This is a genomic window from Rhizobium sp. M1 (genome assembly GCF_002531805.1).
GTDB lineage: Bacteria > Pseudomonadota > Alphaproteobacteria > Rhizobiales > Rhizobiaceae > Rhizobium > Rhizobium etli_C.
The window spans coordinates 113,352-167,876 of sequence record NZ_NWSW01000015.1 but is presented as its reverse complement, the minus strand read 5'-3'; the positions used below and the strand labels follow the sequence as shown (position 1 = coordinate 167,876).

The 54,525-nt window shown below is 59.7% G+C and carries 63 protein-coding genes, 1 tRNA gene and 4 pseudogenes (2 of these 68 running past the window's edge); 34 read left to right on the top strand and 34 right to left on the bottom strand.

Annotation, left to right across the window (positions count from 1 at the left end; genetic code table 11):
- From CO655_RS16530 to gatB, 5 genes are all read right to left on the bottom strand, one after another.
- Nucleotides 1-352 carry the 5' portion of a DUF2155 domain-containing protein gene (locus tag CO655_RS16530; RefSeq protein WP_097579123.1) on the bottom strand. 89 nt of this gene lie to the left of the window's left edge, so only the first 352 of its 441 coding nucleotides appear in the window; its start codon is at nt 350-352; the stop codon falls past the left edge of the window.
- A gap of 113 nt (nt 353-465) precedes the next feature.
- Nucleotides 466-864 carry an NADH:ubiquinone oxidoreductase subunit NDUFA12 gene (locus tag CO655_RS16525; RefSeq protein WP_004671258.1) on the bottom strand — a complete coding sequence of 133 codons (399 nt, stop codon included), beginning with the start codon at nt 862-864 and terminating at the stop codon, nt 466-468.
- 102 nt (nt 865-966) lie between these two features.
- Nucleotides 967-1,440, bottom strand: a complete 474-nt coding sequence (locus tag CO655_RS16520) for a GNAT family N-acetyltransferase (RefSeq protein ID WP_097665496.1) — start codon at nt 1,438-1,440, stop codon at nt 967-969.
- Between the two features lie 3 nt (nt 1,441-1,443).
- A complete protein-coding gene (locus CO655_RS16515; protein ID WP_097665495.1) occupies nt 1,444-1,947 on the bottom strand; it encodes a GNAT family N-acetyltransferase in 504 nt (167 codons plus the stop codon).
- 3 nt (nt 1,948-1,950) lie between these two features.
- A complete protein-coding gene (gene gatB / locus CO655_RS16510) occupies nt 1,951-3,453 on the bottom strand; it encodes an Asp-tRNA(Asn)/Glu-tRNA(Gln) amidotransferase subunit GatB (RefSeq protein WP_096770336.1) in 1,503 nt (500 codons plus the stop codon).
- Between the two features lie 259 nt (nt 3,454-3,712).
- Here gatB and CO655_RS33875 point away from each other — a divergent pair, with 259 nt between their 5' ends.
- Together CO655_RS33875 and CO655_RS16505 are read left to right on the top strand one after the other, a co-directional pair.
- A complete protein-coding gene (locus CO655_RS33875; RefSeq protein ID WP_176539267.1) occupies nt 3,713-3,889 on the top strand; it encodes a hypothetical protein in 177 nt (58 codons plus the stop codon).
- Nucleotides 3,890-3,896: 7 nt separating this feature from the next.
- Nucleotides 3,897-4,271, top strand: coding sequence for a VOC family protein (locus CO655_RS16505; RefSeq protein ID WP_097665494.1), 375 nt, complete (start codon nt 3,897-3,899; stop codon nt 4,269-4,271).
- Nucleotides 4,272-4,348: 77 nt separating this feature from the next.
- Here CO655_RS16505 and CO655_RS16500 read toward each other — a convergent pair whose 3' ends face one another.
- Complete coding sequence (locus CO655_RS16500) at nt 4,349-4,855, bottom strand: GNAT family N-acetyltransferase (protein WP_097665493.1); 507 nt, start codon at nt 4,853-4,855, stop codon at nt 4,349-4,351.
- A gap of 307 nt (nt 4,856-5,162) precedes the next feature.
- Between CO655_RS16500 and CO655_RS16495 the strand changes: the two genes are divergently transcribed.
- Nucleotides 5,163-5,420, top strand: a complete 258-nt coding sequence (locus tag CO655_RS16495) for a YjhX family toxin (protein WP_097579117.1) — start codon at nt 5,163-5,165, stop codon at nt 5,418-5,420.
- A 51-nt stretch (nt 5,421-5,471) separates the two neighbouring features.
- Here the strand turns inward: CO655_RS16495 and CO655_RS16490 are convergent, their stop codons facing one another.
- The 5 genes from CO655_RS16490 to CO655_RS16470 all read right to left on the bottom strand — a co-directional run bounded on the left by CO655_RS16490 (nt 5,472) and on the right by CO655_RS16470 (nt 8,861).
- Complete coding sequence (locus CO655_RS16490; RefSeq protein ID WP_097665492.1) at nt 5,472-5,747, bottom strand: hypothetical protein; 276 nt, start codon at nt 5,745-5,747, stop codon at nt 5,472-5,474.
- A 21-nt stretch (nt 5,748-5,768) separates the two neighbouring features.
- Entirely contained in the window at nt 5,769-6,269 is a 501-nt protein-coding gene (locus tag CO655_RS16485; protein ID WP_097665491.1) for a GNAT family N-acetyltransferase, read from the bottom strand.
- Complete coding sequence (gatA, locus tag CO655_RS16480) at nt 6,260-7,741, bottom strand: Asp-tRNA(Asn)/Glu-tRNA(Gln) amidotransferase subunit GatA (protein WP_064683533.1); 1,482 nt, start codon at nt 7,739-7,741, stop codon at nt 6,260-6,262. Before gatA ends, CO655_RS16485 begins: the two co-directional genes overlap by 10 nt.
- A gap of 58 nt (nt 7,742-7,799) precedes the next feature.
- Nucleotides 7,800-8,087 carry an Asp-tRNA(Asn)/Glu-tRNA(Gln) amidotransferase subunit GatC gene (gene gatC, locus CO655_RS16475; protein WP_097665490.1) on the bottom strand — a complete coding sequence of 96 codons (288 nt, stop codon included), beginning with the start codon at nt 8,085-8,087 and terminating at the stop codon, nt 7,800-7,802.
- 69 nt (nt 8,088-8,156) lie between these two features.
- Complete coding sequence (locus CO655_RS16470) at nt 8,157-8,861, bottom strand: metal-dependent hydrolase (protein ID WP_097665489.1); 705 nt, start codon at nt 8,859-8,861, stop codon at nt 8,157-8,159.
- A gap of 113 nt (nt 8,862-8,974) precedes the next feature.
- Here CO655_RS16470 and ruvX point away from each other — a divergent pair, with 113 nt between their 5' ends.
- Nucleotides 8,975-9,469, top strand: a complete 495-nt coding sequence (gene ruvX / locus CO655_RS16465; protein ID WP_097665488.1) for a Holliday junction resolvase RuvX — start codon at nt 8,975-8,977, stop codon at nt 9,467-9,469.
- Here the strand turns inward: ruvX and CO655_RS16460 are convergent.
- The 3 genes from CO655_RS16460 to CO655_RS16455 form a co-directional block, all read right to left on the bottom strand.
- Complete coding sequence (locus tag CO655_RS16460; RefSeq protein ID WP_097607060.1) at nt 9,406-9,738, bottom strand: DUF6105 family protein; 333 nt, start codon at nt 9,736-9,738, stop codon at nt 9,406-9,408. The genes ruvX and CO655_RS16460 overlap by 64 nt on opposite strands.
- Nucleotides 9,735-9,908 carry a hypothetical protein gene (locus CO655_RS33870; protein ID WP_176539266.1) on the bottom strand — a complete coding sequence of 58 codons (174 nt, stop codon included), beginning with the start codon at nt 9,906-9,908 and terminating at the stop codon, nt 9,735-9,737. The genes CO655_RS16460 and CO655_RS33870 overlap by 4 nt, the downstream gene beginning before the upstream one ends.
- 129 nt (nt 9,909-10,037) lie before the next feature.
- The gene (locus CO655_RS16455; RefSeq protein ID WP_097665487.1) at nt 10,038-10,697 is read right to left on the bottom strand and encodes a TetR/AcrR family transcriptional regulator; all 660 of its coding nucleotides are present in this window, start codon (nt 10,695-10,697) and stop codon (nt 10,038-10,040) included.
- A 236-nt stretch (nt 10,698-10,933) separates the two neighbouring features.
- Between CO655_RS16455 and map the strand changes: the two genes are divergently transcribed.
- The 5 genes and pseudogenes from map to CO655_RS16430 all read left to right on the top strand — a co-directional run bounded on the left by map (nt 10,934) and on the right by CO655_RS16430 (nt 14,115).
- On the top strand, nt 10,934-11,770 hold the full coding sequence (gene map / locus CO655_RS16450) for a type I methionyl aminopeptidase (protein ID WP_097665486.1): 837 nt from the start codon (nt 10,934-10,936) through the stop codon (nt 11,768-11,770).
- Nucleotides 11,771-11,777: 7 nt separating this feature from the next.
- Nucleotides 11,778-12,311 (top strand): annotated as a pseudogene (locus CO655_RS16445) (UPF0758 domain-containing protein); the annotation flags it as partial.
- A 130-nt stretch (nt 12,312-12,441) separates the two neighbouring features.
- Entirely contained in the window at nt 12,442-12,693 is a 252-nt protein-coding gene (locus tag CO655_RS16440; RefSeq protein WP_097665485.1) for a hypothetical protein, read from the top strand.
- Nucleotides 12,680-13,858, top strand: a complete 1,179-nt coding sequence (locus tag CO655_RS16435) for a hypothetical protein (protein WP_097665484.1) — start codon at nt 12,680-12,682, stop codon at nt 13,856-13,858. Before CO655_RS16440 ends, CO655_RS16435 begins: the two co-directional genes overlap by 14 nt.
- On the top strand, nt 13,858-14,115 hold the full coding sequence (locus CO655_RS16430; protein WP_097665483.1) for a hypothetical protein: 258 nt from the start codon (nt 13,858-13,860) through the stop codon (nt 14,113-14,115). The genes CO655_RS16435 and CO655_RS16430 overlap by 1 nt, the downstream gene beginning before the upstream one ends.
- On the opposite strand, the gene CO655_RS16425 is transcribed toward CO655_RS16430, so the two are convergent.
- The 3 genes from CO655_RS16425 to CO655_RS33865 form a co-directional block, all read right to left on the bottom strand.
- Nucleotides 14,112-14,396 carry a hypothetical protein gene (locus CO655_RS16425; RefSeq protein WP_097665482.1) on the bottom strand — a complete coding sequence of 95 codons (285 nt, stop codon included), beginning with the start codon at nt 14,394-14,396 and terminating at the stop codon, nt 14,112-14,114. The two genes, CO655_RS16430 and CO655_RS16425, sit on opposite strands and share 4 nt — an antisense overlap.
- Before the next feature lie 113 nt (nt 14,397-14,509).
- Nucleotides 14,510-14,791 carry a DUF3892 domain-containing protein gene (locus CO655_RS16420; RefSeq protein WP_097665481.1) on the bottom strand — a complete coding sequence of 94 codons (282 nt, stop codon included), beginning with the start codon at nt 14,789-14,791 and terminating at the stop codon, nt 14,510-14,512.
- Nucleotides 14,792-14,847: 56 nt separating this feature from the next.
- Nucleotides 14,848-14,991: a hypothetical protein gene (locus CO655_RS33865; RefSeq protein ID WP_176539265.1), complete on the bottom strand. Its 144-nt coding sequence runs from the start codon at nt 14,989-14,991 to the stop codon at nt 14,848-14,850.
- 905 nt (nt 14,992-15,896) lie between these two features.
- On the opposite strand from CO655_RS33865, the gene CO655_RS16415 reads away from it, so the two are divergent.
- The 9 genes from CO655_RS16415 (at nt 15,897) to CO655_RS16365 (ending at nt 24,134) form a co-directional block, all read left to right on the top strand.
- Nucleotides 15,897-16,646, top strand: a complete 750-nt coding sequence (locus tag CO655_RS16415) for a hypothetical protein (protein WP_097665480.1) — start codon at nt 15,897-15,899, stop codon at nt 16,644-16,646.
- A 304-nt stretch (nt 16,647-16,950) separates the two neighbouring features.
- Nucleotides 16,951-17,265: a hypothetical protein gene (locus CO655_RS16410; RefSeq protein WP_097665479.1), complete on the top strand. Its 315-nt coding sequence runs from the start codon at nt 16,951-16,953 to the stop codon at nt 17,263-17,265.
- The gene (locus CO655_RS16405; RefSeq protein ID WP_141514330.1) at nt 17,262-17,795 is read left to right on the top strand and encodes a hypothetical protein; all 534 of its coding nucleotides are present in this window, start codon (nt 17,262-17,264) and stop codon (nt 17,793-17,795) included. Before CO655_RS16410 ends, CO655_RS16405 begins: the two co-directional genes overlap by 4 nt.
- Nucleotides 17,792-18,352 carry a hypothetical protein gene (locus tag CO655_RS16400; protein ID WP_097665477.1) on the top strand — a complete coding sequence of 187 codons (561 nt, stop codon included), beginning with the start codon at nt 17,792-17,794 and terminating at the stop codon, nt 18,350-18,352. Before CO655_RS16405 ends, CO655_RS16400 begins: the two co-directional genes overlap by 4 nt.
- Entirely contained in the window at nt 18,345-18,524 is a 180-nt protein-coding gene (locus CO655_RS16395; RefSeq protein ID WP_097665476.1) for a hypothetical protein, read from the top strand. Before CO655_RS16400 ends, CO655_RS16395 begins: the two co-directional genes overlap by 8 nt.
- The gene (locus CO655_RS16390) at nt 18,517-19,032 is read left to right on the top strand and encodes an HK97 family phage prohead protease (RefSeq protein ID WP_245423840.1); all 516 of its coding nucleotides are present in this window, start codon (nt 18,517-18,519) and stop codon (nt 19,030-19,032) included. Before CO655_RS16395 ends, CO655_RS16390 begins: the two co-directional genes overlap by 8 nt.
- A gap of 1,225 nt (nt 19,033-20,257) precedes the next feature.
- Complete coding sequence (locus CO655_RS16375) at nt 20,258-22,216, top strand: phage tail length tape measure family protein (protein WP_097665473.1); 1,959 nt, start codon at nt 20,258-20,260, stop codon at nt 22,214-22,216.
- Nucleotides 22,213-22,971 carry a hypothetical protein gene (locus CO655_RS16370; protein ID WP_097665472.1) on the top strand — a complete coding sequence of 253 codons (759 nt, stop codon included), beginning with the start codon at nt 22,213-22,215 and terminating at the stop codon, nt 22,969-22,971. The genes CO655_RS16375 and CO655_RS16370 overlap by 4 nt, the downstream gene beginning before the upstream one ends.
- Before the next feature lie 20 nt (nt 22,972-22,991).
- Complete coding sequence (locus CO655_RS16365) at nt 22,992-24,134, top strand: hypothetical protein (RefSeq protein ID WP_097665471.1); 1,143 nt, start codon at nt 22,992-22,994, stop codon at nt 24,132-24,134.
- 202 nt (nt 24,135-24,336) lie between these two features.
- Here the strand turns inward: CO655_RS16365 and CO655_RS16360 are convergent, their stop codons facing one another.
- The 4 genes and pseudogenes from CO655_RS16360 to CO655_RS16345 form a co-directional block, all read right to left on the bottom strand.
- Complete coding sequence (locus CO655_RS16360; protein WP_097665510.1) at nt 24,337-24,585, bottom strand: hypothetical protein; 249 nt, start codon at nt 24,583-24,585, stop codon at nt 24,337-24,339.
- 331 nt (nt 24,586-24,916) lie between these two features.
- A pseudogene (locus CO655_RS16355) lies at nt 24,917-25,108 on the bottom strand (CopG family transcriptional regulator); the annotation flags it as partial.
- A 20-nt stretch (nt 25,109-25,128) separates the two neighbouring features.
- Nucleotides 25,129-25,779, bottom strand: a complete 651-nt coding sequence (locus CO655_RS16350; RefSeq protein ID WP_097665469.1) for a hypothetical protein — start codon at nt 25,777-25,779, stop codon at nt 25,129-25,131.
- Nucleotides 25,780-25,783: 4 nt separating this feature from the next.
- A complete protein-coding gene (locus tag CO655_RS16345) occupies nt 25,784-26,026 on the bottom strand; it encodes a transcriptional regulator (RefSeq protein ID WP_097665468.1) in 243 nt (80 codons plus the stop codon).
- Between the two features lie 104 nt (nt 26,027-26,130).
- Here CO655_RS16345 and CO655_RS16340 point away from each other — a divergent pair, with 104 nt between their 5' ends.
- The 4 genes from CO655_RS16340 (at nt 26,131) to radC (ending at nt 28,522) form a co-directional block, all read left to right on the top strand.
- Nucleotides 26,131-26,403 (top strand): hypothetical protein, encoded by a 273-nt coding sequence (locus CO655_RS16340; RefSeq protein ID WP_097665467.1) that lies wholly within the window; start codon nt 26,131-26,133, stop codon nt 26,401-26,403.
- A gap of 282 nt (nt 26,404-26,685) precedes the next feature.
- Nucleotides 26,686-26,940: a hypothetical protein gene (locus CO655_RS16335; protein ID WP_097665466.1), complete on the top strand. Its 255-nt coding sequence runs from the start codon at nt 26,686-26,688 to the stop codon at nt 26,938-26,940.
- Nucleotides 26,937-28,142 carry an integrase gene (locus CO655_RS16330; protein ID WP_141514329.1) on the top strand — a complete coding sequence of 402 codons (1,206 nt, stop codon included), beginning with the start codon at nt 26,937-26,939 and terminating at the stop codon, nt 28,140-28,142. The genes CO655_RS16335 and CO655_RS16330 overlap by 4 nt, the downstream gene beginning before the upstream one ends.
- Nucleotides 28,139-28,522, top strand: coding sequence for a DNA repair protein RadC (gene radC, locus CO655_RS16325; protein WP_280953070.1), 384 nt, complete (start codon nt 28,139-28,141; stop codon nt 28,520-28,522). Before CO655_RS16330 ends, radC begins: the two co-directional genes overlap by 4 nt.
- A 64-nt stretch (nt 28,523-28,586) precedes the next feature.
- On the opposite strand, the gene CO655_RS16320 is transcribed toward radC, so the two are convergent.
- The 8 genes from CO655_RS16320 to iolG all read right to left on the bottom strand — a co-directional run bounded on the left by CO655_RS16320 (nt 28,587) and on the right by iolG (nt 37,306).
- On the bottom strand, nt 28,587-29,459 hold the full coding sequence (locus CO655_RS16320; protein ID WP_097625312.1) for a MurR/RpiR family transcriptional regulator: 873 nt from the start codon (nt 29,457-29,459) through the stop codon (nt 28,587-28,589).
- 118 nt (nt 29,460-29,577) lie between these two features.
- Nucleotides 29,578-30,777, bottom strand: a complete 1,200-nt coding sequence (locus tag CO655_RS16315) for an ABC transporter permease (protein WP_097665464.1) — start codon at nt 30,775-30,777, stop codon at nt 29,578-29,580.
- 34 nt (nt 30,778-30,811) lie between these two features.
- A complete protein-coding gene (locus CO655_RS16310) occupies nt 30,812-31,627 on the bottom strand; it encodes an ATP-binding cassette domain-containing protein (protein WP_097665463.1) in 816 nt (271 codons plus the stop codon).
- A 76-nt stretch (nt 31,628-31,703) separates the two neighbouring features.
- Entirely contained in the window at nt 31,704-32,780 is a 1,077-nt protein-coding gene (locus tag CO655_RS16305; RefSeq protein ID WP_097665462.1) for a sugar ABC transporter substrate-binding protein, read from the bottom strand.
- Between the two features lie 286 nt (nt 32,781-33,066).
- Nucleotides 33,067-34,035: a hydroxyacid dehydrogenase gene (locus CO655_RS16300; RefSeq protein WP_097665461.1), complete on the bottom strand. Its 969-nt coding sequence runs from the start codon at nt 34,033-34,035 to the stop codon at nt 33,067-33,069.
- Nucleotides 34,035-34,844, bottom strand: a complete 810-nt coding sequence (locus tag CO655_RS16295; RefSeq protein WP_097665460.1) for an aldolase/citrate lyase family protein — start codon at nt 34,842-34,844, stop codon at nt 34,035-34,037. Before CO655_RS16295 ends, CO655_RS16300 begins: the two co-directional genes overlap by 1 nt.
- 11 nt (nt 34,845-34,855) lie before the next feature.
- Nucleotides 34,856-36,292 (bottom strand): NAD-dependent succinate-semialdehyde dehydrogenase, encoded by a 1,437-nt coding sequence (locus tag CO655_RS16290; protein WP_097665459.1) that lies wholly within the window; start codon nt 36,290-36,292, stop codon nt 34,856-34,858.
- 3 nt (nt 36,293-36,295) lie between these two features.
- Nucleotides 36,296-37,306, bottom strand: a complete 1,011-nt coding sequence (gene iolG / locus CO655_RS16285) for an inositol 2-dehydrogenase (RefSeq protein ID WP_210201023.1) — start codon at nt 37,304-37,306, stop codon at nt 36,296-36,298.
- Nucleotides 37,307-37,408: 102 nt separating this feature from the next.
- Here iolG and iolD point away from each other — a divergent pair, with 102 nt between their 5' ends.
- From iolD to CO655_RS16240, 9 genes and pseudogenes are all read left to right on the top strand, one after another.
- Nucleotides 37,409-39,181, top strand: a complete 1,773-nt coding sequence (gene iolD / locus CO655_RS16280) for a 3D-(3,5/4)-trihydroxycyclohexane-1,2-dione acylhydrolase (decyclizing) (protein ID WP_348628168.1) — start codon at nt 37,409-37,411, stop codon at nt 39,179-39,181.
- An 80-nt stretch (nt 39,182-39,261) separates the two neighbouring features.
- Nucleotides 39,262-40,080 (top strand): SDR family oxidoreductase, encoded by an 819-nt coding sequence (locus tag CO655_RS16275; RefSeq protein WP_097665457.1) that lies wholly within the window; start codon nt 39,262-39,264, stop codon nt 40,078-40,080.
- A 9-nt stretch (nt 40,081-40,089) separates the two neighbouring features.
- Nucleotides 40,090-41,144 (top strand): annotated as a pseudogene (locus tag CO655_RS16270) (sugar phosphate isomerase/epimerase).
- Nucleotides 41,145-41,152: 8 nt separating this feature from the next.
- A complete protein-coding gene (locus CO655_RS16265; protein ID WP_245423839.1) occupies nt 41,153-42,328 on the top strand; it encodes a Gfo/Idh/MocA family oxidoreductase in 1,176 nt (391 codons plus the stop codon).
- A gap of 336 nt (nt 42,329-42,664) precedes the next feature.
- Complete coding sequence (locus tag CO655_RS16260) at nt 42,665-43,852, top strand: alpha-hydroxy acid oxidase (RefSeq protein ID WP_097665508.1); 1,188 nt, start codon at nt 42,665-42,667, stop codon at nt 43,850-43,852.
- Nucleotides 43,842-43,988 (top strand): annotated as a pseudogene (locus CO655_RS16255) (JAB domain-containing protein); the annotation flags it as partial. The gene CO655_RS16260 and the pseudogene CO655_RS16255, both read left to right, overlap by 11 nt.
- 115 nt (nt 43,989-44,103) lie before the next feature.
- Nucleotides 44,104-45,510, top strand: coding sequence for a Si-specific NAD(P)(+) transhydrogenase (sthA, locus tag CO655_RS16250; protein ID WP_097607052.1), 1,407 nt, complete (start codon nt 44,104-44,106; stop codon nt 45,508-45,510).
- Between the two features lie 55 nt (nt 45,511-45,565).
- On the top strand, nt 45,566-46,369 hold the full coding sequence (locus CO655_RS16245; RefSeq protein WP_097665455.1) for an endonuclease/exonuclease/phosphatase family protein: 804 nt from the start codon (nt 45,566-45,568) through the stop codon (nt 46,367-46,369).
- Nucleotides 46,370-46,530: 161 nt separating this feature from the next.
- The gene (locus CO655_RS16240; RefSeq protein ID WP_097665454.1) at nt 46,531-48,300 is read left to right on the top strand and encodes a radical SAM protein; all 1,770 of its coding nucleotides are present in this window, start codon (nt 46,531-46,533) and stop codon (nt 48,298-48,300) included.
- Nucleotides 48,301-48,364: 64 nt separating this feature from the next.
- Here the strand turns inward: CO655_RS16240 and CO655_RS16235 are convergent, their stop codons facing one another.
- The 5 genes from CO655_RS16235 to CO655_RS16215 form a co-directional block, all read right to left on the bottom strand.
- Nucleotides 48,365-48,787 (bottom strand): nuclear transport factor 2 family protein, encoded by a 423-nt coding sequence (locus CO655_RS16235; RefSeq protein ID WP_097607049.1) that lies wholly within the window; start codon nt 48,785-48,787, stop codon nt 48,365-48,367.
- A 153-nt stretch (nt 48,788-48,940) separates the two neighbouring features.
- Complete coding sequence (gene tig, locus CO655_RS16230; protein WP_097665453.1) at nt 48,941-50,425, bottom strand: trigger factor; 1,485 nt, start codon at nt 50,423-50,425, stop codon at nt 48,941-48,943.
- Between the two features lie 203 nt (nt 50,426-50,628).
- Nucleotides 50,629-50,713 (bottom strand) — tRNA-Leu (locus CO655_RS16225).
- Between the two features lie 153 nt (nt 50,714-50,866).
- Nucleotides 50,867-51,457, bottom strand: a complete 591-nt coding sequence (locus CO655_RS16220) for a GDYXXLXY domain-containing protein (protein ID WP_097665452.1) — start codon at nt 51,455-51,457, stop codon at nt 50,867-50,869.
- Nucleotides 51,454-52,548 (bottom strand): DUF2157 domain-containing protein, encoded by a 1,095-nt coding sequence (locus CO655_RS16215; RefSeq protein WP_097607046.1) that lies wholly within the window; start codon nt 52,546-52,548, stop codon nt 51,454-51,456. The genes CO655_RS16220 and CO655_RS16215 overlap by 4 nt, the downstream gene beginning before the upstream one ends.
- A gap of 894 nt (nt 52,549-53,442) precedes the next feature.
- On the opposite strand from CO655_RS16215, the gene CO655_RS16210 reads away from it, so the two are divergent.
- From CO655_RS16210 to trmFO, 3 genes are all read left to right on the top strand, one after another.
- Nucleotides 53,443-53,589: a DUF1127 domain-containing protein gene (locus tag CO655_RS16210; protein ID WP_004678838.1), complete on the top strand. Its 147-nt coding sequence runs from the start codon at nt 53,443-53,445 to the stop codon at nt 53,587-53,589.
- Nucleotides 53,590-53,887: 298 nt separating this feature from the next.
- Entirely contained in the window at nt 53,888-54,031 is a 144-nt protein-coding gene (locus tag CO655_RS16205; RefSeq protein ID WP_010030024.1) for a DUF1127 domain-containing protein, read from the top strand.
- Nucleotides 54,032-54,131: 100 nt separating this feature from the next.
- A protein-coding gene (gene trmFO, locus CO655_RS16200) for a methylenetetrahydrofolate--tRNA-(uracil(54)-C(5))-methyltransferase (FADH(2)-oxidizing) TrmFO (RefSeq protein WP_097665451.1) crosses the window boundary here: on the top strand, nt 54,132-54,525 show its 5' portion. 1,037 nt of this gene lie beyond the right edge of the window; 394 of the gene's 1,431 nt are visible here — the first part of the coding sequence; its start codon is at nt 54,132-54,134; its stop codon lies off the right edge, out of view.

Sequence of the window (54,525 nt, the reverse complement as noted above, 5' to 3'; positions counted from 1 at the left end):
CGACGGCGTTGAGGCCGGGGCTGGCGGCAAACATCCAGCCGGTGAAGATGCGGCGGATCTTGCGGTCAAGGGTGATCTCGTCGACCTCGACGAAACCGTCGATCTTCTGCGCTTCCGCCTGATCGCGCGAATAGCAAGCCTTCGGCGTCACCTGCAATGCGCCGAACTGCACCGTCTCGTTGACATAGACGTCGAAGGTGGTGATGCGGCCGGTGATCTTGTCGAGGCCGGAGAAGACGGCAACCGGGTTTTCAATGCGGGCGGCATGTGCCGCACCGGTCGGAAGCAGGGCCGAGAGCGCCAGCAGCGATCCGGCGGCACGCAGGACCATGTTCCGCGTGAAGAGCTTCATGTACCCGTCTCCAGATAATTTTTCAGTTTCATCCGCGGTCAAGCGCGGCCAACCTGCGGGTAAAGGTCAATTGTGGCCAAAAGCCGGGCTTGGGGATCGCCCGGTCAGCCGTCTCAGTTGCCGGGCGTCCAGGCGTCGTAATCGCCGGTGACGCGCGGACGCTCGCCGGGAACCGCGAGAGAGCCCGGCGGGCGGTAAGCCTGTGGCGATCCGGTGAGGTTGGGGCGGTGCGTCTTCTGCCATTCCTTGGCGACGTAGTTTTCCTTGGACGGAGGAACATCGGTGCGATGGTGCATCCAGCCGTGCCAGCCCGGCGGAATGGCCGAGGCTTCGGCATAACCCTTGTAGATTACCCAGCGCTTCGGCAGGCCGTAGGAGGACATGCCGCCTTCATAATAGACGTTGCCGAATTCATCCTCGCCGACGCGCTTGCCGAAACGCCAGGTCGCAAAACGCGTGCCCATCGTCTGACTGTTCCACCAGGTGAAGGTCTGAACCAGAAGATTCCACATGTCTTTTCCTTGTGCCCGCCAGTGCGGACCAAACCAGAATTCGTTTTCTCGCTTATGCCGTCGCCAAGCCGAATTGTCCAGCGATTCCACGAGAGCCAAGGGTCATTTCAAGGCCATCTTGAAGCCCAGATGCGAAGGTTTGAAGCCAAGCCTTTCATAGAAACGATGGGCGTCTTTGCGTATCGCATTCGAGGTCAATTGCACAAGGCGCGCACCGCGGCCTTTTGCCTCGGCGATGGCGAATTCGATCATCCGAGCGCCGATCCCCTGCCCACGCATATCGGAGCGCGTCTGCACCGCCTCGATGATCATCGCCGAGGAGCCGCGGCCGGTCAGCGTCGTCGTCAGCATCGTCTGGAACGTACCGACGACCTCGCCGCCGCGCTCGGCAATGTAAAGCGTCTGGTTGGGCGAGGCCTCGATGGCTGTGAAAGCCCTGACATAATCGGCAAAGGCCTCAGGATCCGTCGTATCGCCGTGACCGCCGAGCGCATCGGCGGCAAAGATTGCCACGAGGGCCGGCAGATCGTCCTTCCTCGCCCGACGAACGAGAATATCAGGCACCCCGACCTGCATGGCTCAGTGCCCCTCGAGCGGTTTTTCGAAAATCAGCGCCGGAATGCCGGATTGCCCGGGCCCGCTATACTCATTGCGGCCAACCTCGGTGAAGCCGTGCGCCCGGTAGAAGGCGATCGCCGCCGCATTCTGGGGCTCGACTTCGAGACGCATGATTTCGGCAGCGGGAAAGCAGGTTTCGAGCTCGGCGAAGATATCGCGGCCGATGCCCTGGCGCTGCAGCGCCGGGCTGACATAGAGGAGGTGCACCATGACCGTTTTCGTCAACGCCTGGGACATTGCCGCATAACCCACGCCGCCGATCTTGCGGCCGTCGTCGGCAACGAGGAACTCGGCATCTTTGCGCGTCAGGCGTGCCTTCAGCGCCGCCGGCGTGAAGAGATGGGCGATCAGCTCGTCGACCTTGGTCTTGCCATGCAGGTCGTCATAGGTGGCGTGAAAGCTCTCCACCAGAAGAGCGCGGACCTTCTCCAGGTCGCCCTCGCCGGCGGTGCGGACGAAATACACCGCTTATTCCTCGATGCCGAGCTTTGCCTTGACCAGCGCCTGGACGGCCTGCGGATTGGCTTTGCCGCCGGTCGCCTTCATCACCTGGCCGACAAACCATGCGGCCATGGTCGGCTTCGCCTTGACCTTTTCCACCTGATCGGGATTGGCAGCGATGATCTCGTCGACGGCCTTTTCGATCGCGCCGGTATCGGTCACCTGCTTCATGCCGCGCGCTTCGACGATTTCGGCGGGGTCGCCGCCTTCGGTCAGCACGATCTCGAAGAGGTCCTTGGCGATCTTGCCTGATATGGTCCCAGCCTTGATAAGGTCGATGATGGCGCCGAGCTGGGCCGGCGAGACCGGCGTCTGCTCAATGTCCTTGCCGGTGCGGTTCAGCGCGCCGAGCAGGTCGTTGATCACCCAGTTTGCCGCCGTCTTGCCGTCGCGGCCGGCGGCCACGGCCTCGAAATAATCGGCGATCGCCTTTTCGGAGACGAGCACGGAGGCGTCATAGACCGACAGGCCGAGCTCGCGGACGAAACGCTCCTTCTTGTCGTCCGGCAGTTCCGGCAGATCGGCTGCCAGCGCCGTGACGAAGGCATCGTCGAATTCGAGCGGCAGCAGGTCCGGATCGGGGAAGTAACGATAGTCGTGCGCATCCTCCTTGGAGCGCATGGAGCGCGTCTCGCCCTTGTTCGGATCGAAGAGGCGCGTCTCCTGCTCGATCTCGCCGCCATCCTCGAGAATGCCGATCTGGCGGCGGGCTTCATATTCGATCGCCTGGCCGATGAAGCGGATGGAGTTGACGTTCTTGATCTCGCAGCGGGTGCCGAAAGCCTCGCCCGGGCGGCGGACGGAGACGTTGACGTCGGCGCGCATCGAGCCCTCGTCCATGTTGCCGTCGCAAGTGCCGAGATAACGCACGATCGAACGCAGCTTGGTCATATAGGCCTTGGCTTCGTCGGATGAACGCATGTCGGGCTTGGAAACAATCTCCATCAGCGCCACGCCCGACCGGTTCAGATCGACATAGGACATGGTCGCATGCTGGTCGTGCATCGACTTGCCGGCATCCTGTTCCAGGTGCAGGCGCTCGATGCCGATCTCGATATCCTCGAACTGGCCCTGACGGTCCGGTCCGAGCGAAATGACGATCTTGCCCTCGCCGACGATCGGATCCTTGAACTGCGAGATCTGATAGCCCTGCGGCAGGTCGGGGTAGAAATAGTTCTTGCGGTCGAAGAGCGAGCGCTTGTTGATCTGAGCCTTGAGGCCGAGACCGGTGCGCACCGCCTGCTTCACGCATTCTTCGTTGATGACGGGCAGCATGCCGGGCATGGCGGCATCGACCAGCGACACGTTCGAATTCTGCGGCTTGCCGAATTCCGTCGAGGCGCCGGAGAAGAGCTTCGAATTCGACAGCACCTGGGCATGGACCTCCATGCCGACGATGACTTCCCAGTCGCCGGTGGCGCCGGGGATGAAGCGTTTCGGATCAGGCGTGCGGACGTCGACAAGGGTCATCTGATACTCTTTGCAGGCTGTTCTTTTCCACTGGTGAGGTAAAGGAAATGGCTTGCCGGTGCAAGGCTTTCGCGGCGTTAGCAGCTGCCGATGGTCGCTTAAAGCCGAGAAGCGGCATTGCACCGGAGCGCAGCATGCTCCCATATGCGAAGCGATCGAAACGAGCTTCGACCGTCCCCGATTGTCGATACCGCAGTCCTCTCTATGTTTGTCCAAAAGTACCGCTCGGACTTGAGGCCCTCACGATATGGAGGCTCGATTGAAGGATTATCTGCCCTATCTGGTCGGAACCCTCACGGGGGTGCTGGTCGCGCTCATCATTTCCGCCTTGTTGACGCTGCAAGGAACAGCGCAGCTCATGCTTTTCGCACTGCTACCGGCCATCGGTGGCGCGATCGTCGAGCGCGTTTCCCAGCGTCGATCCCGCAAGCCGTAGAAGCGCCATGGGAAGGCTGAAGGAGATCGTCATCGACTGCGACATCCCCTCGCGTGTTGCCCGTTTCTGGGCGGCGGCGCTGGATGGCTACCAAGTGATGCCTTATGACGGTGCGGAGCTCGCTCGCCTTGCCGCGATGGGGCTGACACCTGAAACGGACCCGACCGTGATGGTCGACGGCCCCGGAACACGCCTCTGTTTCCACCTTCGCCAAGGAGAGCGTCCCGCCCGCAACCGTGTCCACCTCGATATCGCAGCCTCGGATCGCAGACGAGAAGTGGAACGGCTCTTATCCCTCGGCGCGACTTTCGTGCGTGAGACGGATGCCTACACGGTCTTGAATGACCCCGAAGGCAACAACTTCTGCGTCACCTCCGAATAGATTCGCGAACGGCGCCCGGCGGCATTTGCACATGCGCGCCGCAAGCACTCATCCGCCTTCTGCGGGGCCCTTAAACCTCAGAATTCCTGTCCGTATCCGCCGGCGTCGGAGACGAGCTGCTTCGTCAGCCCGACGGAAGGCACGTCGCGGTCGAGCTTCGGATTATAGGCGACCGAGAGCCAGTGGATGCTGTAGCCGTGTTTCCGGAAAAAGCCGATCGCCTCGCTGTTGCCGGAATGGGTCTGCATCGCCGCCTTGTCGAAGCCCTGTTCGGCGATCTCCGTTTCGATGCGCTCGAGAAGCGCCGAACCCAGCCCCTGGCGGGTGAAAACGGGGTCGATCCAGAAATCCGAGATGGTTTCATCCAGGCCCTCGCGCGCCGCCCAGCCGGCGACCTGGCCGTTCTGTTCGACGACGGTGATGGTCAGCCAGTCGTTTTCCACGAAGTTGCGAAAGGCGCTGCGCGCTGCGTCGATCATCGCGTCCGATTCGCCGATCGACGCCATCGCCTTTTGCCAGGCCCTCAGCCCGATCTCACTCAAAAGTTCCGCTTCCCCGTCGCGGGCATTGCGAATGTGGATCAACGGCACCCCCGCGTTACCCCCGCAACTAGACCATTGAGTCGCGGATTTTACCAGTGCCCCCAAGGGGATGACCGGTGGAAACCATAGTTTTCGACCGGTTTTGAACGACCAGGGCGCTCTTGACCGCCTTTTGCGACCTCAATACAAACCCCATCGAGGTGTTTATGTTGAACCTGTCTGAGACCCGGTAAAGGCCCTGCCCGCAAGTTTTCTTGCGCGCATGGGCCCGAAAAAACGAAGCCCTGACGTTCGAATGAGCGTCAGACCGTTTTTGTGCGCCCTGCCGGGCGCGATACCGGATCTCAACATGGACATTTCCCGCACGGAGCAGCGCATCCTGCATCTCATGGCCCAAGGCGGCCGCATCGAAATCATCCGCGACGACGACAGGAAGATCGAGAACGTCAGTTGCTTTACCCGCGACGGCTGGCTCTATCCCGGCGTCGACCTCGATCTCTTCCGCAGGCTGAAGCGATTGAAGGCGATCAAATCGTCAGGCGGCCAGCCCTACCGGATTACCGAAAGAGGGTTGAAGTTGGTCAGATCGCAGCTGGACAACAGATAATCGGGCCATCAATCTGATCGCGCCTCAAACCGGCGCGGTCAGGGCTCGGCCTCAAACCTTCGGGGACAATGCCGCTCGCATCGCCGACCATTCGTCGGCCACCGAGCCGGTGCCGCGCGTCTTGCCGGCGCGGCGATACCAGTAATCGGCATTCCAGTCGTCGCCCTCGATGCGATGGCAGAGGGCATGGCCCCAGTCGAACGGCTGTTCGCCTTCGTGACGCTGACAGATATCGTGAACCGCCCGCCAATCCGCGCCCATGACGAAGCCGCCGGCAGCAAGACGATCGAGTGCCTCGATCAGTCGCACAAGATCATTATTCGCCATAAGACCTCATCTCTGGTTTGGCTATCGATCAGCCAATGGCTTCTCCATATGCACCTTTTCGAGCGGGACGCCCATGCTCTTGGAAAATTCGACACCATGCCAGATAGTGCTGAAGCCGCAGCGTTCGTAGAGACGGATCGCCCGCTCATTCCTCGCATGTGTGTCGAGCCGGACCGTCGCCAGCCCTTCGGTCGCCATCAGCTCACATAAATGCAACAGCAGTGCCCGGCCGACACCCCTGCCCTGATAAAGCGGATGCACCCAGAGATCGGAGACATAATTCCGTTCGCCTTCCCGCGCACCCCAGCCGACGATCTCACCCGCCAGTTCGGCAACGAAAATTTCGCCCTTCGTCTCATGTGGAAAGGCGGCGAACTCTCGCTGTACCTTGGCGATCACATGAGGATCGCGATAACAATCCTCGAACGCCTCGCCCGCGGCCCATGCAGCAAAACCAACAACGCCGACCATTTTATGGTCGGCGTCGGCGATCTTTCGGATCGTAAGGTCCGTTACCACCACTTGGCCGGCGTAAACTTGCCGGCGGCCTGCTCGATGACGTAAGCGGTCTTGAAGAGGGTTTCCTCGTCGAAAGCCTTGCCGATCAGTTGCAGACCGAGCGGCAGGCCCTTCTGGTCGAGACCCGCCGGCACGGCGATGCCCGGCAGGCCGGCCATGTTGACCGTCACCGTGAAGATGTCATTCAGATACATTTTCACCGGATCGGCGGCGAGGTTCTCATCAGCGACGCCGAAGGCTGAAGATGGTGTGGCCGGCGTCAGGATGGCGTCGACACCGGCGTCGAAGGCGAGCTCGAAATCGCGCTTGATCAGCGTGCGGACCTTCTGGGCGCGGATGTAATAGGCATCGTAATAGCCGGCCGACAGCACATAGGTGCCGATCATGATGCGGCGCTTGACTTCCTGGCCGAAGCCAGCGGCGCGCGTCTTCTCGTACATGTCGACGATATCCTTGCCATCGACGCGCAGGCCGTAGCGCACGCCGTCGTACCGCGCCAGGTTCGAGGATGCCTCGGCGGGGGCGACGATGTAATAGGCCGGAAGCGCATATTTTGTGTGCGGCAGCGAAATATCGACGATCTCGGCGCCGGCATCCTTCAGCCAGGCAATGCCCTGGCGCCACAGGGTCTCGATCTCCTCGGGCATGCCGTCGACGCGATATTCGTTCGGGATGCCGATCTTCATGCCCTTCAACGACTGGCCGAGGACGGCCTCGTAATCCGGCACCGGCAGATCGACCGAGGTCGTGTCCTTGGCGTCGACGCTTGCCATCGACTTCAAAAGGATCGCGGCATCGCGCACGTCGCGGGCGATCGGACCGGCCTGATCGAGCGAGGAGGCGAAAGCCACGGTACCCCAGCGCGAGCAGCGGCCATAGGTCGGCTTGATGCCGACGGTACCGGTGAAGGCGGCGGGCTGGCGGATCGAGCCGCCGGTGTCGGTCGCGGTGGCGCCGGCGCAAAGATGCGCGGCGACGGCGGCGGCCGAGCCGCCGGAGGAGCCGCCCGGAACGAGCTGCTGGTTGGAGCCCTCAGCCCGCCAGGGATTGATCACCGGGCCGTAATAGGAGGTCTCGTTGGACGAGCCCATGGCGAATTCGTCCATGTTCAGCTTGCCGAGCATGACGGCGCCGTCATCCCAAAGGTTCTGCGTGACGGTTGATTCATACCGCGGCTCGAAGCCATCGAGGATATGGCTGCAGGCCTGGGTGTGGACACCGACGGTGGCGAAGAGATCCTTGATGCCGAGCGGAATGCCTTCCAGCTCGCCGGCCGTGCCGGCGGCGATGCGCTCGTCCGATTTCCTCGCCATGACGCGGGCCAGATCCGGCGTGACCTTCACATAGGCGTTCAGCCGTTCATTGGCCGCATCGATCGCCGAGATATAAGCGTCGGTCAGTTCGAGTGCGGTGATTTCCTTGGCGCGCAGCTTCCGGCGGGCTTCGGCAATGGTCAGGCTGGTGAGTTCGCTCATCGTGTTTTCGCTTCAGATCTTTAAAATGGCAACAGGGTCGGAAAGAGGCGTTCGAGCCCTATTCGACGACTTTCGGCACCAGGAAGAAATTGCGGTCGGTGACCGGCGCGTTGGCGACGATATCGGCCGCCTTGCTGCCATCGGTCACCGCATCGGTCCGCTTCTTCATCGCCATCGGGGTGACCGACGTCATCGCCTCGACGCCGTCGACATTGACTTCGGAGAGCTGCTCGACGAAGCCCAAGATGCCGTTCAGCTCGCCGACCATGCGATTTGCCTCGTCCTCGGAGACGGCAATACGGGCAAGGTGGGCGACGCGCTTCACGGTGGCAAGATCGACGGACATGGCATTCTCCGGATAGGATTTTTCCTACCCGCTATAAAGGCCATGTCCGCCCGGTGCAACGGGGTTTCGTCAGATCGACAGGCTCTCGGCAGGCTTCAGCGCCTTCACCTGCGTCTTCGATCCCTCCATGCCGTCAATGAACTTATCGGCGGTCTGATCGATGATCGGGAAGGTGCCGAAGTGGCAGGGGATGGCGGTCTTGAAGCTGAAATAACGCTGGCAGGCGAGCGCCGCCACCGCGCCGCCCATGGTGAAGCGGTCGCCGATCGGCACGAAGCCGATATCGGGCTGGTGCAGTTCGTTGATCAGCCCCATGTCGGAGAAGATGTCGGTGTCGCCCATGGCGAAGATCGAGGCTTCGTCGTCGAAATGCAGCATCAGACCGTTGGCATTGCCAAGCGCATGCGAGACACCGTCCTCAGTGATCTGGGCGGAGGAATGCAGCGCATTGGTGAAGGTCGCCGAGAAGCCGCCGAAGGTGATCGTGCCGCCGGTATTGCCCATTTCGATCCTGTCGACGCCCTTGGAACCCAGCCAGGCGGCGAGATCGGCATTGGCGAGAACGACGGCGCCGGTTTCCTTGGCCAGCGCGACCGTATCGCCGACATGGTCGCCATGGCCGTGCGTCAGCAGGATATGGGTGATGCCTGAAGAAACATCCTTGATGTCCTGGCCGGCAAAGGAAGCGTTATGATTGAGGAACGGGTCGAGCAGGATCTTCGCCTTTCCGGTCTCGATGCGAAAGGCGGAATGGCCAAGCCAGGTGATCTTCATAAAATCTCTCCTTACGTGATGCAAAATCTGATTTCGATGGTAAGGACATATCTCATGCGCCGGCGAAGGAAAGCGGCGGCGACTTCAATTTCTTTTGACGGGATGAAACGGCAATGACGGTGCTGACGATCGAGGATATGGCCGGGATTCTTGCCCCCGGGCAGGCCATTGCCGGCCTCGACCTTGGCACCAAGACCATCGGGCTTTCGATGTCCGATCTCGGACGGCGGTTCGCCACGCCACGGCCGGTGATCCGCCGTGTCAAATTCACCATCGATGCGCAGGCGCTCATGGATTTCGCGGCAACGGAAAAGGTCGCGGGTTTCGTGATCGGCCTGCCGATGAACATGGACGGATCGGCGGGCCCGCGCGTGCAGGCGACGCGCGCCTTCGTGCGCAACATGGAGCAGAAGACGGCGCTGCCCTTCGTCTATTGGGATGAGCGGCTTTCGACCGTCGCAGCCGAACGGACGCTGCTCGAAATGGACGTCTCGCGGGCCAAACGCGCCGAACGGATCGATTCGGCGGCGGCCAGCTTCATCCTTCAGGGCGCGCTCGACAGGCTTTCCTTGCTGGCAAGATCTGATGGAGAGGAATTCAGCGCCTGACGCGTCTGCCACCAGGCTAGGATCGATTTGCGCTTTCTGAAGCCAAGGAGGGCGAAGACGATGAGACTGTCGACGGCGATGGCCCGGGCAACGAGCGGCGGGATAGCCTCCGGCGGCATGCCGAGCGCCTCGCCGTAGATCTGGAACGTCAGGTCATGAATCTGTCGTGTCAGCATCAGGAAGCCGAAATTGATGTCGTAATAGGAGAGCCAGTACCATCCGCCCAGAAAGACGATGGGGCCGGCCCAGAAGATCAGAAACCACTTCATGCGGCCTCTCCTCCATGCTTGCGCGCGACGGGCAGATCGAGGGAGACCACCCAGGTCGACAATGCCATGGTGCAAAGCACCAGCGTCGGAATTGCAATATCCAGCGCCAGGATTGCGAAGAACATCATTGCCGTCACCAGAAAGGCGGCTTTGGCGACCTTGCTTCCCATGGATGTCAACTCGGGACTCTCACTCGTACCATCTCTGCTGATGGCACAGTGTCGGCTTAACCCGCCCCACGCAACGTAAACCATTCGTTAAGGTTAACGCCGACCCGCCTCCTGTGGATAACGCGAATGTCAGCCGTAGACGCCGCGCACGAGACGCTTCAGTGCCGTTGCCGCCTTCTCCCAGTCCTTTGATGTCTTGAGCGACAGGCCGGCGCATTGGCCGCCGGCGGCCCCGGCAAGCACGAGATGCTGGATTGCAGCGATGACGACGGCGTTGACGGCGGTCGCGTCCACACCCTTCGGCGGCGCCAGAGAACCGCGCATGCGATCCAGCCACAGGGCGAGAGCCTTCGAACGAGCCTCGGAAAGCCGCCTCACCTGCTCGGTATTTTCCGAGACCTCCCAGGCGAGGATGCGGCGCATCAGCGGATCATTTTTCAAGGCGTCGAGCAGAAGCAGCGCCAGCCGCTCCATCAGATCGCCGTAGGTGAGCAGGAACATGCCGCCGGCATCTTCCGGAATGCGATCCCTCACCCATGTGCCGAGATCGGCGCCGATCGCCTCGACCAGACCGTCAAGGCCGCCATAATAGCGGTAGATCAGCTGCTTGTCGCAACCGGCGCGGCGGGCGACGGCATTGATGCCGAAATTCTGGAAGCCTTCTTCCGCCAGCAGGCCCTTGGCGGCGGCAAGGATGGCACGCTCGGTGGCGCCGCGATCGCGCACCCGCCGTTCTGATGCCGCCTCGGCGCCGGGCGAACCCTCAAGATTTACCGCTTCATTCAGCATGACCGACCCTTCCCCGCTGTCACCAATCGGTGAGTAGCGGGGAGGTTTCCTCCAATCAATCCTATCCCTTTGGGAAGATTGTGGATATTTCGTTCGGCACGAATAATTCGGCGGGCAATGGCTGCGGAAGGCGGCCAAATCCCTTCAGAAATCTCGCCCCGACAGTTGATCGCGATGGACGAACCCGTCATAGCTGCATTATGAACAAAGCTAATATTCTCCGCTAAGGCCCTGCAATGGTGAACTATATCGAAGCCTCTTCCGCGCCGCCGAAGAACACCGGCGCCATCCGGCTTTACGACACGCAAGCATTCGACGGCATGCGCAAGGCATGCCAGCTGACCGCCCGCTGCCTCGATGCGCTGGCCGATATCGTCAAGCCCGGCCTGCTGACCGACGAGATCGACCGGTTCGTCTTCGATTTCGGCATGGATCACGGCGCCTACCCGGCGACGCTGAACTATCGCGGCTATACCAAGTCGACCTGCACCTCGATCAATCATGTGGTCTGCCACGGCATCCCGAACGACAAGCCGCTGCGCGAAGGCGATATCGTCAATATCGACGTCACCTTCGTGCTCGACGGCTGGCATGGCGATTCCAGCCGGATGTATCCCGTCGGCACGGTCAAGCGGGCCGCCGAGCGACTGCTCGAAGTGACCTATGAATCGCTGATGCGCGGCATTGCCGCGGTCAGGCCCGGCGCCCGCACCGGCGCGATCGGCGAAGCGATCCAGGCCTATGCGGAGGCCGAGCGCTGTTCGGTGGTGCGCGATTTCTGCGGCCATGGCGTCGGCCGGCTGTTCCATGATTCGCCGAATATCCTGCATTATGGCCGCGCCAACGAGGGGCCGGAGCTGCGCGAGGGCATGATCTTCACCATCGAGCCGATGATCAATCTCGGCCGGCCGCATGTGAAGGTGCTGGCCGACGGCTGGACGGCGGTGACCCGCGACCGCTCGCTTTCGGCGCAATACGAACATACGGTCGGCGTCACCGCCGACGGCTGCGAAATCTTCACGCTGTCACCTGCTGGGCTCGACCGGCCCGGACTGCCGTCGCTTGCCAGGTGACGAGCCGATGGCGAAGGGGCCCGCAGCGACATCTTCCGACGACGAGCTGCCTTTCGCAAACGAAGAGCCTGTTGCCGACGAACGTTTATTCTTCGGCGACCGGCCGCAAAACCCGACCGCGCCGAATGCCCGGACCGCCCTGCCCGCCTCGCTCTCCGCACCGGAACATTACCACGGTCATCGCGAGCGGCTGCGTGAGCGCTTCCGCGAGCAGGGCGACACGGCGCTTGCCGATTATGAAATCCTCGAGCTCCTGCTTTTCCGCCTGATCCCGCGGCGCGACACCAAGCCGATCGCCAAGGCGCTGATCGAACGCTTCGGCTCGCTTTCCGGCGTTTTTGGCGCGCCGGCGGCGCTGCTGACCGAGGTCAAGGGCGTCGGCGAGAATGTCGCCCTCGACCTGAAACTGATCTCGACCGTGGCCCACCGGACCCTGAAAAGCGAGATCAGAAGCAAGCAGGTGCTCTCCTCCTGGTCCTCGGTCATTCAGTATTGCCACGCCGCCATGGCGCACGAGACCCGCGAACAATTCCGCATTCTGTCCTAAGCTGTTGAAAAGCTTATCCGGCGTCCTCGTTGCCGTAAGGTGACGTCCCTGCCCAATGACCACAAAACCACCCTGCCGGTTGACCGGCGGGCGCGCCGTCGTGCGCGGTAACAAGGAGTAGTTCATGAAAATCCTATATGCACATCCTACCGGCGAAACTGGCGAACGCGACTGCATTGCCTTCGTCGACGTCGAGCTCAACGATGACATCAGACTTTACGGCCTCCGGCTTGTCCGGCAGCCGGACGGCCGGCATCTGATCTACGCGCCGCAGGCGGGGCACCGGCGCACCGCGACCTTCTCTAAGCCAGTGGCCGAGCAGCTTACCGCTCTGGCCCTTGAGGCTTATGAGGCGGCGCGCCATGACCAGCTATAAATCGCCAAAACCAGAAAGCCTCGAGGTCAAGTTCAAGCTCATGCAACTGCTGCCCTTTGACAAAAGAGTGAAGCGCAAGCATTCGCTCGTCTATGGGTTCATCCTCGACTGGTTTCATTCCAAGTATGGCAACGCCCTGGCCAGCTCTAGACACGTTCTGGCCGAGCTCAAGGAGCGCGACCCGTTCGGCCAAGGCCTCTACATGGGCGACGTCCATAGCGCGCTGACGGATCTTGTCTCGTGGGGTTACCTGACGCAGGAAAAAGGCGCCGGCCGCCGAGCCAGCCGCTATGTCCCAGTTTGGTCAAAATTCGATAGCGTTCAGAATTCCCCGAACGCTACGGAAGATGAAATTAGCGTTCGGGAAAACCCGAACACTAGCGTTCGGCAAAACCCGAACGCTACAGCCGATAGCGTTCATAAAACTCCGAACGAAGACCCACTTACATTACCCGGTCTACGGACCCGGGTACATGTAGTGGGAGATATGTTCTCTACCGCGCCGGTGGCGCCGCTCGCGGTCGGCCTGAAGGCCACCGCGGCGGGGACGGTAGAGGGAGATGGCTTTGCCGACTTCTGGAAGCGTTGGCCTCGAAAGCACGGCAAGAAGAAAGCGGAGGCCGCCTGGAAGAAGATCGATGCGGAACTGCGTCCGGCGATCATTGAGGCGGCCGGCGCATGGGCGGCACATTACAAGGATCATGGCATCTATATGAAGTGGATTCCAGAACCTGCCAACTGGCTCGGCGGCGAGCGGTGGGATGAAGACCTGCCGATCGTCCACATCGATGCGAAAGGCGCCGCGATCACCAAAGCCAAGGCCAATTCAACAGCCTCGCCGGCTGAAACGCGGAGCAACGGCCCTCGCACCGTGGATATCACGGACAGTGACGTAGAGAACTCAGACGGCAAGATATTCCTCACTCTCTATTTCACAGAGAGGGACCATCCCAAAACGTGGGAGCACGTCATAGTGCTGCAGCATCCAGATATGAAAACGCAGCAAGTGGGCCAAGCCGAATTCGCGGACCTCTGCAAAGCTCTAGGCGTCAGCAGCGTGGAGGAAAGCTGCGAGCTCCATCATCCCGTGCGCATCGCGCAAGGGTCGAAGGGTAAGATCGAATATTTACCCGCGCCATCGTTCGAACTCAAGGAGGCCGCGTGATGGACTATGGCGAGCTCTACAACGCAACGAAGGACGCCTTCACCGACGCGTTGGCCGAGCACAAGGGCCGGCCGCGGCTGATGCGAATAGACGCTTTTGACGCCGAGGACGAAGACGGTACGCCGGTGCAGGTAATCGGCGTGCTCGACGATGACGATGCCATGAAATTTGTGGTCATCGAAGAAGACGATGACGGCGCGATTTTTCCGGTTGCGCGATCGGTCATCTACAGGAAGAGTGCTGCCAAGGCCGCCTAGATTGGATCGACCGGCATGGATCTCAAGACAAGAACCCTACCGACGGCATCGAGGAATGCTTTTCGATTATTGTCGATCATTTCGGTCATGAGTGCAGCGTAGTCAAGCGGCGAGATATCGACGCCGATATACTCGTGCCTATTTTCGCTTCCAATGTCGAACCGCAAGACGACACCGGCGAGTTCGTCACCTATGTCTCCAGCGAGCCAGTCCGCTATTACTGTGTCGTTTGGAGCCTCATCCTTGCGCCTCCAGGCGCGCGAGTTTGTTAGTTCCTGCAATCTCTACTCCGATGCCCTAATTCACCGAGCTGACCAGCGGGCCGCAGCCCGATTATGCCACGCGGGCGGCCAATGATAATGGAAAGGCCGGCATTCGCGCCGGCCCTTTCAATTTACGAGCATTCCGGCAATGCGAGCAGATTGTCGTTCCACTTTCCGTCAGCGTAGGTTCTGACGTATTTGCCGTTCTGGCCATTCACTACGCCAATATCTCCACGATTGCCGTTTACCATCGTGTAGAAGGTGTTGTCTTTTGCTTCGATTGAGGCGATCACTTGTGCACGAGTCCATTTCCAGCCGCCGTTGGCGGAATTGGGATTGCCGAGGTGAGTAATGCCTTCGTGCGTGCTATTGCGATCCCGCTTGTTGATGCAGGTCACCAGTACATCTGCCATGTTGAGAAATCTCCGTTTGATAGAAAAAACGGCGGGATTTCTCCCGCCGCCCGACATTACTTGTCGTTCTTCGTATCACCGAAGCCCGGCTTAGGGATGCGCTCCACAGTCGTCGTGTTAGGACGGCGCTCGGCCTCTTCCACCGGAATAAAATAGCCGGTCTTGGAATCCCGGCCGATGTCAAAAGTCTTGCGACCCATTTTAGTTAGTCCCTCTAGCCTTGCCAAATCAGCCTTTGGGCGCTATCTAACGGAGCTGTTGACACTACCGCTTCGGACGCGCGGCCTGCTTCACGGCAAGCTAGGCAACCGTGGCAAACACACAAAAGCACGTCGATATCGTCGACGTGCTTTTTTATTGCCCGAATCAAAGATTCGCGCAAGATGGTTACCAAACTTTTAACGGGAAAATTTCACTTATCCCCGCTTATACGCCAATAGTTAACAGTGTCAACGCGAAAACGCCAAAAAACTGTTAAAAGCGGTCTTTTTCCCAGGAAAAATGCAGTCCAACCTCTTGAAAATTCAACCGACGATTACCATGCGCAACTTGTAATGCTGAGGGGGGCGCCACAGATCTCCACCCCGCCCTGCCACCGGAGCGGTGTCGCCCTTCAGCGCTAACGCTATTACAGGAATTTGCCTCGCGTACGCGCAAGCGCGCGCGAGTCGGCAGCAAAAAACCCTCCAATCTTTCGACTGGAGGGTTTCGCATTACAGTCCGATGAAGGCGAGGACCGAAGCCAAGCTGATCTTGAGATCAAGCTTCAGCCGGACGGACTTCGTCGACTGACTGGCTTCGAGAAGCAAAGATGCGTTCATACGCGTCTCCTCTCTCAATGGGCGAAGTCTTGGATTTCCGCGTATCGCCCGCCAGACTTTATTGAGAGATTTCCTGTTAGAAACGGCCCAGGTGGCTCCCTCAAGCACGCGGCCGTTCGCCGTTGGTCTTTAGCTAGGGATTGCTCGCGTGCAGCGCAAGTCCCTCTCCTGCCGTTGACAATTTTGTAAATCAATCACACCCTTACTCATCGGCCCTCAACGGCCACACGCAAGCAAGAGCCGGATGCACCGGCCGGAACAAGCCCCAAAGTCAAGGTGACAGCATGACTGAAGAAATCCCGGTCTTTGACCGGCGAGATACCCTATTGCCTATTGTCGAGAGCGCCGACGAATGGGCGCCAGTGCGAACGCGCATCAGATGCCAAGGCGAGCCTGTTCTACAGCAGAATGATGGACCATCTGAAGAACATCGGATCCGTGCTGGTGTGGCGTGGTACTCTTCTCACCACTTCCGCGGCCAGCATGCCAACGACAATGAAGACTGGCCGTTGGCGAAGCTCCTGCGCACCGAGCGCAATGACCTATGCTTAGCGCTGGCCGAGCGCTATCGCGCGCTGCATGATGCCGCCGCGATGCCAACGCAGTTGATCGGCCGAGAGGCTACGAACCTTTTCCTAGTCCACCGCGAGGACGAGAGCGGCAAGAGCAAGGGCGTGAAAGTCGTAAGTGGGCGGAAAGCCAACCTCGATACGCCGGCGAAACGCATCACCATGGCAGGCATTGTCAAGCCGAATGCCGTGCCGGTACCAAAGAAGTGGAACGGCGATGAGCCGATCCTTGCCGCTATCGACGCCAGGCGAGAACTGGCGATCTTGCGTGCAAGGCTAGCTTATGTGCCGAAGATCCTGGATGCCTTTGAGTGGGCAGTTTGCGATGGCCTGACGCTTGAAACTATCGGAAAACGCCTTGGCGCCGGCAGTAAGGGAGCGAAGGGCGAGGCCCGCGCCCGAATCTTCGATGGCTTCGAGATCGTCGATCGCTTTTGGCGCGGTCGCCGGCGCGTGGCCGCTTAGGGGTACCCCTTTTCCAAATCCCAACGGGTAAGGGAGAGATATGGCGGCAGCGATGCCGCCCCTTCTATTTCAGGGAGCTGTCACCTCCCTGAAGGTGGGCGGCCGCGCGCGGTTGCTCACCAACCTTTTCTCTGGCGACCGCGGATGAACCGGCGCCGAGGAATTGCCGCCGACCAGATTCGGTGGCGATCGGGCTTTAGAGCGCGGCTTCGGCCGCTGCTCGCCTGGCCTATCAACTGCCGGCCTTCGGGTCGGCTTTTCTTTTGCCCGCGCACCCCTCAATTCTCGAAATAAGGAAAATTCTATGGCTCTCACAGGCCTTCATGTCGTTTGCGGTTATGCCGGTTCCCAGTCCCAACGATGGGCCTCTCAGGCTCTCCTCGGCAAAATCGCGTGGAGCGAGGCGCCGGCGACTGGCGTGACATCGACCAACGTTGCGCCCGCATCATCCGATGTAGCCGGCGACCCGATCTTCCGCATCAACGCGGCCGCCGATTCTTGGGTGTCGATTGGGAAGACGCCGGACGCGACGAACGGCAAACGCTTCTTCGTTCGCAGTGGCGCCGACTACGATGTCTATGGCGAACCGGGCGACAAGTTTCAGTGGATCGCGGCATGATAAAGACCGCCACTCTCGCCGCGGCTATTGCGGCACTGGAACGCCATCTCGGATTCCGCCGCGGGCGCCTCATCTCGATGGCGCAGCACCTGCAACAGGTCGGAGTCATCCCTACCGGCGCGCCTCGCACGGCGCCGCAACTGGATCTTGCCAATGTCGTCGACCTGGTCGTTGCCTATGCGGCCGACGCACCGCTGCATCGCGCAGCCACGTCGGTGACGACATACGGCGCGCTTACGCCCGGCGGTGCGGATCTTTCCACGGCGCCGGCTGAGGTCAAAGTGACAGCGGCCGAGTACCTGAATTCGATCGCGGCGCTCGCGGCCGAAGGCGATGCCGGCATCCGCCGGATGAAGCTGGAATTCGTTTCTACGTGGCCTGAGTTGGCCGTCCATTTCGAAGATGGTTCAATTTACCGCCTCCAGGCCGTCGGCGCAGTGCCGGGCCACTGGCAAGCGGCCGGCCATCGACAGTCGCTCACTATCAACGGCGCCGCGTTCGCGGACGCCCTACGGGAGGTTTTCCATTGAAGGCAGAGAAATTTCGCGTCCCGACGTTCAGCGACAAGGATCCAGTTTTTAAGGATCTCGATACTCGCCGCAGCTTGCTGCTCGACAAGCAAACTTCCAACACTCGTGCACAACGCAGCGTCGAAGAAAAGCTCGCGACACGCCCGCCGCCGCAGTATTCCCAAAAAGTCGCTGAGCTTCTCGGCGAAAGCAGCAGCAGCGGGGAGACCGAGCACGGTCTAGCCGAGAAGTTGAAGACACTTCGGGCCGAAGCTGTGGACATCGAAAAAGCTCTCTCCGTCATAAACCAAAGGCTGGAAGAGCAGCGGATCCAGGCCAATAAATTGGTCGTGGACGCCTGCCGCAAAGAATTCGGCCGCCGTGTTGCTGCTGTCGTTCACGCCCTTCAGGGTGTTGCCGCGGCGCGCGCTGATTACGACGAACTCCGTTATCAGTTCGAAGATCTGGACATTCGCTGGTCTTCGCTCGGCCCAATGTCGCTGGGCTTTCTCGGCGAGGCAAACGACGGTCATGTGCAGCGCGTGACCAGAGAAGCAAAGGATCTCGGCTATGTTTGAACGAGCCAACCAAAAGAGCAGCAGCCAAGGACGCAGCGTGAAACTGCCCGGCAAGTCGGCGCGCCATAGCGATGCCAAGCCAGTCGAGATCGCGCGCGAGCTCCGGGCCAAGTCGGCGTTGGGCAAGCGCGAGGCGCAGCTTGCCAAGGCGGAGGCCAAGCTGAGTGGCTGAGCGAATCTCTGGCTATGCGGCACGCTTTAACAGCGAGACGGTCATCGCCGGCGAGTTCCGCGAGATGCTGGCGCCCGGAGTCTTTGCTCGCACCCTTCGCGACAATCCCGACATCGTCATGATTCTCGACCATGATCCCGGCCGGGTAGTCGGGCGCACGACTGCGAACACTCTAAGTCTTAGAGAGGACGCCACAGGCCTCTGGTTCGATCTTGATCCTGATCCTACGACTCCGAGTGGGCAAGAAGCCATCGGCACAGTCCGCCGGACCGACGTACGTGGATGCTCATTCGGCTTCCGGGTTCGGGCAGAAGAGTGGCAAGATGGCAAGAACCGCCTGCCGTTGCGCATCATCAAGGATGTCGACCTCATCGAGGTGACGCTCACCGCCTTTCCCGCCTACGGCGATACCAGCGCCAGCTTCCGCGTCGCCAGCAGCAACGATGCGGCTCATCGTGTCAAGGCAAAGGCTGAAGCTGCAATGAAGGCTAGAGGCATTCCGGTGTGACCCGGGAGGGGTGAGTCGATCCTTCCCGGCCTCGCCATCATGGTACCGGCGGGGGCCATTCATGCGCATTGCGCATGCCCCCGTTTGACTCGTGAGTTTCGTCCTGCACCAAATGTTGAATAGGAGGCCAAATGGCCGCAAAACACCGCGTTCCTGACCATTTGCGTCCTGAAACACGTAAATGGGTGAAGGGAATTCTTGCAGAATACGAGCTAGAATCGCATCATTTTCGGCAGCTAGTGAAGACATCTGAGGCTTGGGATAGATCGGAACAGGCGCGCGAAATCCTCGTCAAGGACGGTCTCACCGTCGTTGACAGGTACGGCACGCCGAAAGCTCATCCATGCGTAAGCATTGAACGTGACTCCAGGACCGCATTCTTTCGAGGCCTCCGCGAACTGGCCCTTGACGGTGTAGACGCCCCAGAGGCGCCACGGATGGCCCGGACGGCGGACTATGGAAATCGTCGCTGATGCCCGTTCGTAGACGGGCCGGCAAGCGGCGTTCGACCGAAGGCCTCGAAAACTGGTTCTTTGTGTTCGCCGGCGGCCATGATTATTTCGACGAATTGCCGCCGATTGGACTACAGACTGATGCCTATGGTCGACCGTCTCGCAAAGACGCGGAGGCGGCTTGGCACCGTCTCGGCGATGCATTCATGGAAATTCCGCGCCATCCCGATCAGGGCGAACCGTGGGCACTGCTTGAGTTTGGGCAGCCTGGCGGGACACGTGGCAAGCGTCGGCGTTAGCGAATGGGCGGGTTGCTATCGTCAGCCCGGGTTACGACGCCGGGTTAAAAGTCAAATGAAAGCTGCCTAGGCCAGGAGCGGAAGTGGGCGCAGACGTGTTCTAGACGACCAAGCCGGAACCTCACGTATGCTCTCACCTTCACGACTTTTGATTTCAACATGTCAGACATGCCTCCATCTCCTTTCGTTCCAAAGCAGGACTAAGCCTGCCACTCGCAATCCACCTAATTATGGATCGTCACCCGTGTGAGTGCGGCCTGAGAGCCGATGAAGGAAAGTCGACGATAGCAACCCGCCACAACGTTAAGTGATTTGCGTGCGCGACGTCCAGAACAACTTTCTGGTGTCGTCAACAACTCAAGAAAATCTGACAGACACCACCTCGATAACCCGGCGGCATAGCCTGATCACAATCCAGGAAAATTCAAATGAACCAGACGAACGCCGCGGCAAGCGGCGAGCGGATGCGCGCCCATGGCTGACAATACCGATGATCTGATTATCAGCATCTCGACTGATCAGGCCACGCTTCGTCGAAGCATCAAGCGTATTGAGCAGGATCTTGGCACGCTAGCCGGTAGCGTCCAGAAGCAATTCACGGCCGTCGGCAAGTCGATCGACAACTCTGTTTCCTCGACCCTACAGAAGCGCATTGAGGCCACAGTTGGCATCGGCACGAAGGCTTCGAAGGAATGGACCGGCGCACTTGCTGATCAGGGCAAGGAGCTCGAACGCCTACGCGCCAAGTACAACCCTCTCTTTGCTGCCCAGCAATCCTACGCGGCTGGCCTAAAGGAGATCAAACAGGCGCATGCCATTGGCGCCATTTCGGCCGCCGAGATGACATCGGCGCTGAACCGCGAGAAAGTAGCGTTTGCGTCGCAGGTGACTGCCATCAAGGCGCGCAATGCGGCCCTGGCTGCCTCTCCTGCCAACGACAACCGCGGAGGCGGATTCCAGACCGCCAATATCGCGGCGCAGTTTCAGGATATCGGCGTCACAGCCGCAATGGGCATGAGTCCCCTGCAGATCGCCCTCCAGCAGGGCACGCAGCTGTCATCTGTCCTGGCAACCATGGGCAACGGCAAGCAGGCCATCGCCGGCCTTGGCGCGGCGTTCGCCTCTCTTCTTTCGCCAATCTCGCTGGTCACCATCGGCCTTGTCGCCGGCAGTGCAGCGCTCGTGCAATATTTCACCAGTGGTGAAGAGGGCGCAAAGAAAACCACGCCGCTTATCGAAAAGCAGAACGAAGTCATCAGAGACGCCGCGGCCGCCTGGGGCGAAGCGCTCCCATCGGTGCAGAAGGTCGTCGACCAGCTTGACCGGGCAAAGCAGATCTCGACCGGCCGCGAAGCCGGCGACATTCTCGGCGCGAAGGCGCTGGAAGGTCTCGGCGAGAAGCTTGAAGGCATCAACAGACAATTCACCGAAGCCATGCGCGGCTTACGGGGTATTCAAGCTGATCCGGCTTTTGTTCGGGATTTCGGCAAGGCCTTCAGCGATCTGAAGGAGCGGCTGGACAACGGCACCGCCTCCATCGGCGACATCAATGCGGCTCAGCAGATGCTGGCGACTGCCGTCGATCAATACGGCGTTAAGTCGGTTTTGGGCTTTCGCGACGCATTCGACCAGATCACGCAATCGATCCAGAAGTCGATTGCCGCATCGAAAGAGGCGCGCGAGGAGTGGATAAAGGCGCTGGCCGGCGCCACGAGCGTTCAGGACATCACCGCCGGCTCGACATTTCGCGATGAGAACGGCAAGACCCATCAGACCGGCACTTTCACGCCGACCGTCGGGCCCACCCCCCAGAGCCGGCCGTTGATCGAGCTCGAGGGCCTGCCCGGCGCCGACAAGGCGGCGAAGAGCGCAGAGACAGCGGCCACCAAGGCAGCGAACGCCTACCGTGATCTCTTGAAGGCTGCAGATGACCGGCTCGGCCAGATGCTCCAGGAAATCGACCTGCAGGGTAAGTATGGTGTGGCGGCCGATACCGCACGCTTCCGACTCGACTTGCTTCAGCAAGCTGAAGACAAGGGCCGGTCGCTTAATGCCGAGCAAAAGGCCGCCATCGAGCAGAAGGTCGCGCTCTACGAGAAATACGCTGACGTCCTTTCTAAGACAAAGCTGCAGCAGGACCTCATCAACGAGGCCCGCTTCAATTCACTTTCGAAGGAAGACCAGCAGATCACCACCATACTCCGGCAGTACGGCCGGCCGGAAGATTTGAACAGCCAAGAAGCTGACCAGATCAGGCAGTCACTCCAAACGGAAGACCTGCGCGGTGATCTGAAGTCATTCGCCGGCGATTTCAAAGACGCCCTTCTAAATAACGGTGGCGATATCGGCAGGGCTTTCGCCGATTCCATTCAGCGCCCGATCTGCGGCGCCGAGCACAGCCTAAACCTCAATCTCGGAGACCTTTACCGATGAGTGCATATTTTGCCATCCAGGCTGGCGATGCGTCTGTTATGTTCACCGACGGCGCCGGCTACACCACCAGTGACGGCATAGTTCGTTCGTTAGAGCGCAAGGTGTCAGTCGCGCAGACCGCGCCATTCGCCGTCACCACCCAGGGCGACGCCGCGCTCGGCGAAAAAATCCGGACCTTCCTCACGCGGCAGGCAGATAAGCTCGGCGTCGACGATTTCATCGATCTCCTCCTGCCTGTCTTTTTGTCTGGCCTGCGTGACAGCTACGCAGACGTGCCACGCATCGCCGGCAACGACGTGGTTGCGGCAATGGCACTATGGAGCGAGACGCGCGGCATTCTGCATCTGGGTTTCCAGACCGGCCCCGAGCCCGATCGCCCCGACACGGTTCCGTTTGAGGTCCAGGTACTTGGCACGACCACACTGCGCGGACCGTCCTTTGACGTAATGAAGCTGGCCGCGTATCGGCGCCCGCGGTTCGGAGAAGATCAGGCGTCCTTCATCAAGGAGCTCGGCGTCTCCGTTCTCTCTTGGATGCGTGAGACAGCATCGGTTCCGACAATGCTCCAGGGAGTCGCCGGCGCGAAGCCGCATCACTGGGTCGGCGGCTTCATCGATATGACCACCCTCGACGCAGCCGGCGCCCGCGTAGAGCGGATCCACACGTGGCGGCAGGACGTAGTCGGACAACCTATCGACCCTTTCCTCTCACCACTCAATCGCTCCCAGCGCCGCGCTCTGAAGCGCGCCGCCTAACCCCTTTCAAAAGGAAAACAATGACGCAAGCAACAATCTTTAGTGTTCCGACAACAGGACCGGCGACGCCAGCTGCGATGGCGTCGCGGATCGACGATAACTTCAAGGCGGCGGTGAGCGCTCATTCTGGCGCTTCCCGGCCATCCTATGCTGTAGCTGGCACTATCTGGATATCGACGGCCACGGCCGGCCAACTTAAGCTCTATCTTTACGATGGAGCCGACGACATCCTGCTGATGGTGCTAGACACTGCGACGAACGCCGTCACCTTCAGTGGCCTCGGCACCGCCATCAACGCTGCGACGGCGAAGACATCGCCGACGGGCGCCGACAAGTTGGGGATTTGGGACAGTGTCGCAGGCGACACAAAGAGCCTCACGCTAACCGCTCTCAGCACCTGGCTGGCGCCGTTGCTTGGCCCCGACTTCGTCGAGGGCGGCATTATCCTGCCGAACGGATCAAATCCCCAGACACATCTGGATATCGCGGCCTTCAAGGTCAAGGCACTCAGCAAGGTCGCGATCTCGTCCGGTACGCTGACCAAAAACATCAACGGCACATGGGTGGCTGGCAATAATGGCGGGCTCGATACCGGCACGAAGGCGGCCAACTCCACCTACTTCGTCTATGCGCTTCGCAAGCAGTCTGACGGAACCGGCGAAGTGGTGTTGTCAACGTCGGCAACGGTCGGTGGGGTCAATACATCGCTGCTGACTGGCTACGACGTTTTGGCGCCGATCGGCGTTGCGCTGACTGACGGCAGCTCGAACATTCGCGAGTTCACGATGGAGGCGGACGGCGAATACACGTTTACGTCACCGGTCAAGGATGCGGTGAATGTAGCGATGTCTACCACTTCGACGCTGTTGGCGCTGACGGTGCCAAACGGGGTCAGGGTTAAGGCCAAGCTGAGGTTTGAATTCACTTCGTCGGCGACAACCAACGCGGCCCTCCTTTCGGACCCTTCGCAGGGCGTTCTGGCGGCCGGTATCGGCGCCGATGGTGGCAACGTCGGTACTATTCAGGTGGCGAGCGGCTTCGCCGTTGGCTCTCAGGAAATGTGGACGAACACCAGCAAACAGATTCGCCAGGTCGCCGGTGCCGCCGGCAACCTTTGGGTCTGGACCGACGGTTTTTACTTCCCATGCAAAAGGACTGCCTAATGCCCTACGTGACACGAAATGACGACGGCGAGATCGCCGGAATGTTTGAACAACTGCAGCCCGAAATGGCAGAGGAGTTCCTGCCGGATGACAATCCGGAGGTCGCTGCCTTCTCCGAAAGGTCGAATGCGGCTCTGGCGGATCTTCGGGAAAATATAAAAAGGGATTGGCTTTAGGCGGCTCGATGCGGGCCGAGGCCCGCCTATTCTCGCGAGCCGCGCACCGAGCGGCTGATCTCGGCCAGCGCGCCGAGGGCAATGGCGACCAGCAAGGCGTAAACACCTCGATCGATAATTGCTCCGGAGCTCTCCGCCCTGCCACCGTAGCGGCGTAGAGCTTCCTCATAAGGTCCGAGGATTTCGGTGGCGATACCGATGCCGGTGATGATCCGCATGACACTACCAACAAGGACCATCCAGGCCACGATCCTGGCGAGTTTTGTGAAAATCATTGTGCCCCCAGCACTCATAGAAAATCGCGGATGATTGTCCGCGACCGTGGAAAAGTTGCGTTTCTCGCAACTCATTCGTTGCAGCACCCGGCAATCTGTTGCACGGTACCTCTGGCTGTCGGCGAGACCAGCATTCGCGCTGATCTCGCCTACGGGGAGCCACCTGACGCGGGAGAGTGCGGTAACAGCTTGCAGGCAAGCCGCATTCCCCGCTTCCAGGATCTTCAGCTAGGCAGCATTGCACGGCAAGATCAATTGCATTGCCGGGCTTTAATCGCTAGATACGCGGCAATTCCACAGGATTCACACTAGTGGGCCGCGGCACACGACGTTACGCGTTTCCGCCAACCTCTCCGTCTTCATCCAACTCGTGGACCGGCAGATACGTGTTCTGCTGCAGCCATTCGCGCACGATCGTCCTGATCGTGTCGTTGCGCGTTAGGCCGAGCTCGCCGGCCAGGTCGCGGAGGGCGTCCTCGATGTCATCGTCGAACGATGTGGTTGCGGTCGGCTGAAGCTGGATCACATTATCCGTCGCCATTTTCAAAACTTCCAATCACGGTAGGTGTCCATTCGCTTCACCTCGGCGCGCCCTTCATCCGTGACAAACCACTCGCGTCGGCCGCTGGCGTTTTTGGCGCCGGCACGCACCACACCCACTCTGGCCAGGGTTTCCATGGTCTTGTCTCCCGCCTGAGGGATCAGGTCTGTTGTCAAATAGTCGGGATGCGCGACCATGAAGCGTAGAATGCGCTCCTCACGGGCGTCGAGGCCGTGAATTGGTGCGTGTTTTTCTCGCTGTCGATCTTGCTCCTCCCAGTATTCAAACCCTTTCTCTTCTGATTCTCTCTTGGCAGCGCGCTTCTGCTTAACTGGATTCCCTCTGATATCCTCTTTGTAAACAGTGCTGAAAATTCGGAAGAGATCGTCTTGTTCTCTTAGGCTGACCTCTTGCACGACGATAAACCAGGCGTACCACTCATTGCCCGTCTTTTCGTCAATGTGCCGCATGAAGTACCGACCGACCACCTCGGCTATTGCCGTTCCACTTTTGTGGATCGCAAGTGCGTAGCGATCGCCAAAGCCGGGAACAGTGCCGCCGAGGTCGGAAAGCGAGAACGTGGCATCGAGATAGAACGATCCATGTTTCTGCCGCTGAATGAAATAGATCTTGTCGTCGACGATGATAGACACGAGGCTAAGCCGGGTCGCGCAGCTTGATCACACCTTCGCCGCGATCATTGTTGATGAACTCGATGCCTGCCGCCTCAAGCGCAGACTGGATCTTCGATACTGTGTTCCCAGTCGCAGAAAGCAACGGGCCTTCAATCTTTTCCAGCCGTTTGATGGTCTCCACAGAGACGTCGCCAGCCAGCGCAAGTTTCTTTTGATCCCATTTGACGACGGCGCGAGCGCCCCGGATCTGTGCACCGGTGATCATAAATACACCTCAGAGGTAAAATTATGCACCTGGAGTGTTGACACCTCAGGTGTGTTCGTGTACCCATAAAGTGTCACGAGAATAAACGCAACGAGGAGCCTAAAATGCTAGCTACCCCAACCACGATCGACAGACATGTCCTGCCGCGTTCGCTGATTGGAAGAAGAAGACACCGCTTCTTCAACCCGGAATATCAATTCGAGTACGAGATCGGCCAGACGGTCGTTCTCGAGTGCACCGGTGAAACCGCCGTGATTGCTGGCCGCATCCAGATAATGGGATGCATCGACGAATATATCATCGAGATTATTGGCGCGAAGTGCGACCCGTTGCAGGTCCACGATTACCAGATCCGCGACGACATCTCTCGCCCCTAAAGTTTCCATCCCTGCCGGTCCATCACCCGGCAGGAGCAGCGACGCCGCTCGAACACGGCGCCGCGGCCGGGCGCGGCTCAGCTCTATGGGCGCGCTCGGTTCAAATTCGGCCCGCTATGGCCGATCGGCGGTCAGCCGTTGTCGCCGCATGATGCGGCTGACCGCTCACCTATACCAATGGCCGGCGCGGCCACCACCTGCGCCAACACCAGCAGCGCGCCGGCCGGTATTGATAAATTTGTAAATCCGTCGCTTCCTATTCTCCTCACGAACGGAGAACCAATGCCGACCGCTGCCAACGATAACAGCCCGCTTTACCTTTCGGAGGCCGCGGTGGCTCACCGTGTGCTAGGCCCCAAGAGCAAAACACAATGGGACGCCTTGGCCATCGTGTGGGAGCGCGAAGGCTTACCGCGCATCGATCCCATGACCGGCTGCCGCTATTGGCCTGCCGTGCGCGCTTTCCTCGATCGACGACACGGGCTGCATCAAGCGTCCCTGCCTTCAACCGTCGACGGCGCCGAGAACTGGAAATGACTGACGCCCCCGGATTAAAGCGAAAGCGCAACAAAGACGGCACGTTTCGCGAATACTGGGAGGCGCGCGCGGATCTCGTGAAGCGTGGCTATCGACCGTCCAGCGTGCGACTTCACTACCCGGTGACAACCGAAGGTCGAATGCAACTGGCGGCGCGCTGCAGGATCCTGCAGGCGGAAATGTTGGCGTGGGCCGCGAACGGCGAACATGCCGCGCCTGGATACGACGGGACGCTCAAAAGCCTCTCGCGACTCTATCAGACGAACGCCGATTCTCCGTTTCATTCCCTCAAGTACAACTCGCGTGAAAACGTTCTGAAGTCGCTTGTCATCATTGAGGCGACCGTCGGCGCCCGCCACGTTGGGAAGCTGCTGGGTCCGGACTTCAAGCGATGGCACGGCCAGTGGGGAGAACCAAAAACGCCCGGCAAGCCCCCTCGCCCATGGCGCGCCAAGCACGCAATCGATGCCGTCCGCCAGCTGGTCAGCTATGGCGTTACCCTCGGCTTCGACGATTGCTTTCGCGCCGATACCATCCTCGGCAAGATCCGGTTCAAGACGCCACCTGCCCGCACATCCGTTATGACAGCTGAGCACGTTGCGGCCATCCGCATTACCGCGCATGCCGAGGGCTTCCCGTCGATCGCGTTGGCGACCGTGCTACAGTTCGAGCTCACCATGCGCCAAAAGGACGTGGTTGGCGAATGGGAGCCTGGCGCCAGCGCTGAAGATGGCGGCATCACATATAAGGATACCCGTTGGGTGAACGGCCTTGTGTGGTCAGATATCGGCGACGACATGATCCTGAGGAAGATACATACCAAGACCGGCTTCCCGGTCGAGCACGACTTAAAGCTCCATCCAGCTGCGATCGAGGAAATAAATCTCGTACCGCCTGAAAAGCGAGTCGGCCCATTGATCATCTCTGAGGCTACAGGCGTGCCGTACAAAAATCGGAAATTCACCGAGCGGTGGCGCAAAGTCGCCGATAAGGCCGGCATCCCGCGAACCATTTGGAACATGGATGCCCGCGCCGGCGCCATCACCGAAGCCTACGACCTGGGCGCGGCCGAGACCGACGTCATGAAATCCGCTGGCCATAAGAACCGGCAGACAAGCGCCCGCTATAATCGCGGGACGATCAAGCAAACCAGTCGCGTTGCCGAGATGCGGCTGGCAAAACGTAACGAGAACAGTGAATGAGGGACGCATGTGGGACGTTTGGGGGACGTTTCGGCCAAGAGGTTGAAAAAACAAGGCAATTCTATGCCGAGAAACACATCCGCATCCTCTTTCTCGACAAGCGCAATGTGCTGATCGCCGACGAGGTGCAGGGCCGCGGCACGGTCGACCATACGCCGGTCTATCCGCGCGAAGTGGTCAAGCGCGCGCTCGAGCTTTCGGCAACGGCGATCATCCTCGTCCACAACCACCCGTCCGGCGACCCGACACCCTCACGCGCCGACATCGACATGACGAAGGTGATCATCGAGGCCGCCAAGGCGCTCGACATCACCGTCCACGACCACATCATCATCGGCAAGGACGGCCATGTCAGCCTGAAGGGGCTGAAGCTGATCTGAAAGCACAGGGCCGGCGGAAGCGGCAGTCGAATCGACGGCTTGGATTTTGAGGGAAATGGGCGCGCTATTGTCCGGTAACGATCGGAATACGAGGATCATCCTTGCTGCCCTGGAGGCGGCTTGCCAACGCAACAGTCAAAGCCTGGGCCAGGCACATCGGAGCAGCAAGAGAGCGCGAGAACGTGTATTCATGCTCCGGGACAGGGAAGAGAACCGTCGCAGACTTGGCCAAAGGTGAAAGTGTGCTGTCGGAAATGGCAACGATAGAAATGCCCCGGGCGGCCGCATCTTCCACCACGTTCACAACTTCAGTCGCATAGAAACGAAACGATACGGCAAAGAGGAGATCCGTATCTTTCATCGTACGCCCCATATACGTGGCAAGCCCACCACCTGGGTCGAGAAGAACACATCGCTTTCCAAGCATGGTAAGAACGTACCGCAGCAATTCAACCACTGGCGCTGAACGCAGCTGGCCGATTAGGAAGATTGTCTCGCTTTTTTCCAGAAGGTCGACCGCTGTGGCCAAGTCCTCACCGGAAATTTGCGCAAGTATGTCCTGTAAGGACGCTATATCCCGCACCACGAGGTCGCGAAGGAACCCCGCCTCGCTTCTATCCGTCCGTGCGCCAAGTTCCGTCTCCAATGCCTTCTTTCGCGCTTCGAAACCAGGAGCGGCAGTTGAGAGCCGGCGCTGAAACAAGCCTTGCAGATCCTTGAAGCCCTCATAGCCGAGGTACTGGGCGAAACGGACGAAGCTGGAGGCGTGAATGCCGCAACGCTCCGCGATCGCATTGACGGAAAGGACTGCCACATCATTCGGGCTCTGGGTAAGATAGACCGAGATCTTCTGATAGGTTTTGCTCATGTCGCCGTAGCGGTCATGGACCAGACGAATGAATTCCTCGTAATCTCGCGGTGGTTCGATCTTCGCCATTTCCTAAACCTGCAAATCTCATTGCATCATGCGCTGAACAGCAAAAGATTGGCAATGTCAAATCGATCTGCCTTGCCGGGCGGCTGCCGGAGCCGCCCGCAACCCTTGGAGCGCAAGATCAAAAGGACTGTTGTCCGGTCAGCTTTTCAATGATCTTGTCTATGGAAACGGCAAGGACCAGCAGAAGCCCGGTGACGATCAGACGAACTTCGTTCTCCACGCCCATGAGATTGAGGCCGTTTTGGACCGTGCCGATGACCAGGGCTCCCAAGAGCGCTGCGTGGATAGCGCCTCGCCCCCCGAACAGGCTCACGCCACCGATAACCGCCGCCGCGATTGATTCCAGCAACAGTGTTCCGCCGCCGACGCCGCCGCCAGAGAAGACACCGACGCCGAGAGTTCTCGACGATGCAACGATCCCAGCAATTGCCGCAATACCGCCGGCGATTGCAAAGGCAGCCATGCGAATGAGCGGCACGTTGATGCCGGCTCGGCGCGCCGCTTCGTCATTATTTCCAACCGCATATAGATAAAGACCGAATTGAGTTTCGCCCAAGACGTAGCCGCCGATGCCAAGGAGAAACACAAAGATCAGAACAGGCAACGGAATGCCTTGACTGGCATTGAGGACGAGCACAACGAGTGCCCCCAGAATGCCTGCTCCGAGGAGAGGAAGCAGCACGCTATGAAGAATCGATACTTCAAGGCCTGCTCGCTGTCGCCGGACGACGCCAGAAAAAATCAAACCTCCGAGCAGCATCAACCCAGCTGCCCAGGCGATCCAGGCGCTGGCGCCTGCGACGGTCGTCTGCGCTATGTATTCAACACCCGTCCCCATCAAGGCATAGCGCGCAGTCGCAGGAAGCAGAAGCAATTGAATGCCGTTGAGTGCAAGCCCCAGGCCCAGGGTAACGACGAACGATGGCACTCCTACCCAGTTTACCCATCGCGCGGAACAAGACCCGATCGCTGCGCCGATCAAAATCGCAATAGGCAGCGCCAGCCAGGGCGAGAAACCATAATCGACGATCAGCTTTGCGCTGAAGACTGCCGTGACGCCATGTATTGCCGCGATCGAAAGATCGATCTCCTTGACCAGAAGGACAAACATCAAACCGAGCGCCATCATGCCGACGACCGTCGATTGCTGAAGCAGGTTCGATAGATTTCGCGGCGTGAGGAAAATATCGCTCTGAGTGGCAAAGAAGATCCACAGCGCGATCAGCGCGATGACCACGGGCAGCGCCCGGAGATCACTGTTGAGAAGCTCTCCGAAAGTGCGTCGCTTCGGCGCGGCGGTTGTGGAGATGGAGGCCATGGTATTCGTTCCTTGAATATGGAAAGAGTTCTGGTCAGCCGGCAAGATTGACGCCCTCGTTGCCGCCGACCATCGCGTTGACGACCATTTCCCCGGTCACATCCTTGGAGCGAAAGCTCGCCGCATTCGCGCCAAGTCGCATGACTTCGATTCGGTCGGTCGAATTCACGACGAAGTGGTGGATGTCGTGACTGACAATGACGATACCCAGTCCATCATCGGCTAGGCCGCGGATAAGGTCTGCGACCTGTTGCGCCGCCGAGTGGCTAAGGGCTGCGGTAGGCTCGTCGAGGATGACCACCTTGGGCTTCCAAAGAATGGATCTTGCTATCGCGATGTTCTGACGTTGGCCGCCGGACATGGCGCCAACGGGCCGGGTCAGCGAAAGATTGCCCAGACGCATTCTCGTCATGACTTCGCGGGCGCGCACTTCGCATTCCGCGCGGCGGATGCGGCGGCCGAAAATGCCCGAGCCGGTCAATTCACGGCCGAGAAACAGATTCTGGACGGCGTCTAGATTGTTGCAGAGCGCGAGATCCTGATAGACCGTCGCAATGCCTTGCGCAGTGGCATCCGCCGGGGTTCGGATCGTAACCGGCTTACCTTCAATCTCATATTCTCCGGAGTCAGCCGCATAGACGCCTGCCATCACCTTCACGAGCGTCGATTTGCCCGCGCCGTTATCGCCCACCATCGCGACGATTTCGCCGGCATGGACTTCAACGGAAGCTCCTCGCAGGGCGTGAACCGAGCCGAACGATTTGTGAATGTTGCGCATCGAAATGAGCGGAACAGACTTTTTGGTTGAAAGGGCTTTATCCTCTGAACGCCCTGAATCGGTCACGGTCATGTCATCCTCGGAAGGGTCCTGATCCTGCAGCGGAGGAAGACGGCCGCGCCGCCCTCCCCCGCAACAACCGATCAAATTAAAGATTTTTCTTGCAGACGTCGGCCGTTTCGATGCCTTTGCAGATTTCTGCCCAGGTCCAAACGCCCTTCGAGACCACATCGCCAAGATTGTCCTTCGTGATGTTGGTCACCGGCAGGAACACAGCCGGGACGTCCATGAAGGTGTTGTTGACCTTGCCGTTGACCAGGTCTTTCGGCACCCCCTTGCCGGCAACGATCGATGCGACGACTTCCGCGGCTTCGTTTGCCTGGACCTTCAGGTCCTTGAGAACGGAGTTGTCCTGCCAGCCTTGCGCGATGTAGCGGAGCGCCTCCACCGTGGCATCCTGGCCGCCGGTGACGAGCTTCTCTCCCGGCTTTGCTCCCTGGGAGATCAGCGCCGCAACAGACCCGCCGGTCGTGCCGTCATTCATGCCGAGAAAGACGTCGACGTCGCCACCATTCTTCGTCAGGCAATCTTCGGCGAAGTTCTGAGCCAGCACCGGATCCCAGTTCTGCGTGTACTGTTCGCAAACGACCTTGACCTTTCCGGAGTCGATCAGCGGCTGAAGAAATTCATTCTGGCCTTTTTCGTATTGCCCGGTGCCGTACTCGCCCTGGTTACCCTTGACGCGTGCAACCTTGACCGGCGATTTCGACATGGCCTTGATCAGTTCCGCAGCGCGTTTGCCCTGCGCCTGACCAACCGCCAGCGAGTCGAAGACGATGTGGGCTTCGGCCTTTCCGCCGACAGCATCATGATCGTAGAGCACGACAGGAACGTTCGCCTTCGCCGCCGCGGCAAGCTCACCGGCGGCAAGGTTCGCGTCTGCAGACGTGAGCAGAATAACCTTTGCCCCCTGAGCGATCGCATCCTCGACCTGAGCCTGCTGTTTGTTGGGATCGCCCTGCGCATTCTGAACAACGACTTCAACGTCGGGCGCCTTTTCCTTCATCGCCTGGACGAAGAACGGTGCATCGCGGCTTTCGAAGCGAATTGTCGTTTGATTTGGCAACAAGAAGAAGACTTTCGCCTTGTCCTGCGCGACTGCCGCGCCGCCCATTGCGACTGCGATAACTGTTGTGGCCATAAGGCCACGGATCAGACGTTCCATCTCTTACCTCCCATGGAACAAAGTGCATCCAGGACCGACAGATTTTCTAGGAACGACGCCTCCCAGCGCCAAACTTCTGCCTGCCCATGATTGCTGTCGAGAACCTCAAATGCAACAACCATTGCAGAATAGACTAATCAGCAATAATCACTGAGTCAAACCGTATTTCAATATTTTATGCTGTTTTCAATATGTGCAATTTTCATTGCTTGGCGCGAATGGAATTTCGTGGGCGCGGAAGCCACGCCCTCACAACATTCAGATTGTATCTTATCGGCTTGCTGGCCTAGGTCGCTTGCAAGTGCTGGGCGTTCACAACGAGGCTCGGATCTATTCTTCCGGCAAAAAAATCGAGCACATTTTGAACTGATGCTACGGCCATCCGCTCACCGCATTCACGGGTCAATCCGGCGATATGCGGCGACAGCACCACCTGATCGAATGCTAGAAGGCGGCAATCCTCAGATGGTGGTTCGTCGTCAAAAACGTCGAGTCCTGCTGCGCCGAGACGACCGGATTGCAGTGCTTCGATCAAAGCTGCCTCATCGACAACACCACCGCGGGCTGTATTGACGAGGATGGCGCCGGGGTTCATCGCGGCAAGTTCATCTTTGGCTATTATCGGTCGATCGGCCTTTGGAACATTGACCGAGACTACGTCAGCCCACCGAAGGCCATTGAGGAGGCTGCTCTCGGGCAAGACCGCCCCCCCGGGCCAGCCTTGGGCCTGCAGATAAGGATCGAAGGCTCGGATCTCCATGCCAAAACCGGCGGCCATCCTGGAGAGATGACGCCCAATGCGACCGAACCCGATGATCAGCAGGCGCTTTCCCGATATCTCTTCCGCCTCCAGCCGATTCCGCCATCCCCATTCCGATGGATTGCGCACGGCACGATCGCCGCGAAGAACCCGTTTCGCCGCCGACAGAATCAACATCATCGCGTGTTCCGCCACCGACACCGAATTGACGTCGCCGACTACTGCGAGTGCAATGCCTCTTTCATTGAGCGATGCCAGATGTACGGCATCGTATCCAACGCCATGGCGTGAGACGATCTTTAAGCGGTCCGCATGCGCGACAGTCGATGCTGAAAGCGGCTGCGTGCGCAACACCAGGGCGTCAGCCTTGCTGATAAATGGATGATAGGATTGCTCCGACACTTCTTCCACGTAGTCGAACGTCACGCCCGGAGCGCTTTTCAAAAGCGCCATGCCGGACGGATGCAACTTTCCCGCAATGAGAATATGGGGCATCAGTAGGCCCCCTTTTCAGCTATACCCGCCGTCTGTCCTACGAGGTCGCGGAACTTCGCGACGCTCGCCGCCGCTGCAGCCGCCAACAGTCTGGCGTCGCCTGACACAGTTGTCATATCGAAGCCCCACTGAATGGCGCGGGCGGCATATTCCGGCGTGCCGCAATGAAGGGCGGCGCGAATTTTATTCTTCTTGCAAACAGCGACGATGCGCTGGAGAGCGTCGATCATTTCCGGCTCTTCGCGATCGAAGGCCGGCGCAAGCCGACCGTCGGTCAAACTGAAGGTCAGATCGGCTGGACCGACATAAATGCCATCCAACCGTGGCGTTGCGGCAATTGCATCGAGGTTCTCCATCGCTTGCTTGGTTTCGACCATGGCGAAAGCAAGAACTTCTCCATTCGCCTCAGCCGCATAGTTCGGCCCGGCGGCGAAGCTGACGCGTGTCGGCCCGAAACTGCGCTGACCGTGAGGCGGATAGCGTAGATAGCTGACGAATTCGGCCGCCTGTGCGGCAGTGTTGACCATCGGGCAGATCACGCCATAGGCGCCTGCATCCAGCACCTTCATGATAATGCCGGGCTCCAGCCAAGGCACGCGTGCCATTGGCACGACACCGGAGGCGCGCATGGCCTGAAACATCGGCAGCACCGAACCGTAGTCCAGCGCACCATGCTGGATGTCGATCGAGACCGAGTCATAGCCTTGAGCTGCCATGATCTCCGCCGTGAACGCATTGCCGATTGACAGCCAACCATTGATCGAGGGGCGACCTTGAGCCCAGATTTCCTTCAACCTGTTCTTGATCATACCGGCAGCCCTCAAAACACGATCTGGGCAAGCTTGGTGTCGAGATAGTCGCCAATGCCTTCAATCCCGCCCTCTCTGCCCATGCCGGAATGGTTGGTGCCGCCAAACGGTGCCTCGGACGCCGCCAGCGCAAAGCTGTTAATACCGACCATCCCTGCCTTCAGCGCCGATACCGTTCGCCGCGCCCGATCCGGCGACCGGGTAAAAGCGTAGGCCGACAGTCCCATGTCTGAAGCGTTGGCGCGCGAAAGAACTTCATCCTCCTCGTTAAACCGTGTGATTGCGGCAATGGGGCCAAAATTCTCGTCGGCGAAGACTTTCATATCGTCGGTGACATTGGTCAGAACGGTTGGCTTGTAGAAATGACCAGCGTTGAATTCCGACGCGCGTTCGCCGCCCGCCGCAACTTGCGCACCTGCTTTCACGGCATCCGAGACAATCGACTCAATCTCCGAAAGGCGTCCGCCATTGATCAGCGGCCCCATTTGCACAGAAGGATCGAGGCCGTCGCCGATTTTGAGCGCGTTTGTGCGGGAAACGAACCCGTCAACAAACGCGTCGTGTAAGCGTTCATGCACGAAGAAGCGATCCGGCGTCACGCAAACCTGGCCAGCATTTGCAAACTTTGTCGGCACGGACACGTTCAGTGCGAGTTCGAGATCGGCGTCGTCATAGACGATCAGCGGAGCGTTGCCGCCGAGTTCCATCGATACTTTCTTCACTGTATCGGCGGCATCGCGGATCATCCGCTGACCAACGCGTGTCGAGCCGGTCAGGGACACCTTGCGCACCGACTTGTCCGCCATGATTGGCACGTAGGTCGTCGCTGTCGGACCGACGACGAGATTGACGACGCCATCGGGCAAGTTGCCCGCCCGCATGCAATCGACCATGACCATGGCAACGCCCGGCGTCTGGGTCGAAGGTCTGATAATGATTGCACAACCCGCCGCAAGCGCCGGTGCCGCCTTGCGGGCGACGAGTGCCGCAGGAAAATTCCAAGCGGTAAAGGCGCCAACGATGCCGACCGGCTCACGCGACACCTCGAAGCGACCACCCGGCACGCGCGATTCAATGATCCGGCCATAGATGCGGCGTGCCTCTTCCGCGAACCACCGAAACTGATCGATGGACAGTCCCCATTCGCGCTCTGACTGCGCGATCGGCTTGCCGGTCTCGGCGGAGATCATCCTTTTCGCCTCATCGGCACGGCGGAGCATCTCGTCGGCAATCCGATGCAGGGCGTCGGCACGTGCGAAAGCGGGCGTCGTCCGCCAAGCCGCGAAGCCTTTGCCGGCTGCAGCCAGGGCTTCCTGCGTGTCGGAGGGCGTCGCTACGGGAACTGCGCCAAGAGCGCTCTGAGTGACGGGGCTTAGGACGTCAGCCGTTGCGCCGTCGGAGGCACGGCGCCAGTTGCCGTCGATATAGAGTCCAAACTTCTGATACATGGGTCACCCAATTTCGCTGGTTTTTATGGCGCGGCCTTCGGCCGCCGATTTGATTGCCGCTTCGGCCAGGATCAGAGCCTGACGACCATCCTCAAATCCGACCTCCGGAGCCTTGCCGGCGCCAATCGCATCGACGAAAGCGCTGATTTCAGCCATGAAAGCCTCGGCGTAGCGATCGATGAAGAAGTTGAGAAGCGGCGCGCCTTTGCCGGTGAAATCGGCACGGTGCAGCGTTGTCATGTTTGGGCGGCGATTTTCAGAGACGACCATTCCCTTTGTGCCGAGCGCCTCAACCCGCTGGTCATAGCCGTAGACGGCCTGGCGAGAATTATTGATGATGCATTGCTTGCCCGATGCGGTCTTGAGGACGACCGTCACTGTGTCGTAGTCGTCCAATCGCTGCATAAGAACCGGATCGACAAGACGGCTACCCACGGCCGAAACCTCGATCACCTCTTCGCCGAGCATGAACCGTGCCATATCGAAGTCATGTATGGTCATGTCGCGAAAGATGCCGCCGGATGCTTCGGTATAGGCGACCGGCGGCATTCCGGGGTCGCGCGAGGTTATAACGACCTGATGAAGGTCCCCGATATCGCCTGCACGGATAGCATCGCGCGCCGCCCTATGGCCGGGATCGAAGCGGCGGACAAAACCGAGCATGATCGGTACGCTGGTCGTCCCAATTGCCTCCGCACATTGCTGGACACGCTTGAGGCTCAAATCGATCGGCTTCTCGCATAATATCGGCTTGCCGGCCGCGACGGCTTTCTCGATGAAATCTGCGTGTGTCGGTGTCGACGTGGCGATCAGGACCGCATCAACGGCGCTGCTGGAGAACAATCGCTCGGCAGAATCAAACACGGCCACACCGTGTTTGCTCCCAACATCGTCTGCCGCAGAGCGATGAACGTCGAAGACGCCCGCAAGCGTCGCCCGCGGATGGGCAGCTATGTTTTCGGCATGCATGCGGCCAATACGGCCGCAGCCGAGAACGGCAATTTTCAACATCAAGATCCTCCCATTTCTATTTTTGCAATGATTGTTGCGGAACTATTGCTTTGTCAATTAATATTTCGTAACGTCGAAAAAACATGATCCATGGGAGGAGACCGGATGTCCCGGAAGACCGTACGCCTGACGATGGCGCAGGCGCTTGTGCGCTACTTATGCAATCAATTCACGGAGATCGATGGCGAGCGCTTACCGCTTTTTGCCGGCGTGTTCGGCATTTTCGGTCACGGCAACGTGACTTGCCTGTCGGAGGCGCTGGAGTCGGTGCAGGATCAGTTGCCAACCTGGCGCGGTCAAAATGAGCAGTCGATGGCACTCGCAGCGATCGCTTTTGCCAAAGCCAAACGCCGACGCCAATTGATGGTCGCGGCGACCTCGATCGGACCCGGTGCGGCCAACATGGTGACAGCGGCTGGCACAGCCCATGCCAACCGCCTGCCGGTGCTCCTGATCGCGGGAGATACGTTCGCAAACCGAATTCCCGATCCAGTTCTTCAGCAGGTTGAGCATTTCAGTGACCCGACCGTGACGGTCAACGACGCCTTCAAGTCAGTCACCAGATATTGGGATCGCATCGTTTTGCCTGAACAGATCATCTCATCCTTGCCGCAGGCAATCGCCACGATGCTTGATCCCGCAGACTGCGGTCCCGCATTCATTGGCCTTGCACAGGATGCTCAGGAAGTCGCGTTCGACTATCCCGCCGCGTTCTTCGAGCCCGCTGTATGGTCCATACCCCGCCCCCGTGCCGACAGAACAAGGCTTGTGGAAGCAGCCGCATTGCTCCAGGCCGCGAAGAGACCGCTGATCATTTCGGGAGGTGGCGTCCGCTATTCGTCGGCCGAAGAGAAGGTCGCGGAATTTGCTGTCAAACGCGGCATCCCGATCGTCGAAACAATCGCCGGCAAAGGCGCGCTGACGCACAACCATCCCGCACACGCCGGCCCCATCGGGATCGTTGGATCGACTTCGGCGAATGCGCTCGCCGGTGAGGCGGATGTCATTCTGGCGATCGGCACACGATTGCAGGACTTCACAACCGGTTCATGGACCGCGTTTCACCAGGATGCAAAGTTCATTTCGATCAATGCCGCGCGCTTTGACGCGGTAAAGCATCGCGCACTTGCCGTCGTCGGGGACGCTCTCGAAACGGTGATTGAACTGGACGAGGCTCTCGGTGACTGGAAGGCCGATCCGGCGCTGCTTCCGAAGGCACAGTCGCTATTTGCTGATTGGAACAAGCTCCTCGATCAGCATCAAGCGGTCACGAATGGGCCGATCCCGACCTACGCGCAGGTGGTCGGCATCGTCAACGAAACCTCAAAGCCGAACGATACGCTGATCGCAGCGGCAGGCGGCACACCCGGTGAGGTGACCAAGGGCTGGCGCGTCAAGAATCCCAACACGTTCGACTGCGAATTCGGCTTCAGTTGCATGGGATACGAGATCGCCGCAGGCTGGGGCCATGCAATGGCGAAAGCCGGTAACGGCACGCCGATCGTGATGATCGGCGACGGCACCTACATGATGATGAACTCCGACATCTATTCGACGGTGTTGACGGGCCACAAGATGATCGTCGTCGTCTGCGACAACGGCGGTTATGCCGTCATCAATCGTCTCCAACAGTTCAAGGGCGTGCCTGGTTTCAACAATCTCATCAAAGATTGCCGCGTCAAGGAGCCTTTTGCCGTCGACTTCGTCAAACATGCTGAATCGATGGGTGCGCTCGCCCGCCGCTGCGAAAGCCTTGCCGATCTGAAAACCGCAATGGCGGTGGGCACAAACGACCGACCGGACGACAATCGTCACCCTCGTCACCGATGCCCATGCCTGGGTGCCGGGCGATGCCGATTGGGACGTCGGCGTTCCTGAGGTTTCGGAACGTGAATCCGTTCAAAAAGCACGCGCTGATCAGGAAAAGATCCGCCAGAAGCAGCGTGTAGGTGTCTGAGATGAACAGTATCGAGGGAAAAATCGCCGTCGTCACGGGTGGGACGCAGGGACTGGGTGCGGCAATTGCGCGACTCTTCGCTAAAGCAGGTGCCGCCGGCATCATCACCTGCGGACGAAATGCCGGAAAAGGCAACGCCGTTGCGGCTTCGATAACGAGCGAAACCGGGGTGCCGGTGACATTTGTCCCGGCGGATCTTGAGAAAGTCGAAGATTGCCGGTCGATCATCGCCAAAGCGGACTCCGAATTCGGCAGAGTCGATATTCTGGTCAATGCCGCCGGCCTCACTGACCGAGGCAATCTTTTGAATTCGTCTCCAGATCTTTTCGATCGAATGTTCGCCGTCAACGTTCGGGCACCGTTCTTTCTGATGCAGGAAGCGGCGAGACTGATGATCCGTGGTGGCGTCAAGGGCAGTATGGTCAATATCGGCTCGACATCGGAGCATGCGGGCCAGCCATTTCTAGCTCCCTATTCTGCGTCGAAGGGTGCGCTGGCGACGCTCACCCGGAACTCCGGCTACGCCCTGATGCGCAACCAGATCCGCGTGAACCAGCTCGATATCGGTTGGATGGCGTCTGACGGCGAAGATCGCATTCAGCGCGAATACCACGGAGCCGACCCCAACTGGCTCGCCACGGCCGCGGCGGCGCAACCCTTTGGCCGCATTCTGGCGCCCGAAGAAGTCGCCCGGGCCGTCCTCTTTCTCGCATCGAACGATTCGGGAATGATGACAGGCTCCGTCGTTCATTTCGATCAATCGGTCTGGGGAGCCTATGACGGCGGCCCCCCGGCGCCGGCAGAAGCCTTATCCGAATAGGAAAAAAGCATGAAAACGATCAAGGGACCGGGCATCTATCTCGCCCAATTCGCAGCTGACGAAGCCCCTATAATTCGCTTTCCAGCCTCTCCAGGTGGGTCGCGGCCAGAGGTTTCGCCGGCGTTCAAATCCCGACCTGGGATAATCGCCTGATCGATATGAAGATGGCAGCCGAAAGCAAGACGTATTGCGATGACCTCAAGGGGGTGCTGGCGGAAAGTGGCCTTGAAGTGACCGAACTGGGCTCGCATATCACCGGCCAGCTCGTTGCCGTCCACCCTGCCCATGACCGGATCATGGACAGTTTCGCCCCCGCCAATGTCCACAACAATCCGGCCGGGCGCCGGGCATGGGCTGAGGAACAAATGCGTTTTGCTGCCCGCGCCTCGCGGAATCTCGGTATTGATCGCCATGTCAGCTTCACCGGATCGCTGCTGTGGCCCTATCTCTACCCCTATCCGCAATGGCCGGAGGGCCTGGTCGACGAGGCTTTCGATGAGCTTGCAAGGCGCTGGATGCCAATCCTGAACGACTTCGATGAACAGGGCGTCGATCTCTGCTTTGAGATCCATCCCTGCGAGGATGTCCACGACGGACTGACCTTCGAGATGTTTCTTGAGCGCGTCGGCAATCATCGCCGCTGCAACATCCTCTACGATCCGAGCCACTTCGTCCTGCAGGCGCTCGACTATCTGGAATTCATCGATCACTACCACGAGCGCATCAAGATGTTCCACGTCAAGGATGCCGAGTTCAGGCCGAACGGCAAAACGGGCGCCTATGGCGGATTCCAGCCTTGGTCGAAGCGCGCCGGACGATTCCGGTCACTCGGCGACGGTCAGGTAGATTTCGGCGCTGTCTTCACCAAACTGGCAACCTATGACTTCGATGGATGGGCGGTACTGGAGTGGGAGTGCTTCATCAAACATCCGGAGGACGGTGCCGCGGAAGGCGCAAAGTTCATCCGCGAGCACATTATCAGGGTCGCGGACCGTGCGTTCGATGACTTCGTGAAATCCGGCGCCAACAAGGACGCCAATCGAGCCATGCTCGGACTTGATTGAGGACAGCCATGACGACAAACTCTTCTTCGCAAATGCCGCTCCGCCTCGGAATGGTGGGGGGCGGCAACGGCGCCTATATCGGCAATATTCATCGTATCGCGGCTCGCCAGGACAGGGCGTGGGCCTTGGTCGCTGGCGCATTCGACGTCGATGCTGCCCGCGGTCACGCCTTCGCGGCAAGCGAAGGTTTGGATCGCACGCGCTCCTATGATGATTTCAAGGCGATGATCGCGGGCGAAAGCAGCCGTGAGGATCGGATCGATGCCGTTGCGATCTGCACGCCCAATTTCACTCATTTCCCCATCGCCAAGGCTTTTCTGGAAGCGGGTTTCGACGTCATCTGCGAGAAACCTTTGACCGCAACTTTGGAAGACGCTGTCGCGCTCGAAAACTTGGTTCGCAGTAGCGGCCGGTTCATGGGGGTCACATATACCTATTCTGGCTATCCGATGATACATGAAGCCAAGCATATGGTTGCGACCGGTCAGCTCGGAAAGATCCGTACCGTCCAAGTTGAATACCCGCTGGAATGGATGGCAACCGCCATTGAGACAAGAGGCAATGCTCAGGCCGCCTGGCGCACTGATCCGAAGAAAAACGGTCGTGGTGGCTCGATCGGCGATATCGGCACGCATGCCTACCATCTGGCTGGCTTCGTCTCAGGCCTCAAGCTTCAATCGTTGACCGCGGATCTCGCCACCTTTGTTGAAGGGCGCGCCTTGGATGACAACGCTCATGTCATGCTGCGCTATGAAGGCGGCGCCCGCGGACTTCTCTGGTCTTCACAGGTAGCGCTTGGATCATCAAATGGCGTGCGGCTCCGGGTGTTTGGCGAGCAGGCCTCGCTAACGTGGTTCCAGGAGCAACCGAACGAGCTCGTGCACGCTCGGCTGAATGGAAGGACTGAAATCGTCAAACGCGGTGCGGACGACCTTAGCGAAGGCGCCAAAGCGCGGATCCGCACACCTCCCGGCCATCCCGAAGGTTATCTCGAGGCATTTGCGAATCTGTATGCCGGCTTTGCTGAGGCAATCCGTGCCAAGCGCGAAGGACGCGAACCGACAGCGATCGGACGCGATATTCCGACGGCACATGATGGGCTCAAGGGTGTCGCATTCGTCGATGCCGTTGTTGACTGCGCAGCGGCAGCCAATCAGCCTTGGTTTACGCCAATTGCCGTTTAACCATTCAAGCCCGTCGACGCGGCCAAGGCGCTCCGGTATCACCGTCCACGACGATGGCATCATCGGCAACGACGGCCATGTCAGCCTGAAGGGGCTGAAGCTGATCTGAAAAGCACTGGGGCTGATCGCCGACGGGATGCAGAGCCCGGCGCGCCCACAATATCAAGGCTTGTCCTGGCGATGCCGCCGATCCAGCGAGGTCGCAAGATAGCATTCGAGGCGAGCGGAGATTGAGCAAGGCTGGAGTTGACAGCAGTGGGTGACGCGCGATTGTATGCAATCTGCGCCCCATTCGCTGAACAAATGCCCGCCGGGGATACCGAGAAGATAAAGCTCATGACGATCCGCAGCGGTAACACTGATCGATCGACCCGGCTCTGCCGCGACGTGCTTTGCCTCGACGACTTTGAAATCAAGGCGCGGCGACATCTGCCGAAGCCGCTGTTCGGTTATATCGCCGGCGCGACCGAGACCAATGCGTCGCTGCGGCATAACGCAGAGGCCTTCCAGGCCTACGCCTTCCGGCCGCGTGTGCTTCGGGACGTCTCGACGCGCAGCACCGCGACGAGCCTCTTCGGCAAAACTTATGCCGTGCCGTTCGGGATCGCGCCGATGGGGATCAGCGCGCTGATGGCCTATCGGGGGGACATCGCGCTCGCGCAAGGCGCGGACCAATCGGGAATCCCGATGATCATAAGCGGTTCGTCACTCATCCCCCTGGAAGAGATCGCTGCGGCCTCGCCACAAGCATGGTTTCAGGCCTATTTGCCCGGCGAACCCGATCGTATCGATGCTCTCATCGATCGCGTCGCTGCGGCCGGCATCGGCACGCTCCTGCTGACCGTGGACACGGCCACGCTGCCCAACCGCGAAAACAATGTCAGGGCTGGATTTTCGACGCCTTTGCGTCCCGGTCTCCGCTTGGCATGGCAGGGCATCTCGCACCCTCGCTGGAGCACCGGTACATTCCTGCGCACGATCGCCCGGCACGGCATTCCGCATTTTGAGAATTCCTATGCCACAAGAGGCGCGCCGATCATCTCCTCCAACGTCATGCGCGATTTCGGCAGGCGCGACCATCTCAACTGGGCCCATTTGGAGCAGATCCGCAAGAGGTGGTCCGGCAAGCTCGTGGTCAAGGGGATCATGCATCCTGAAGACGCGGCACGGGCGGCCGATACGGGGGCGGATGGCGTGATCGTCTCCAATCATGGCGGCCGCCAGCTTGACGGCACCGCATCTCCCCTTCAGGTCCTTCCGGAAATTGCGGCACGTGTCGGAGACAGCATCACCGTCATGGTCGACGGCGGCATCAGGCGTGGAACTGACATCATGAAGGCGCTGGCGCTCGGGGCCTGTTTCGTGTTCGTAGGCAGGCCGTTCCTTTATGCCGCAGCCGTCGCGGGGCTGCCGGGCGTGCTGAAGGCGGCGGATATCCTGAAGGCGGAACTGCATAGCAATATGGCGTTGCTCGGCGTTACCGGGGTGGGCGATATTTCCGCGGATTACATCACCCGCGCATGAAAAGCCGTCGCGCGCTGACATCGATATGACGAAAGTAATCATCGACGCGGCTTATGCACTTGATATCATCGTCCACGACCACATCATCATCGGCAAGGACGGCCATGTCAGCTTGAAAGGGCTGAAGCTGATCTGAAAAACACAGGTCCGGCGGAATCAATGGTCGTAAAACAATCTGTAACATTGACCGGCTACCGATGAGGGGCGACATTTTTGTCGCAAATGATTCCATTCCAATCCGGGGCTAGAGGATGTTTCAGTACGATCTCGTTGTGGTGGGTAGCGGTCCCGCAGGGCGCCGCGGCGCGATCCAGGCTGCGAAACTCGGCAAGAAAGTGCTCGTCATCGAGCAGGGCAAGCGCGTCGGCGGCGTGTCCGTTCATACCGGCACCATCCCCTCGAAGACGCTGCGCGAGACGGCGCTCAATCTCTCCGGCTGGCGGGAACGCGGCTTTTACGGCCGATCCTACCGCGTCAAGCAGGAGATCAGCGCCGAAGACCTGCGCCGCCGCCTACTGATTACCCTCGACCACGAGGTCGAGGTACTCGAGCACCAGTTTGCCCGCAACCGCGTGCACCATATTCGCGGCAAGGCGAGCTTCGTCGATGCTTCAACGCTGCAGGTGATCAAGGATGACGGCGAGGTCACCCAGGTCAGCGCCGCCAGCGTGCTGCTCGCCGTCGGCACCAAGCCGTTCCGCCCGGACTACATTCCTTTCGACGGCAAGACCGTTCTCGACAGCGATGAGCTGCTCGACATCCAGGAGCTGCCGCGCTCGATGATCGTTATCGGTGCAGGCGTCATCGGTATCGAATATGCAACGATCTTCAGCGCACTCGACACCGCCGTCACCGTGATCGACCCGAAGGCGACGATGCTCGACTTCATCGACAAGGAAATCATCGAGGACTTCACCTATCAGCTGCGCGACCGCAACATGAAACTGCTGCTCGGCCAGAAGGCCGACAAGGTCGAGACGCTCGATAACGGCAAGGTCGAACTGACGCTCGACAGCGGCCGGCGTCTGACGACCGACATGGTGCTCTTTGCGGCCGGCCGCATGGGGGCGACGGACACGCTGAACCTTGAGGCGATCGGCCTCGAGGCCGACAACCGCGGCCGTCTCAAGGTCAATCCCGAGACGTTTCAGACCTCGGTTCCGAACGTTTACGCCGCCGGCGACGTCGTCGGCTTTCCGAGCCTCGCCTCGACCTCGATGGAGCAGGGCCGGATCGCCGCCCGCGTGGCGATCGGCGCGGTCGCCAAGGAGCCGCCGAAATATTTCCCCTACGGCATCTATGCCGTGCCGGAGATTTCGACCTGCGGCCTGACCGAAGAAGAGATGAAGGAGCGCGGCATTCCCTATGAATGCGGCATCGCCCGCTTCCGCGAGACCTCGCGCGGCCATATCATGGGCCTTGACACCGGGCTTTTGAAGCTGATCTTCTCGCTGAAGACGCGCCGCCTGCTCGGCGTGCATATCGTCGGCGAAGGTGCCACCGAGCTGGTGCATATCGGCCAAGCGGTGCTCAACCTCAAAGGCACGGTCGAATATTTCGTCGAAAACACCTTCAACTATCCGACGCTCGCCGAAGCCTACAAGATCGCCGGCCTCGACGCCTGGAACCGGATGGGCGACATCAAGTCGGAATTGTAGGCGCACAGCGACAGGGCAGCCATCTCCATCCGGCCACCCAAGGGAGCCGAAGACATTGCGCATCATTTCGCTGAACGCATGGGGCGGCAGACTGCATGAGGCGCTGATCGACTATGTCAGGCAGACCGATCCTGACGTGCCGTGCCTGCAGGAGGTACTGCGGGCGCCGGATCCTGGTTCCGGATGGTCGATCTATCGCGATGCGGGGCTGGAGCTGCCGCAGCACGCCAATCTGTTTGCGGAGATCAGCGCCGCCCTGACCGATCATGACGGCTTCTTCTGCCCGACATCGAGAGGCACGCTTTTCGACGGCGATGCCGCCATTATCGCCGAATTCGGGCTGGCGACCTTCGTGCGCAAATCGCATTCCGTCATCGCCCAGGCGATGGACTTCGTGCACGGCAGTTTTTCCGCCAGCGGCTGGGGCGAACATCCCCGCCCGCGAAACGCGCATTGCATCCGTCTCTTCAGCCATGGGAACGCTTCCGCGATTACTATCGCCCATATGCATGGCCTGCGCGACCCAGCCGGCAAGGGCGATACGGCGGCGCGCGAAGAGCAGGCTTTGGCGCTGGCCGGGCTCGTCGAACGGGTCTGGCCCGGAGGCGAAGGGCTGGTGGTCTGCGGCGATTTCAACGTGCTGCCCGACAGCGCGACCTTTAAGGTCCTCGCCCGATTGGGCCTTTCCGATCTCGTCACCGGAAACGGCCTTGTCGACACGCGGACGTCTTACTATCTGAAGCAGGGCCGCTTTGCCGACTACATGCTGGTTACGCCGGAGGTGAAGGTTGCCGGGTTCGAGGTGGTGGCGACGCCTGAGGTCTCCGACCACCGCGCATTGCTGCTCGATATCGTGTAGTATATTGAGGAACGGCGCGCCGCCCAAACTTTTGCGCGCAGTGTTCGATTTTTGCGCCTTGGTTCGAACCCTGATAAGGCGCATTGATACGCCGTGCCTGACTTGTGCCTTCAACGCCATTTTGCCTCCGGGCAGACGTTTCTAGAGAAAGATAGATACTCTTGTCCCATGCTTTGGAAGCCGCACGCAGACGTTTTCAGCTGATCCTGATCAAGCCGTCGCATTACGACGATGACGGTTACGTCATCCGCTGGTGGCGGGCGATGATCCCCTCGAATTCGCTCGCGGCCCTCTACGGCATCGCCGCAGAATGCGCCGAGCGCCAGGTGCTGGGACCCGATACGGCGATCGACATTACAGTGATCGACGAGACCAATACGCGCATCGATTTCCCCCGGCTGCTCGCCCAGTTCAAGCGCCACGGCAATTTCGGCATGGTCGCGCTGGTCGGCGTCCAGTCGAACCAATATCCGCGCGCGCTCGATATCGCCCGCCCCTTCCGCAATGCCGGCCTGCCGGTTTCGATGGGCGGCTTCCACGTGTCCGGCTGCCTGTCGATGCTCGACGGCAAGGCGGTCGGGCTCGACGCCTGCCGCGACATGGGCATCTCGATGTTCGCGGGCGAGGCCGAGGGGCGGCTCGACATGGTGCTGCGCGACGCGGCGAGCGGCGAGCTGAAGCCGCTCTACAATTTCATGAACGACCTACCCGGCATCGGCGGCACGCCGGTTCCCTTCCTGCCGAAGGACAATATCCAGCGCACGCTCGGCCTCAGCACCAGCTTCGACGCCGGGCGCGGCTGTCCCTACCAGTGCTCGTTCTGCACCATCATCAACGTGCAGGGGCGCAAGTCGCGCTTCCGCTCCGCCGACGATGTCGAAAAGCTGGTGCGGATGAACTGGGCGCAGGGCATCCATAAATTCTTCATCACCGACGATAATTTCGCCCGCAACAAGGATTGGGAGGCGATCTTCGATCGGCTGATCGAGCTCAAGGAGCGGGACGGAATTCCGCTCGGGCTGATGATCCAGGTCGATACGCTCTGCCACAAGATCCCGAACTTTATCGAGAAATCCCGCCGCGCCGGCGTCACCCGCGTCTTCATCGGCCTCGAAAACGTCAATCCTGATAATCTGACCGCCGCCAAGAAGAACCAGAACAAGATCACCGAATACCGCAAGATGCTGCTCGCCTGGAAGGCGCAGGGCATCATGACGCTGGCCGGTTATATCTTAGGCTTCCCGGCCGATACGCCGGAATCGATCCGCCGCGATATCGCGATCATTCAGGAAGAGCTGCCGCTCGACGTCATCGAATTCTTCATCCTGACACCGCTGCCAGGTTCCGAGGACCATCAGGTCCTGTGGAAGAAGGGCGTCGAGATGGACGGCGATCTCAACATTTACGATGTCGAACATGTCTGCACTGCGCACCCCAAGATGAGCAAGCAGCAGTGGGAAGACATCTACCACGAGGCATGGTCGCTCTATTATTCGCCTGACCATATGAAGACGCTGCTGCGACGGGCCGTGGCGACCGGCGTGCCGCTCGCAAGGCTCGTCAAGGTTCTCGTCTCCTTCGCAACCACCGTGCCGCTGGAAAACGTACATCCGCTGCAAAGCGGCCTCATGCGCCTGAAGACGCCGTCGGAGCGGCGCCCCGAACTGCCGCGTGAAAATCCGCTGGTCTTCTGGCCGCGCTTTGCCTGGGAAACCTTGAGCAAACATGTTTCGCTCGCCGGCACGATCATCGGCCTGACGATTTCGGCTTTTCTGATTTCACGGGATGCGAAGTCGAAGAGCTACACGGATCAGGCCCTGACACCCGTCGCGGACGACGAGGAAGAGACGCTCAGCCTCTTCACCAAAACCGCCGGTGGGGCCGCGGCCGTCAGCCATGTCCGGAAAGTCGCGGAGCTGACACGGCATTGAGCCACAGTTCCCGCTCAAGCGCCTCGCTTGAAGCAAGGTTGGTGCGAGGCGCTCTGGTGGCAGCTTAAGCGACCTGGATTATCCGGGTTGTCTCGGCCACCTGTAGCGTGTCGACAAATTCGACGATCTTGACCGGTTTCCCGTCCCTGAAATGGATCTTGTCGACGAATTCCGTGTGGAAGCTCACGCCGGACGGGATATGTGTGACCTCCCCTTCGCGGTGGGCGAAGACGATCTGCGCATCCTCGTCCACATGGATGCCGGTCGTACTGATCTTGGATAGATCCCACACGGTGATGAGCTGCGCTATCACCTGGCGAAAGGCATGGCCGCCCAATTCAGTCGAAAAAGGCGCCAGCCGTGTATTGCCAGCCATCCGGAAAGTGCAATCCTCTCCGATCAGCGCCAGCGTGCCCTCGATATCGCCGCGGTCGCGCACAGCATAGATTTCCTCCACCAATTTCTTCATGTCGTATTTTGCAGTCATTTTCAGGTCCCTCCAACCATCAACAAATCTGCATCGAATTATACTTTATTTCAACTATTTGTTGCTGCGATAAACCATGAAAGGCCGGATGGTCGAAAAAGAAAAGGCCCCGCACGATGGCGGGGCCTTCCAAACGTCTGAACCGGGAAGCGATTATTCGGCGCTGTCCTCGGAAGCCTTCTTCTTCGGAGCAGCCTTCTTTTTCGGAGCGGCTTCCTCGCCTTCGCCAGCCTCGGCGGCTTCGGTCTTGGCGGCAGCCTTCTTCTTCGGCGCGGCCTTCTTGGTCTCGGCCTTGGCTTCACCTTCTTCCTCGGCGAGCAGCTCTTCCTTCGTCACCTTCTTGTCGGTGACGTCGATCTCGGTCAGCAGGTGGTCGATGACCTTTTCTTCGAAGATCGGCGCGCGGATCGAAGCGGCAGCACCCGGCTGGCTGCGGAAGAATTCGAGGATCTGCTTTTCCTGGCCGGGATACTGGCGCAGCTGATCGTAGATGGCGCGCTGCATCTCGTCTTCGGTCACTTCGACGCCGGCCTTTTCGCCGATTTCGGAGAGAACGAGGCCGAGGCGGACGCGACGCTCGGCGAGCGTCTTGTATTCTTCACGCGCCTTCTCTTCGGTCGTGTCTTCGTCCTCGAAGGTCTTGCCGGACTGAGCGAGGTCGTTGTTCACCTGGCTCCAGATGCCGTTGTATTCGGCGTCGACGAGCGAAGACGGAGTGTCGAACTTGTACATCTCGTCGAGCTGGTCGAGGATCTGACGCTTCAGCTTCTGGCGGGTCAGCGAGCCGTACTGCGATTCGATCTGGCCGCGGACGATCTCCTTCAGGCGATCGGCGGATTCGATGCCGAGCTTGGAGGCGAGTTCGTCGTTGATCTCGACAGCGCCGGGGGCTGCGACATCCTTGACCGTAATGTCGAAGGTCGCTTCCTTGCCGGCGAGGTTTTTGGCCGGGTAGTCGGCCGGGAAGGTCACGGTGATGGTCTTCTCTTCGCCGGCCTTGACGCCGACGAGCTGGTCTTCGAAGCCGGGGATGAAGCGGCCGGAACCGATCACCAGCTCGGCGCCCTGGTCGGTGCCGCCTTCGAAGGCTTCACCGTCGACCTTGCCGACGTAATCCATGGTGACGCGGTCGCCGTTGGCGGCCTTGCCGGTCTTGCTCTCGTAGGAACGGGCGCTTTCGGCAACCTTCAGGACCTGCTCGTTGACTTCGTCATCCGAGATGTCGATGACTTCGCGCGTGACCTTGATGCCCTTGACCGACTTCAGCTCGATCGGCGGCAGCACTTCGTAGGAAAGCGTGAATTCGAAATCCTGCTGAGCGGAGAGGATCTTGTCGGCTTCGTCCTTGTCTTCCGTCATGGCGATTTCCGGCTGCGTGGCCGACTTTTCGCCGCGGCTGGACAGGATGGCGGTCGGCTGTTCGCGGACGATCTCGTTGACGAGCTCGGCCATGATCGACTTGCCATAGACCTTCTTCAGGTGAGCTGCGGGGACCTTGCCCGGACGGAAGCCGTTGATGCGGATCTTGTCCTTCACATCGGCAAGACGCTCATTCATCTTGTCTTCCATGTCCTTGGCCGGGATAACGACCTTGATTTCGCGCTTCAGCCCTTCAGCGAGCGTTTCGATAACCTGCATGTCTTCCTACCTTCATGTCGTGGCGGCCGTGCCCAGACGCCGTTCGTTTCGATGAGCACGACGCCGGCAGCGTGCCGCGCGTGGCTTTTCCCAATTCCTGTATCATTCCGCCAAAAGGGGAACGGCACTCACTTCCGAGTATTCGGAACAACCTTCGGTCATTCGGGGACAACCAAGTTCTTGGTCTCCCCCTGCAAACAGCCTGGTGCGGGTAGAGAGACTTGAACTCCCACGCCTTGCGGCACCAGAACCTAAATCTGGCGTGTCTACCAATTTCACCATACCCGCGTCCACAGAACCGCATGCCTATGCCTGCGCACGAGGCCTTCCGGAGCGCGGCGTCTCTATATCACCCGATTTGGTCGAGGCAAAGGAAAAATGAACGGCAAATGACAGGGGATTTGCGCCTTAAAAGCGCCCCTGCCCCGAAGGCTTGCGGGATCAGTAAAGCGGCTCGTCGTAAACCGGCTTGCCATCGACGAGCAGGCTGCGGATCTGCGCGCTTCCGTCCGCTGAAACGCGCACCGCTATTGCGACGTTGCCATCATTGCGCGCCTCCTCCAGTGGTTTACCCTGACCTTCGGGGACGTAATAACGCTCGATGCCGTATTCGACGCGGACGCTGTCGCCCGCAGCCAGTCCGCCACTATAGAATGGCTGGCTACGCAGGATCACCGTCTCCGGCTGCGGCGGCAGCGCGTGGAAGGACGATTCGGTCACCGTCCAGAAACCGTCCGCCTGCTTCTTCAACCGGACCCATAGCGTGCGTTCGCCCGGCTGGGCCGGAACGCCGCCGGAAACCGTCTGCACCGGCACGGTGGAAATGTCATAGTTCAGGACGACATAATCGCCGCGCAGGAAATCGCGCGGATCGACCGGGGCCGTCTTCAGCAGCACTTCGGCGCCATTGCTGAGAATCGACGCCCGGCTCTGGATGATCGTGCCGAGGATTATGGTCTGCAGGCCGGCGACGATGACCGCCGAAAGCAGGTAGCCCTTGCCGGACTGCAGCCTTGCCATCCACGAACTCATGCGCGCGCCTCCCGCGAAAAGCGCCGCTCGAGCCGAATGACGATCCAGGCGACAAACGCGACCACAAGACCTGAAAACAGGAAAAGGCTCGACGTGCCGAGGATCGAACCGACGGTGACGGAAGCGAGATAGAGCATCTCTGCGGCAAAAGTCGTATAGGCGAGGTAACGCACGGCGCCATTGTTCCTGCCATGCAGCGCGATCGCCAGCACGGCGGCGGCAAGTGTCGCCAGACCGAGCACCACCAGCCGCCATCCCTGCTCAATCTCGATATGCAGGAGCAGGAAGCCGATTGCGGCGACGAGGAAGCTGTAGAAAGCCGGGGCCGCGCCGGCACTTCTGACCAGGGGCGCGATACGGGGATGTGGCAACGCTGTCAGCACGAAGGCCGCCATGCCGCCGACGGCGAAGGCGAGCGCCACCGCCATCTGCTCATAGAGCGTGTAGAGCCATGCAAGCCAGCCGATCAGGAGCAAATAGGCGAGATGACGTGCTCGCGCAGCGCCGGTGTAACGCACCAACGCAATGACAATCACCGCCATGACCGGCGCCATCCAGGGATCGAGCCCGATCCAATGCGTGTCATGGTTCTCGAGATAAACGGCGAAGGACGCCCAGGAGAGAAAGCCCGCAACGACCACCACCGCGCCCGAACGGAACAGAATCGCCGAGATCGTCGCGATGGCGAACCAGAGATACATCACCGTCTGCTGGTCGCCGGAGAGATGATACATCTGCCCGACCAGCGAAATGGCGCCCCCGAAGCTCATCGCGCCGATGACCAACAAGCCGCCTGCGGCCGCCGCCGCACCGCGGGCGAGCATCAGGGCGGCGGCAATGTGCACGGCCCAGATCAGGGCGAGGATAGCGCCGACGCGGACGAGGCGCGGAATGGCCTCCCAATTGGAAGCGACAACCAGCAAAACGGCCGCAGCAAGCAGCACCGCCGCCAGCGCCATCAGCACCCGGCCGAGGCTGAAGCTGGCCGGGCGACTGTCATATTCGGCGAGAAGCGCGCCGGCCGTTTCCTTTGCCAGCAGACCCTTGCCCACCCAGAGCGAGAGATCCCGCTCCAATCTGCCGCGATACATGCTTCCACCCCTCGGTTCCGCGACGCTCGCGCTGCGGCTGCCGTCATTTATAGACGCAGCAGGCAGCTTCGCAAACGCCTCAGCGCTAAATATGCAAATTCCTCATTGGTCTAACTTGGGTCAGATGTTAACCGGGCGCTAACGTCGGAACTGCTAATATCAGCATATGAAGGAAGAGGTATGCACATTACGCATATCTCTCATGTAATTATTGCACTGCAAAATATCAATTAGTCATACTATTTACCCAGATATCGAAGCACGGGGATGGCGCCCCGGCCCGGCACCGCCGGACGCCCGCGGATTGCTTTATCCGTGACGAGATTCGCAGCCGCGCACTCCTCCTCCCAAGCGCGCTGCGATAGACTGGCGACACTCCTCCTCCCAGTTGCCAGTCACTATAATGCGCCCGCCGGATCCTCCCCCGGCGGGCGTTTTATTTGAAGACAGCATAATGCGTAAGTTCAAGGCGTTAGCACATCCGATACTAGCTGCGCTGTGCCATCGGGAAAGCAAGATCCACCGGATTTTTCTTCGCCTCAAGCCGTGGCACCGCATTCGTGATCGCGCCGCTTTGCGTGGGGCAATCGCAATGACTGACAGCTTGTCGAACCGGCACCGGACCGCCCGCCCAGCGCCCAACTCGCCAGAGGCGGGTTTTCCTCATCGCAGCCCCTTCGCCACTTCAAGGCTCGGGTATTCGCTCAAGTGACTTTGCCTATTCGTTGACCAGACTGCGGTAAGATTGTGTAAAGCATTGCATAACTCGCATAGGTGACCTGAAAACTTGGCTGTTTTCGTCCTTCGCGCCGCAACATATATTGCGGTCATCAAATAGAGGTCAGCGCCGATGGGTGGCTGCTGGCAGATCAAACCCTCGGAAAGGGGCTTAACATGAACATCACCCGCTCTTTCAACAATTGGCGCAAGTATCGTCAGACGGTCACCGAACTCGGCCGCATGACCAACCGCGAATTGCATGACCTCGGCATCGACCGTTCGGATATCCATCGCGTCGCCCGCGAAGCTTCTTCGCGTTAATTCAAAGGTTTCTGCTTCCTCCCAAGCAGATCCCCCAAGATTAAAACGCCCGCTGCACCGCAGCGGGCGTTTTCGTTTGCGGCAATCGACGGTCGTCTCGGTTGCAGGATCTTCCCAGTTCCTTAGCCCGCTCAAAAAATGTTCACCGCTTAATTCTCAAGCATCATATTGCACATTTGCATGGCAGACGCCTTTTATTTGCACTGCACAATGAGAGGGTTTTCGCCTATATAAACATCAACCGCAGAGAGACAGGCGATCCCGCCGTCAAGCGGACATTTGTTCGAGGAAGATGACAATGAACCCGATCCGCATTGCAAAAAGCTGGCTCAGCTACCGCCGTACACTCAACGAACTCGGCAACCTGTCGAACCAGACCCTGTCCGACATCGGCGTCAGCCGCTACGACATCCGTAACATCGCATCCCGCTCGTTCCGCTAATCGCGGGAAAACCGGCACGATGCTTCAAGACGGCGCCATCAGGGCGCCGTTTTTGATTCCGGGTGTTGGATCGCATCTGCCGACATGATATCAGCCCGGAATGAACACGATCTCCTATCCTCCTATTCACGTCGTCGGCGGCGGGCTTGCCGGTTCGGAAGCCGCCTGGCAGATCGCCAGCTCCGGCGTTCCCGTCATTTTGCATGAAATGCGCGGCGTGCGCGGCACGGATGCGCACAAGACCGACGGTCTTGCCGAACTCGTCTGCTCCAATTCCTTCCGGTCCGACGATGCGACCAGCAATGCCGTCGGTGTCATCCATGCCGAGATGCGCATGGCGGGCTCGCTGATCATGGCTGCCGCCGACCGCCACCAGGTGCCGGCCGGCGGCGCGCTGGCCGTCGATCGCGATGGCTTTTCCGAAGCCGTGACCAAGGCGATCCACGACCATCCGCTGATCACCGTCGTGCGCGAGGAAATCACCGGCCTGCCAC

Coding starts and splice junctions, on each gene's coding strand:
- CO655_RS16525 (WP_004671258.1), bottom strand. CDS start 864: ATGTGGAATCTTCTGGTTCAGACCTTCACCTGGTGGAACAGTCAGACG.
- CO655_RS16520 (WP_097665496.1), bottom strand. CDS start 1,440: ATGCAGGTCGGGGTGCCTGATATTCTCGTTCGTCGGGCGAGGAAGGAC.
- gatB (WP_096770336.1), bottom strand. CDS start 3,453: ATGACCCTTGTCGACGTCCGCACGCCTGATCCGAAACGCTTCATCCCC.
- CO655_RS16505 (WP_097665494.1), top strand. CDS start 3,897: ATGGGAAGGCTGAAGGAGATCGTCATCGACTGCGACATCCCCTCGCGT.
- CO655_RS16495 (WP_097579117.1), top strand. CDS start 5,163: ATGGACATTTCCCGCACGGAGCAGCGCATCCTGCATCTCATGGCCCAA.
- CO655_RS16490 (WP_097665492.1), bottom strand. CDS start 5,747: ATGGCGAATAATGATCTTGTGCGACTGATCGAGGCACTCGATCGTCTT.
- gatA (WP_064683533.1), bottom strand. CDS start 7,741: ATGAGCGAACTCACCAGCCTGACCATTGCCGAAGCCCGCCGGAAGCTG.
- gatC (WP_097665490.1), bottom strand. CDS start 8,087: ATGTCCGTCGATCTTGCCACCGTGAAGCGCGTCGCCCACCTTGCCCGT.
- CO655_RS16470 (WP_097665489.1), bottom strand. CDS start 8,861: ATGAAGATCACCTGGCTTGGCCATTCCGCCTTTCGCATCGAGACCGGA.
- ruvX (WP_097665488.1), top strand. CDS start 8,975: ATGACGGTGCTGACGATCGAGGATATGGCCGGGATTCTTGCCCCCGGG.
- CO655_RS16460 (WP_097607060.1), bottom strand. CDS start 9,738: ATGAAGTGGTTTCTGATCTTCTGGGCCGGCCCCATCGTCTTTCTGGGC.
- CO655_RS33870 (WP_176539266.1), bottom strand. CDS start 9,908: ATGGGAAGCAAGGTCGCCAAAGCCGCCTTTCTGGTGACGGCAATGATG.
- CO655_RS16455 (WP_097665487.1), bottom strand. CDS start 10,697: ATGCTGAATGAAGCGGTAAATCTTGAGGGTTCGCCCGGCGCCGAGGCG.
- map (WP_097665486.1), top strand. CDS start 10,934: ATGGTGAACTATATCGAAGCCTCTTCCGCGCCGCCGAAGAACACCGGC.
- CO655_RS16440 (WP_097665485.1), top strand. CDS start 12,442: ATGAAAATCCTATATGCACATCCTACCGGCGAAACTGGCGAACGCGAC.
- CO655_RS16435 (WP_097665484.1), top strand. CDS start 12,680: ATGACCAGCTATAAATCGCCAAAACCAGAAAGCCTCGAGGTCAAGTTC.
- CO655_RS16430 (WP_097665483.1), top strand. CDS start 13,858: ATGGACTATGGCGAGCTCTACAACGCAACGAAGGACGCCTTCACCGAC.
- CO655_RS16420 (WP_097665481.1), bottom strand. CDS start 14,791: ATGGCAGATGTACTGGTGACCTGCATCAACAAGCGGGATCGCAATAGC.
- CO655_RS33865 (WP_176539265.1), bottom strand. CDS start 14,991: ATGGGTCGCAAGACTTTTGACATCGGCCGGGATTCCAAGACCGGCTAT.
- CO655_RS16415 (WP_097665480.1), top strand. CDS start 15,897: ATGACTGAAGAAATCCCGGTCTTTGACCGGCGAGATACCCTATTGCCT.
- CO655_RS16410 (WP_097665479.1), top strand. CDS start 16,951: ATGGCTCTCACAGGCCTTCATGTCGTTTGCGGTTATGCCGGTTCCCAG.
- CO655_RS16405 (WP_141514330.1), top strand. CDS start 17,262: ATGATAAAGACCGCCACTCTCGCCGCGGCTATTGCGGCACTGGAACGC.
- CO655_RS16395 (WP_097665476.1), top strand. CDS start 18,345: ATGTTTGAACGAGCCAACCAAAAGAGCAGCAGCCAAGGACGCAGCGTG.
- CO655_RS16375 (WP_097665473.1), top strand. CDS start 20,258: ATGGCTGACAATACCGATGATCTGATTATCAGCATCTCGACTGATCAG.
- CO655_RS16370 (WP_097665472.1), top strand. CDS start 22,213: ATGAGTGCATATTTTGCCATCCAGGCTGGCGATGCGTCTGTTATGTTC.
- CO655_RS16365 (WP_097665471.1), top strand. CDS start 22,992: ATGACGCAAGCAACAATCTTTAGTGTTCCGACAACAGGACCGGCGACG.
- CO655_RS16360 (WP_097665510.1), bottom strand. CDS start 24,585: ATGATTTTCACAAAACTCGCCAGGATCGTGGCCTGGATGGTCCTTGTT.
- CO655_RS16345 (WP_097665468.1), bottom strand. CDS start 26,026: ATGATCACCGGTGCACAGATCCGGGGCGCTCGCGCCGTCGTCAAATGG.
- CO655_RS16340 (WP_097665467.1), top strand. CDS start 26,131: ATGCTAGCTACCCCAACCACGATCGACAGACATGTCCTGCCGCGTTCG.
- CO655_RS16335 (WP_097665466.1), top strand. CDS start 26,686: ATGCCGACCGCTGCCAACGATAACAGCCCGCTTTACCTTTCGGAGGCC.
- CO655_RS16330 (WP_141514329.1), top strand. CDS start 26,937: ATGACTGACGCCCCCGGATTAAAGCGAAAGCGCAACAAAGACGGCACG.
- radC (WP_280953070.1), top strand. CDS start 28,139: ATGAGGGACGCATGTGGGACGTTTGGGGGACGTTTCGGCCAAGAGGTT.
- CO655_RS16320 (WP_097625312.1), bottom strand. CDS start 29,459: ATGGCGAAGATCGAACCACCGCGAGATTACGAGGAATTCATTCGTCTG.
- CO655_RS16315 (WP_097665464.1), bottom strand. CDS start 30,777: ATGGCCTCCATCTCCACAACCGCCGCGCCGAAGCGACGCACTTTCGGA.
- CO655_RS16310 (WP_097665463.1), bottom strand. CDS start 31,627: ATGACCGTGACCGATTCAGGGCGTTCAGAGGATAAAGCCCTTTCAACC.
- CO655_RS16305 (WP_097665462.1), bottom strand. CDS start 32,780: ATGGAACGTCTGATCCGTGGCCTTATGGCCACAACAGTTATCGCAGTC.
- CO655_RS16300 (WP_097665461.1), bottom strand. CDS start 34,035: ATGCCCCATATTCTCATTGCGGGAAAGTTGCATCCGTCCGGCATGGCG.
- CO655_RS16295 (WP_097665460.1), bottom strand. CDS start 34,844: ATGATCAAGAACAGGTTGAAGGAAATCTGGGCTCAAGGTCGCCCCTCG.
- CO655_RS16290 (WP_097665459.1), bottom strand. CDS start 36,292: ATGTATCAGAAGTTTGGACTCTATATCGACGGCAACTGGCGCCGTGCC.
- iolD (WP_348628168.1), top strand. CDS start 37,409: ATGTCCCGGAAGACCGTACGCCTGACGATGGCGCAGGCGCTTGTGCGC.
- CO655_RS16275 (WP_097665457.1), top strand. CDS start 39,262: ATGAACAGTATCGAGGGAAAAATCGCCGTCGTCACGGGTGGGACGCAG.
- CO655_RS16265 (WP_245423839.1), top strand. CDS start 41,153: ATGACGACAAACTCTTCTTCGCAAATGCCGCTCCGCCTCGGAATGGTG.
- CO655_RS16260 (WP_097665508.1), top strand. CDS start 42,665: ATGACGATCCGCAGCGGTAACACTGATCGATCGACCCGGCTCTGCCGC.
- sthA (WP_097607052.1), top strand. CDS start 44,104: ATGTTTCAGTACGATCTCGTTGTGGTGGGTAGCGGTCCCGCAGGGCGC.
- CO655_RS16235 (WP_097607049.1), bottom strand. CDS start 48,787: ATGACTGCAAAATACGACATGAAGAAATTGGTGGAGGAAATCTATGCT.
- tig (WP_097665453.1), bottom strand. CDS start 50,425: ATGCAGGTTATCGAAACGCTCGCTGAAGGGCTGAAGCGCGAAATCAAG.
- CO655_RS16220 (WP_097665452.1), bottom strand. CDS start 51,457: ATGAGTTCGTGGATGGCAAGGCTGCAGTCCGGCAAGGGCTACCTGCTT.
- CO655_RS16215 (WP_097607046.1), bottom strand. CDS start 52,548: ATGTATCGCGGCAGATTGGAGCGGGATCTCTCGCTCTGGGTGGGCAAG.
- CO655_RS16210 (WP_004678838.1), top strand. CDS start 53,443: ATGAACATCACCCGCTCTTTCAACAATTGGCGCAAGTATCGTCAGACG.
- CO655_RS16205 (WP_010030024.1), top strand. CDS start 53,888: ATGAACCCGATCCGCATTGCAAAAAGCTGGCTCAGCTACCGCCGTACA.